Origin of the sequence: Maritalea mobilis (genome assembly GCF_019800885.1) — a bacterium.
GTDB lineage: Bacteria > Pseudomonadota > Alphaproteobacteria > Rhodobacterales > Rhodobacteraceae > Roseibacterium > Roseibacterium beibuensis.
The window spans coordinates 724,726-778,964 of record NZ_JAHVKE010000002.1 but is presented as its reverse complement, the minus strand read 5'-3'; the positions used below and the strand labels follow the sequence as shown (position 1 = coordinate 778,964).

56 protein-coding genes (1 of these 56 running past the window's edge) are annotated in these 54,239 nt (G+C 66.4%); 31 read left to right on the top strand and 25 right to left on the bottom strand.

Annotated elements, in window-relative coordinates; all coding sequences use genetic code 11:
- Positions 1–49: 49 nt before the first annotated feature.
- The gene (locus KUV65_RS12710) at positions 50–742 is read right to left on the bottom strand and encodes an NAD-dependent deacylase (RefSeq protein ID WP_222191056.1); all 693 of its coding nucleotides are present in this window, start codon (positions 740–742) and stop codon (positions 50–52) included.
- 35 nt (positions 743–777) lie between these two features.
- On the opposite strand from KUV65_RS12710, the gene KUV65_RS12705 reads away from it, so the two are divergent.
- Positions 778–1,221, top strand: coding sequence for a low molecular weight protein-tyrosine-phosphatase (locus KUV65_RS12705; protein ID WP_222191055.1), 444 nt, complete (start codon positions 778–780; stop codon positions 1,219–1,221).
- A 10-nt stretch (positions 1,222–1,231) separates the two neighbouring features.
- Here KUV65_RS12705 and KUV65_RS12700 read toward each other — a convergent pair whose 3' ends face one another.
- From KUV65_RS12700 to KUV65_RS12690, 3 genes are all read right to left on the bottom strand, one after another.
- The gene (locus KUV65_RS12700) at positions 1,232–1,534 is read right to left on the bottom strand and encodes a hypothetical protein (protein ID WP_222191054.1); all 303 of its coding nucleotides are present in this window, start codon (positions 1,532–1,534) and stop codon (positions 1,232–1,234) included.
- A 126-nt stretch (positions 1,535–1,660) separates the two neighbouring features.
- A complete protein-coding gene (locus KUV65_RS12695) occupies positions 1,661–2,098 on the bottom strand; it encodes a hypothetical protein (protein ID WP_222191053.1) in 438 nt (145 codons plus the stop codon).
- A 106-nt stretch (positions 2,099–2,204) separates the two neighbouring features.
- A complete protein-coding gene (locus KUV65_RS12690; RefSeq protein ID WP_222191052.1) occupies positions 2,205–3,257 on the bottom strand; it encodes a Glu/Leu/Phe/Val family dehydrogenase in 1,053 nt (350 codons plus the stop codon).
- Positions 3,258–3,406: 149 nt separating this feature from the next.
- On the opposite strand from KUV65_RS12690, the gene KUV65_RS12685 reads away from it, so the two are divergent.
- Entirely contained in the window at positions 3,407–3,865 is a 459-nt protein-coding gene (locus KUV65_RS12685; protein WP_222191051.1) for an Lrp/AsnC family transcriptional regulator, read from the top strand.
- A 38-nt stretch (positions 3,866–3,903) separates the two neighbouring features.
- On the opposite strand, the gene KUV65_RS12680 is transcribed toward KUV65_RS12685, so the two are convergent.
- Positions 3,904–4,626, bottom strand: a complete 723-nt coding sequence (locus tag KUV65_RS12680; protein ID WP_222191050.1) for a hypothetical protein — start codon at positions 4,624–4,626, stop codon at positions 3,904–3,906.
- Positions 4,627–4,865: 239 nt separating this feature from the next.
- Here KUV65_RS12680 and lepA point away from each other — a divergent pair, with 239 nt between their 5' ends.
- Positions 4,866–6,665, top strand: coding sequence for a translation elongation factor 4 (lepA, locus tag KUV65_RS12675; RefSeq protein ID WP_261331743.1), 1,800 nt, complete (start codon positions 4,866–4,868; stop codon positions 6,663–6,665).
- A 175-nt stretch (positions 6,666–6,840) separates the two neighbouring features.
- On the opposite strand, the gene KUV65_RS12670 is transcribed toward lepA, so the two are convergent.
- The gene (locus tag KUV65_RS12670; protein ID WP_222191048.1) at positions 6,841–7,188 is read right to left on the bottom strand and encodes a hypothetical protein; all 348 of its coding nucleotides are present in this window, start codon (positions 7,186–7,188) and stop codon (positions 6,841–6,843) included.
- A 154-nt stretch (positions 7,189–7,342) separates the two neighbouring features.
- Between KUV65_RS12670 and KUV65_RS12665 the strand changes: the two genes are divergently transcribed.
- The 4 genes from KUV65_RS12665 (at position 7,343) to KUV65_RS12650 (ending at position 9,027) form a co-directional block, all read left to right on the top strand.
- Entirely contained in the window at positions 7,343–7,594 is a 252-nt protein-coding gene (locus tag KUV65_RS12665) for a hypothetical protein (protein WP_222191047.1), read from the top strand.
- Positions 7,595–7,683: 89 nt separating this feature from the next.
- The gene (locus KUV65_RS12660) at positions 7,684–8,118 is read left to right on the top strand and encodes a DsrE family protein (protein WP_222191046.1); all 435 of its coding nucleotides are present in this window, start codon (positions 7,684–7,686) and stop codon (positions 8,116–8,118) included.
- A 177-nt stretch (positions 8,119–8,295) separates the two neighbouring features.
- The gene (locus tag KUV65_RS12655) at positions 8,296–8,475 is read left to right on the top strand and encodes a hypothetical protein (protein ID WP_222191045.1); all 180 of its coding nucleotides are present in this window, start codon (positions 8,296–8,298) and stop codon (positions 8,473–8,475) included.
- A gap of 63 nt (positions 8,476–8,538) precedes the next feature.
- Entirely contained in the window at positions 8,539–9,027 is a 489-nt protein-coding gene (locus KUV65_RS12650; protein ID WP_222191044.1) for a cytochrome b/b6 domain-containing protein, read from the top strand.
- On the opposite strand, the gene KUV65_RS12645 is transcribed toward KUV65_RS12650, so the two are convergent.
- The gene (locus KUV65_RS12645; RefSeq protein WP_222191043.1) at positions 9,020–9,781 is read right to left on the bottom strand and encodes an alpha/beta fold hydrolase; all 762 of its coding nucleotides are present in this window, start codon (positions 9,779–9,781) and stop codon (positions 9,020–9,022) included. The two genes, KUV65_RS12650 and KUV65_RS12645, sit on opposite strands and share 8 nt — an antisense overlap.
- Positions 9,782–9,881: 100 nt before the next feature.
- Between KUV65_RS12645 and KUV65_RS12640 the strand changes: the two genes are divergently transcribed.
- Positions 9,882–10,382: a hypothetical protein gene (locus KUV65_RS12640; protein WP_222191042.1), complete on the top strand. Its 501-nt coding sequence runs from the start codon at positions 9,882–9,884 to the stop codon at positions 10,380–10,382.
- Here the strand turns inward: KUV65_RS12640 and KUV65_RS12635 are convergent.
- Positions 10,379–11,812 carry a Glu/Leu/Phe/Val family dehydrogenase gene (locus tag KUV65_RS12635; protein WP_222191041.1) on the bottom strand — a complete coding sequence of 478 codons (1,434 nt, stop codon included), beginning with the start codon at positions 11,810–11,812 and terminating at the stop codon, positions 10,379–10,381. The genes KUV65_RS12640 and KUV65_RS12635 overlap by 4 nt on opposite strands.
- A gap of 275 nt (positions 11,813–12,087) precedes the next feature.
- Between KUV65_RS12635 and KUV65_RS12630 the strand changes: the two genes are divergently transcribed.
- The 8 genes from KUV65_RS12630 (at position 12,088) to KUV65_RS12595 (ending at position 20,237) form a co-directional block, all read left to right on the top strand.
- A complete protein-coding gene (locus tag KUV65_RS12630; protein WP_222191040.1) occupies positions 12,088–13,713 on the top strand; it encodes a pilus assembly protein TadG-related protein in 1,626 nt (541 codons plus the stop codon).
- 20 nt (positions 13,714–13,733) lie between these two features.
- Entirely contained in the window at positions 13,734–14,261 is a 528-nt protein-coding gene (locus KUV65_RS12625; RefSeq protein ID WP_222191039.1) for a TadE/TadG family type IV pilus assembly protein, read from the top strand.
- Positions 14,262–14,273: 12 nt separating this feature from the next.
- Positions 14,274–14,828 (top strand): TadE/TadG family type IV pilus assembly protein, encoded by a 555-nt coding sequence (locus KUV65_RS12620; RefSeq protein WP_222191038.1) that lies wholly within the window; start codon positions 14,274–14,276, stop codon positions 14,826–14,828.
- A 96-nt stretch (positions 14,829–14,924) separates the two neighbouring features.
- Positions 14,925–15,281: a hypothetical protein gene (locus KUV65_RS12615; RefSeq protein ID WP_222191294.1), complete on the top strand. Its 357-nt coding sequence runs from the start codon at positions 14,925–14,927 to the stop codon at positions 15,279–15,281.
- On the top strand, positions 15,256–17,187 hold the full coding sequence (gene dnaG, locus KUV65_RS12610; RefSeq protein WP_222191037.1) for a DNA primase: 1,932 nt from the start codon (positions 15,256–15,258) through the stop codon (positions 17,185–17,187). The genes KUV65_RS12615 and dnaG overlap by 26 nt, the downstream gene beginning before the upstream one ends.
- Before the next feature lie 115 nt (positions 17,188–17,302).
- The gene (gene rpoD, locus KUV65_RS12605; RefSeq protein WP_222191036.1) at positions 17,303–19,294 is read left to right on the top strand and encodes an RNA polymerase sigma factor RpoD; all 1,992 of its coding nucleotides are present in this window, start codon (positions 17,303–17,305) and stop codon (positions 19,292–19,294) included.
- Positions 19,295–19,659: 365 nt separating this feature from the next.
- The gene (locus tag KUV65_RS12600) at positions 19,660–19,899 is read left to right on the top strand and encodes a hypothetical protein (RefSeq protein WP_222191035.1); all 240 of its coding nucleotides are present in this window, start codon (positions 19,660–19,662) and stop codon (positions 19,897–19,899) included.
- A 68-nt stretch (positions 19,900–19,967) separates the two neighbouring features.
- Entirely contained in the window at positions 19,968–20,237 is a 270-nt protein-coding gene (locus KUV65_RS12595; protein ID WP_222191034.1) for an HlyU family transcriptional regulator, read from the top strand.
- 25 nt (positions 20,238–20,262) lie between these two features.
- On the opposite strand, the gene meaB is transcribed toward KUV65_RS12595, so the two are convergent.
- Positions 20,263–21,243, bottom strand: a complete 981-nt coding sequence (gene meaB / locus KUV65_RS12590) for a methylmalonyl Co-A mutase-associated GTPase MeaB (protein ID WP_222191033.1) — start codon at positions 21,241–21,243, stop codon at positions 20,263–20,265.
- Positions 21,244–21,299: 56 nt separating this feature from the next.
- On the opposite strand from meaB, the gene KUV65_RS12585 reads away from it, so the two are divergent.
- Together KUV65_RS12585 and hrpB are read left to right on the top strand one after the other, a co-directional pair.
- On the top strand, positions 21,300–22,082 hold the full coding sequence (locus KUV65_RS12585) for a DUF3108 domain-containing protein (RefSeq protein ID WP_222191032.1): 783 nt from the start codon (positions 21,300–21,302) through the stop codon (positions 22,080–22,082).
- Positions 22,083–22,089: 7 nt separating this feature from the next.
- Positions 22,090–24,504 (top strand): ATP-dependent helicase HrpB, encoded by a 2,415-nt coding sequence (gene hrpB, locus KUV65_RS12580; protein WP_261331742.1) that lies wholly within the window; start codon positions 22,090–22,092, stop codon positions 24,502–24,504.
- 101 nt (positions 24,505–24,605) lie between these two features.
- Here the strand turns inward: hrpB and KUV65_RS12575 are convergent, their stop codons facing one another.
- From KUV65_RS12575 to KUV65_RS12565, 3 genes are all read right to left on the bottom strand, one after another.
- On the bottom strand, positions 24,606–25,616 hold the full coding sequence (locus tag KUV65_RS12575) for a DUF2235 domain-containing protein (protein WP_222191031.1): 1,011 nt from the start codon (positions 25,614–25,616) through the stop codon (positions 24,606–24,608).
- 55 nt (positions 25,617–25,671) lie between these two features.
- Positions 25,672–27,975, bottom strand: a complete 2,304-nt coding sequence (locus tag KUV65_RS12570) for a xanthine dehydrogenase family protein molybdopterin-binding subunit (RefSeq protein ID WP_222191030.1) — start codon at positions 27,973–27,975, stop codon at positions 25,672–25,674.
- 86 nt (positions 27,976–28,061) lie between these two features.
- Positions 28,062–29,201, bottom strand: a complete 1,140-nt coding sequence (locus KUV65_RS12565) for a type III PLP-dependent enzyme (RefSeq protein ID WP_222191029.1) — start codon at positions 29,199–29,201, stop codon at positions 28,062–28,064.
- Between the two features lie 123 nt (positions 29,202–29,324).
- On the opposite strand from KUV65_RS12565, the gene KUV65_RS12560 reads away from it, so the two are divergent.
- Positions 29,325–29,759, top strand: a complete 435-nt coding sequence (locus tag KUV65_RS12560) for an Lrp/AsnC family transcriptional regulator (RefSeq protein ID WP_222191028.1) — start codon at positions 29,325–29,327, stop codon at positions 29,757–29,759.
- A gap of 3 nt (positions 29,760–29,762) precedes the next feature.
- On the opposite strand, the gene selD is transcribed toward KUV65_RS12560, so the two are convergent.
- Both selD and truA read right to left on the bottom strand, forming a co-directional pair.
- Positions 29,763–31,934, bottom strand: a complete 2,172-nt coding sequence (gene selD / locus KUV65_RS12555; protein WP_222191027.1) for a selenide, water dikinase SelD — start codon at positions 31,932–31,934, stop codon at positions 29,763–29,765.
- 4 nt (positions 31,935–31,938) lie between these two features.
- Positions 31,939–32,712, bottom strand: a complete 774-nt coding sequence (gene truA, locus KUV65_RS12550) for a tRNA pseudouridine(38-40) synthase TruA (RefSeq protein WP_222191026.1) — start codon at positions 32,710–32,712, stop codon at positions 31,939–31,941.
- Positions 32,713–32,840: 128 nt separating this feature from the next.
- On the opposite strand from truA, the gene KUV65_RS12545 reads away from it, so the two are divergent.
- The 6 genes from KUV65_RS12545 (at position 32,841) to ileS (ending at position 40,519) form a co-directional block, all read left to right on the top strand.
- Positions 32,841–34,253, top strand: a complete 1,413-nt coding sequence (locus KUV65_RS12545; RefSeq protein WP_308124667.1) for a YcjX family protein — start codon at positions 32,841–32,843, stop codon at positions 34,251–34,253.
- Positions 34,254–34,263: 10 nt separating this feature from the next.
- The gene (locus KUV65_RS12540) at positions 34,264–35,274 is read left to right on the top strand and encodes a YcjF family protein (RefSeq protein ID WP_222191025.1); all 1,011 of its coding nucleotides are present in this window, start codon (positions 34,264–34,266) and stop codon (positions 35,272–35,274) included.
- A 66-nt stretch (positions 35,275–35,340) separates the two neighbouring features.
- Positions 35,341–36,255 (top strand): DMT family transporter, encoded by a 915-nt coding sequence (locus KUV65_RS12535; protein ID WP_222191024.1) that lies wholly within the window; start codon positions 35,341–35,343, stop codon positions 36,253–36,255.
- A gap of 51 nt (positions 36,256–36,306) precedes the next feature.
- Entirely contained in the window at positions 36,307–37,020 is a 714-nt protein-coding gene (locus KUV65_RS12530) for a VIT1/CCC1 transporter family protein (RefSeq protein ID WP_222191023.1), read from the top strand.
- A 79-nt stretch (positions 37,021–37,099) separates the two neighbouring features.
- A complete protein-coding gene (locus KUV65_RS12525) occupies positions 37,100–37,402 on the top strand; it encodes a hypothetical protein (protein ID WP_222191022.1) in 303 nt (100 codons plus the stop codon).
- A gap of 198 nt (positions 37,403–37,600) precedes the next feature.
- Entirely contained in the window at positions 37,601–40,519 is a 2,919-nt protein-coding gene (gene ileS / locus KUV65_RS12520; protein WP_222191021.1) for an isoleucine--tRNA ligase, read from the top strand.
- Positions 40,520–40,595: 76 nt separating this feature from the next.
- Here the strand turns inward: ileS and KUV65_RS12515 are convergent, their stop codons facing one another.
- Positions 40,596–40,994 (bottom strand): SpoIIAA family protein, encoded by a 399-nt coding sequence (locus KUV65_RS12515; RefSeq protein ID WP_222191020.1) that lies wholly within the window; start codon positions 40,992–40,994, stop codon positions 40,596–40,598.
- Positions 40,995–41,122: 128 nt separating this feature from the next.
- Between KUV65_RS12515 and yghU the strand changes: the two genes are divergently transcribed.
- Genes yghU through KUV65_RS12500 form a run of 3 tightly spaced genes read left to right on the top strand, consistent with a single transcriptional unit; the run spans position 41,123 to position 42,683 of the window.
- The gene (gene yghU / locus KUV65_RS12510) at positions 41,123–41,992 is read left to right on the top strand and encodes a glutathione-dependent disulfide-bond oxidoreductase (RefSeq protein WP_222191019.1); all 870 of its coding nucleotides are present in this window, start codon (positions 41,123–41,125) and stop codon (positions 41,990–41,992) included.
- Positions 41,989–42,237, top strand: coding sequence for a DUF3253 domain-containing protein (locus KUV65_RS12505; RefSeq protein ID WP_222191018.1), 249 nt, complete (start codon positions 41,989–41,991; stop codon positions 42,235–42,237). The genes yghU and KUV65_RS12505 overlap by 4 nt, the downstream gene beginning before the upstream one ends.
- Positions 42,234–42,683 carry a methylated-DNA--[protein]-cysteine S-methyltransferase gene (locus tag KUV65_RS12500; protein ID WP_222191017.1) on the top strand — a complete coding sequence of 150 codons (450 nt, stop codon included), beginning with the start codon at positions 42,234–42,236 and terminating at the stop codon, positions 42,681–42,683. The genes KUV65_RS12505 and KUV65_RS12500 overlap by 4 nt, the downstream gene beginning before the upstream one ends.
- A gap of 31 nt (positions 42,684–42,714) precedes the next feature.
- Here the strand turns inward: KUV65_RS12500 and ygfZ are convergent, their stop codons facing one another.
- A complete protein-coding gene (gene ygfZ, locus KUV65_RS12495; protein ID WP_222191016.1) occupies positions 42,715–43,482 on the bottom strand; it encodes a CAF17-like 4Fe-4S cluster assembly/insertion protein YgfZ in 768 nt (255 codons plus the stop codon).
- 128 nt (positions 43,483–43,610) lie between these two features.
- On the opposite strand from ygfZ, the gene KUV65_RS12490 reads away from it, so the two are divergent.
- Positions 43,611–44,807 (top strand): pyridoxal-phosphate-dependent aminotransferase family protein, encoded by a 1,197-nt coding sequence (locus KUV65_RS12490; protein WP_222191015.1) that lies wholly within the window; start codon positions 43,611–43,613, stop codon positions 44,805–44,807.
- Positions 44,808–44,810: 3 nt separating this feature from the next.
- Here KUV65_RS12490 and KUV65_RS12485 read toward each other — a convergent pair whose 3' ends face one another.
- Together KUV65_RS12485 and KUV65_RS12480 are read right to left on the bottom strand one after the other, a co-directional pair.
- On the bottom strand, positions 44,811–45,029 hold the full coding sequence (locus tag KUV65_RS12485) for a hypothetical protein (RefSeq protein ID WP_222191014.1): 219 nt from the start codon (positions 45,027–45,029) through the stop codon (positions 44,811–44,813).
- Positions 45,030–45,095: 66 nt separating this feature from the next.
- Positions 45,096–46,220 (bottom strand): pyridoxal phosphate-dependent aminotransferase, encoded by a 1,125-nt coding sequence (locus KUV65_RS12480; RefSeq protein WP_222191013.1) that lies wholly within the window; start codon positions 46,218–46,220, stop codon positions 45,096–45,098.
- A 90-nt stretch (positions 46,221–46,310) separates the two neighbouring features.
- On the opposite strand from KUV65_RS12480, the gene KUV65_RS12475 reads away from it, so the two are divergent.
- Positions 46,311–46,475 carry a twin-arginine translocation signal domain-containing protein gene (locus tag KUV65_RS12475; protein WP_222191012.1) on the top strand — a complete coding sequence of 55 codons (165 nt, stop codon included), beginning with the start codon at positions 46,311–46,313 and terminating at the stop codon, positions 46,473–46,475.
- Here the strand turns inward: KUV65_RS12475 and KUV65_RS12470 are convergent.
- From KUV65_RS12470 to KUV65_RS12440, 7 genes are all read right to left on the bottom strand, one after another.
- Positions 46,472–46,741 carry a hypothetical protein gene (locus tag KUV65_RS12470; RefSeq protein ID WP_222191011.1) on the bottom strand — a complete coding sequence of 90 codons (270 nt, stop codon included), beginning with the start codon at positions 46,739–46,741 and terminating at the stop codon, positions 46,472–46,474. The two genes, KUV65_RS12475 and KUV65_RS12470, sit on opposite strands and share 4 nt — an antisense overlap.
- A gap of 4 nt (positions 46,742–46,745) precedes the next feature.
- Positions 46,746–47,099, bottom strand: a complete 354-nt coding sequence (locus KUV65_RS12465) for an SH3 domain-containing protein (RefSeq protein ID WP_222191010.1) — start codon at positions 47,097–47,099, stop codon at positions 46,746–46,748.
- Positions 47,100–47,164: 65 nt separating this feature from the next.
- On the bottom strand, positions 47,165–47,497 hold the full coding sequence (locus KUV65_RS12460; protein WP_222191009.1) for a DnaJ family domain-containing protein: 333 nt from the start codon (positions 47,495–47,497) through the stop codon (positions 47,165–47,167).
- Positions 47,498–47,558: 61 nt separating this feature from the next.
- Entirely contained in the window at positions 47,559–50,693 is a 3,135-nt protein-coding gene (locus KUV65_RS12455) for a valine--tRNA ligase (RefSeq protein WP_222191008.1), read from the bottom strand.
- A 155-nt stretch (positions 50,694–50,848) separates the two neighbouring features.
- Entirely contained in the window at positions 50,849–51,898 is a 1,050-nt protein-coding gene (mnmH, locus tag KUV65_RS12450) for a tRNA 2-selenouridine(34) synthase MnmH (RefSeq protein WP_222191007.1), read from the bottom strand.
- Positions 51,899–51,905: 7 nt separating this feature from the next.
- Positions 51,906–52,868 (bottom strand): NAD(P)-dependent oxidoreductase, encoded by a 963-nt coding sequence (locus tag KUV65_RS12445; protein ID WP_261331792.1) that lies wholly within the window; start codon positions 52,866–52,868, stop codon positions 51,906–51,908.
- Between the two features lie 51 nt (positions 52,869–52,919).
- Complete coding sequence (locus KUV65_RS12440) at positions 52,920–53,816, bottom strand: UTP--glucose-1-phosphate uridylyltransferase (RefSeq protein ID WP_222191005.1); 897 nt, start codon at positions 53,814–53,816, stop codon at positions 52,920–52,922.
- A 419-nt stretch (positions 53,817–54,235) separates the two neighbouring features.
- On the opposite strand from KUV65_RS12440, the gene KUV65_RS12435 reads away from it, so the two are divergent.
- On the top strand, positions 54,236–54,239 hold the start of the coding sequence (locus KUV65_RS12435; RefSeq protein WP_222191004.1) for an NAD(P)H-dependent glycerol-3-phosphate dehydrogenase. It continues 1,139 nt past the right edge of the window; 4 of the gene's 1,143 nt are visible here — the first part of the coding sequence; the start codon lies at positions 54,236–54,238; the stop codon falls past the right edge of the window.

Below are 54,239 nucleotides of genomic sequence, written 5' to 3'. Positions count from 1 at the left end.
CCGGCGACGGCGCGCCACCTGTTCCATCCATCTTGACGGCGCGCCGCCGTTAACTGCCCAGCAGTTCCGCCACCCAGGCCGGCACCGCCTCGGTCGCCTTGCCCGCGATCATGCGATCGAACCGCCCCGGCGCAGGCGCCGGATCGAGATTGATTTCCAGCGTCTCTGCCCCGGCCTCTTCCGAAATCTCGACAAAGCCCGCCGCCGGGTAGACTTCGCCCGAGGTGCCGATGGCCACGAACAGGTCTGCCTCGCTCAAGGCGGGCAGGATCCGCTCCATGTGATAGGGCATTTCCCCGAACCAGACGATATCGGGCCGCGTTGCAGGGGCCGTGCAGGACGGGCAAAGATCGCTCGGGGCCATCTCGCGCGGCGCATCCCAGCGATGCCCGCAGGATGCACAGAGCGCGCGCGTGATCTCGCCATGCATGTGCACCACCTCGCGGCTGCCGCCCCGTTCATGCAGGTTGTCGATATTCTGCGTGACCAGAAGGACCTCGCCCGCGAACCCCTCCTGCAAGCGCGCCAGCGCCCGGTGGGCCGCGTTCGGGCTGGCGTCCAGCGCATTGGCCCGGCGCGCGTTGTAGAAATCGAGGACAAGGCGCGGGTTGCGGGCATAGCCCTCGGGCGTGGCGACCTCGGACAGGTCGTAGCGGGTCCACAGCCCATCCTTGTCGCGAAACGTGCCCAGCCCGCTTTCGGCGGACACGCCCGCCCCGGTCAGAATGACGATCCGATCCATTGCACCCCTCCGCGTTCGCTGGCACTTCTGTCGCCATGACCGACCGTATCCTCTGCGTCTGCCTTGGCAACATCTGCCGCTCCCCCACGGCCGAGGGGGTGCTGCGCGCCCGCCTGCCCGGTCACGAGATCGACAGCGCCGGCACCGGCGACTGGCACATCGGCAAACCGCCCTATGGCCCCGCGCAGGCGGCGGCGCTTGGGCGGGGCTACGACATTTCGGGGCTGCGCGCGCGGCAGGTCAGCCCGGCCGATTTCGACCGGTTCGACCTGATCCTCGCGATGGATTCGGAGAATCACGCCGACCTGGCGCGGATGGCACCCAAGGGCGCGCGCGCCGATCTGGCGATGTATCTCGACCCGCTCGGCGGAGGGGACGTGCCCGACCCCTACTACACCCGCGACTTCGAGGGCGCGCTCGACCTGATCGAAGAGGCCGCCCGTCTCTGGGCGGCCCGTTTGTCGGGATCGTCCGGCTAGAGCTCCGCTATCAGCGGCACATCGCTTCGGCCATCTCGCCGAAATTGCGCCAGCGCTGCCAGATTTCCTCGTTCCGCGGGGTGTCGGACAGTTGCACGCGCTGCGCCTCTTCGGGGTCGCGGAAGAAGCGTGCCCCAAGGCGCATGTCAGCGCGGGTCAGGGTGCGGTCCGCCGCCTCGCCAATACAGGCGCAGAGCGAACGGCTGGCCGCCGGCCGGTCGGAACTCAGGCAGGCGCGCTCGATGGGGTTGGCAAAAGCCGGTGCGGCAAGGGCCGCGCAGATCGTCACGGACGCGATCAGGATGCGTGTCATGTCTCTATGCCTCGGTTCTATATGGGTACACGGGTCTTGCGCCCGTTCCTGCATAGAATGCGCCAAACACCTGATTCTGTCCATGCCGGGGCCGATCACATCCGCCCCGGCAAAGATGTGACCCGATCAGAAGGACCAGACGATGGTGCCTTCCGCGGCCATGGCGCCGGCCATGGCGGGGGGCTGGGCGACGCTGACGCCGTCGATCAGCACGCTTTCATCGGCGCCGAGGCCCGGCAAGTAGATGGCGCACACCTCGACCGTGGCGCCGCCCTCGATCAACTGCATCAGCAGGCCCTGCGGGCTGGCGCCCATCGGCGGCTGGCCAGCGGTGGCGCTTTCCGGCGCATCGGCGAGAGCGAGGTCACCGCCGGGGCCGCACAGCAGCACGCGCACCGGGTGGCCCTGCTGCGCGGCCTGGCCGGTCAGGACCATCGACATCAGCTGGGTCTGCGGGTTGTCCGCGGTCACGACGGTCACCAGCGGCGCGGCATCCTGCGCCAAAGCCATGGGGGCGGCGCCAAGGGTCAGGCCAGCAGCAACGAGCATCGAAACGAAACGCATGGAGGTCTCCTATATAACACTAGCAATTATTTGCCATGTCACGGATATACCTTATCGCCACAGCGATGCCCGCGCGACCTCTCGCCGCGTGCCGGTTTCCCGCCGATCAGGCGGCGCTGTCCTGCCGAACCAGCCGTTCCGCCACCACCTCATCTGCCACGCGATGCGGGCTGACGCCCTGCCTTTGCGCGCGGGCGACGATACGCGCCGTCATCACCCGCAGCGCGGCCAGCTTGTCGCTGACGAAGCGGCGCCGGTCGGCCAAACCCAGTATCTCGGTTGCGACATTCACGATGCCGCCGCCATTGGCGACGTAATCCGGCACGTAGAGGATGCCGCGCGCCCAAAGCGCATCGCCCGCCGCGTCATCGGCCAACTGGTTGTTCGCCGCACCGCAGACAATCTCGGCCTGCACGCCCGCAACGCTCTCGACCGTCAGCACCCCCCCGATGGCGCAGGGCGCAAGGATATCGCAGGGCACCGACAGGATCTCGTCCGGCGTCACCACCTCGGCGCCGAAACTGGTCGCGGCCCAGGCCGCCCGCTCGCCATCGCGATCCGACACGACCAACTCGGCGCCCGCAGCCCGCACCAGCTTGGCCAGGTGCCAACCGACATGCCCCAGGCCCTGGATCGCCACGCGCCGCCCCTCCAGGACCGGGCTGCCCCAGCGCCGCTCGGCGGCCACGCGCATGGCGTAGAACACGCCGCGCGCCGTGACCGGCGACGGATCGCCCGAGGCATGTGCCCCTTCGTCCAGCCCCGCGACATAGCGCGTCTCGCCCCGGATCACCGCCATGTCGGCCGGCGACATGCCCATGTCCTCGGCCGTCCAGTAGCGCCCCGCCAACCCCTCGATAGCCCGCGCGAACGCCCGCAACTGCGCGTCCGTCTTCTCCGCCGGGTCGCCCAGGATCACCGCCTTGCCGCCGCCAAGCGGCAGATCCGCCGCCGCGTTCTTCAGCGTCATGCCCCGGCTCAGGCGCAGCACATCCTCCAACGCCTCGGCCTCGGACCCATAGGGCCGCATCCGCAAGCCGCCCGCCGCCGGGCCGCGCGCGGTGGAATGGATGGCGATAAAGCCGATCAGCCCCGCCGCCGCGTCCTCGACGCGCAAGACGGTTTCATGGCTGTCGCTGGAAATCCGGGTCGTGTGCATGGGAAACCTCCTGTTGGACTTTTTCGTCCCTTCCTTGCCCAACAGCCTAGGCGACATCGGGCAGCGTGTTTCACCAAACTGACCCCGTGCAACTGGCCCACGAAGCCGATTTCCGCTACAAAATCGGAAACTCTTGGAGACTTCCCCCAATGGACCGGATCGACACCCAGATCATCGCCCAACTGCAACAAAACGCCCGCCTGTCGATCACCGAGCTGGCCGAGCGCGTGGGCCTGACCCCCACCCCCTGCGCCCGCCGCGTCCAGAAGCTGGAGGAAGACGGCATCATCACCGGCTACACCGCGCGGGTGGACGCCTCGAAACTGGGCCTTGCGCTGACCGTCTTCATCTTCGTCGAGCTGGAACGCCAGAGCCACGAGACCCTGCGCAATTTCGAAGCCGCGATCCGACGCTTCGACGAAGTCGTGGAATGCCACCTGATGACCGGCACCCGCGATATCCTGCTCAAGGTCGTCGCCCCCGACCTCAAGGCCTTCGACCGCTTCCTCGAAGACCACCTCGTCCACGTCCCCGGCATCCGCGCCACGCGCTCCAGCTTCTCGCTGCGCACGATGGTCAGCCGCGAGGTGTTGCCGCAGGTCGGCTGAAGCCGGTCAACCATGCCCCAGAAGGCGCGCGAAAAGGCCTATTGAACCGCCATGACGTCATCTTCGACAGCGTTAGGATCCATGCAAAGCACGGACTTTGACAGCCCGACCGCCCACCGCACCGCCCCATCCTTCGGACGTTGCCCAACGCCGTTCACCCGGAGCCAATCCTCGTGAACCCCAACGATGCGAAAGGGGAACCCATGCCGCAGGCCGACGATCTTTGCAGCCGCCAGACGATGCGTGGCACCGTTTTCGTGGACGAGGCTGCCGTCCTGCCAGACAATGGCCCGGCCCAACCCGCCGGTCGCAAATTCAGATGTCCTGTCCGCGCAGTAGCCGTCGCGTGACATGCTTTCCAGAAGGTCAAGATAACAGGTCGCAATCAATTTCGGGATCTCGGCCGGGTCGGTGATTTCGTATCGCTTGTGCTGGTAGCGTCCGGTGCGCGTCAACGTGTTCCAGATGTTTCGATACGTCTCGCTGGCCGAGAGATCCTCGCGATGGGTCCAGACGTCGAGCATGCGCTGGTAGGTTTGCCCCTTTTCCAGGGGTGTCGCGACGAACCGGTCGCTCGCGACGATCATGGGCCGACTGGCCCGCGCGGCCCAGTTCACCGCTTTGCAAACGCCACGCGGCAAGAAGCGCGCCCGTTTCGTGGCCGTCCAGACACGCCTGAGCGCCACGTCCCGAACACTCAGGACTATGCTTGAAGGGTCTGCTTCGACATAAAAATGGGTCGAAGAAACAAAACGCGTCATGCACCACCCGCTTGATGGTGCCCCCACGGATGGGTGAATTGCACAATCCCGCCTGCAAAACAAGCTTTTCAGCACTGTAGACACCGGCGGTGGGCCCGGTGCGTCCGCAATCCGCCTCCCCGGCCCCGCGCTGCCGCCGTCCATATCGCCCCGGACGGTCGGACAGATACGCCCAGCCCTTCCCTCCCGACATACCTTAAGCTACATCCCCCTCTGACCATTTCCCCATGCAGGCCGCCATGACCGACCTCTCCCGCATCCGCAACTTCTCCATCGTCGCCCATATCGACCACGGCAAGTCCACGCTGGCCGACCGGTTGATCCAGCTGACCGGCACCGTGGCCGAGCGCGACATGCAGGAGCAGATCCTCGACGCGATGGATATCGAGCGCGAGCGCGGCATCACCATCAAGGCCAACACCGTCCGCATCGAATATCCCGCACAGGACGGGGAGACCTATATCCTCAACCTCATCGACACGCCGGGCCATGTTGACTTCGCCTACGAGGTCAGCCGCTCGATGCAGGCCGTCGAGGGATCGCTGCTGGTGGTGGACGCCACCCAGGGCGTCGAGGCGCAGACGCTCGCCAATGTCTACCAGGCCATCGACGCTGATCACGAGATCGTCCCGGTCCTCAACAAGATCGACCTGCCCGCGGCCGAGCCCGACCGGGTGAAGGAACAGATCGAGGATGTCATCGGCATCGACGCGCAGGACGCCATCGAGATCAGCGCCAAGACCGGCCTCGGCATCCCCGACGTGCTGGAGGCCATCGTCACCCGCCTGCCCGCGCCCAAGGGCGACCGCGACGCGCCGCTCAAGGCGATGCTGGTCGACAGCTACTACGACCCTTATCTCGGCGTCGTCGTCCTGATCCGCGTCATCGACGGGGTGGTCAAGAAGGGCGACCGCGTGCGCATGATGAAGACGGGCGGCACCTACCAGATCGACAAGCTGGGCGTCTTCCGCCCGAAAATGCAGGACATCGCCGAGCTTGGACCGGGCGAGATCGGCTTTCTCACCGCCTCGATCAAGCAGGTGCGCGACACCCGCGTCGGCGACACGATCACCCACGAGAAGAAACAGTGCCAGACCGCGCTGCCGGGCTTCAAACCCTCGCAGCCCGTAGTGTTCTGCGGCCTCTTCCCCGTCGACACCAATGATTTCGAAGACCTGCGCGACGCAATCGAAAAGCTTGCCCTGAACGACGCCTCCTTCTCCTCCGAGATGGAGACCTCGGCCGCGCTTGGCTTCGGCTTCCGCTGCGGCTTTCTCGGGCTTTTGCATCTCGAGGTCATCCGCGACCGCCTGGAACGCGAATACGATATCGACCTGATCACCACCGCGCCCTCGGTCATCTACCACCTGCACATGAAGGACGGCGAGGTGGTCGAGCTGCACAACCCCGCCGACATGCCCGACCAGACCCTCATCGACCATGTGGAGGAGCCGCGGATCAAGGCCACGATCCTCGTGCCCGACGAATACCTCGGCGACGTGCTGACGCTCTGCCACGACCGGCGGGGCGAACAACTGGACCTGACCTATGCCGGCACGCGGGCCATGGTCGTCTACGACCTGCCGCTGAACGAGGTGGTCTTCGACTTCTATGACCGCCTGAAATCGGTGACCAAGGGCTATGCCAGCTTCGACTACCAGATGATCGGCTACCGCGCCGACAACCTCGTGAAGATGCAGATCCTCGTGAACGAGGAACCGGTCGATGCGCTGTCGATCATGGTGCATCGCGACCGGGCCGAGATGCGCGGGCGCGCCATGTGCGAAAAGCTGAAAGAGCTGATCCCCCGCCACATGTTCAAGATCCCGATCCAGGCGGCCATCGGCGGCCGCGTGATCGCGCGCGAAACCATCGCCGCGCTGCGCAAGGACGTGACCGCCAAATGCTATGGCGGCGACGCCACGCGGAAAAAGAAGCTTCTGGAAAAGCAGAAGGCGGGCAAGAAGAAGATGCGCCAGTTCGGCAAGGTGGAGATCCCCCAAAGCGCCTTCATCAACGCGCTCAAGATGGACTCGTAGGGCGGGACTTGTCCCGCCGCAATTCGCCGGAAAGCCCGCCGAAAAGAACATCGAGAGAAACCACTGCCGGCTCGACTAATTTCGTTCCGGCTCGTTTAGTTTCGATTTCGCGCGGTCTTCACGTAAGTAACCCCAGCCGCCCCCAAAATACGGGACGGCTGGCGTTTGTCTCACATCACCAATGGTGATCGCAGGTCGCGTAGATCGTGACCATCGCCTCGCGGGTCGAGGTCGGGCGGCCGCTGCGGTTGGTCAGTTCGATCGTCCAGCTGCGGGTCGAGGCCGGGAAGCTGGCGGTCACCACCAGCGGGCCGGTCGGCGTCAGCTGGTCATTGTTCGCGAAGCCGCCCGCGATGACGTAATGATGCGCCGGGCAGGTGATCGTCACCTCCTGGCTGTCACCCGATCCCACCACCGGCATCTGGATCGTTTCGCTGAAGACTTCGTGGGCGCTGGCCTGGGTCGAGGCCGCAAGCGCGGCGGCGAGGATGGCAGTCCCCAAGACGTTTTTTGAAAAGAGCATAGTTACCCCCTTTGGTTTCAATAGGCCTTCAGGGTCCTGATTCGTTGACCTTGGGTCAAGATTCTTGTCCGCCAGACCACCGGCAATGGTTGAAAACCCCCGCTTCGGAACCCCCTGTCCGCCCGCCGCGTTGGGCCGGTGAAAGGAGGATCCCATGGATCGTTTCAGCATTCTTCTCACCATTCCCGTCGGCGCGGTGGCGACCGGCGCCTTCACCATTCTCGCCTTCAATCTCGGCTTCTATGCCTGGCCCGCCGTGATCGGCGCTGCCGTTCTGGGCTTCGCTCTCAGCTGGCCCCTGGCCTACGTGATCTCGCGCCGGGTGAAGCGGCAGGACCCGAACTGGGACGAAACCCGCGTCGAGCGGACCGGCACCGTCCCCAACCCCGCCGCGCGCGAGGTCTGACCGGCGCCCGCGCCCGGCCATCCGAAGAAAATTCTTCCCTCCCATAGATTGTCCGATACCTTGCAAGAACAACTTTGGGAGGAGTTATCATGAAATCACTCGTTACGGCCGCCGCCCTGGCGCTCGCCGTCACCAGCCCCGTCTTTGCCGACGGCGAGACGCATTACGTCGCCATCCACGTGGATGAAAACGACCCGCAGGTGATGAACATGGCGTTGAACAACGTCCTGAACGTCACCCGCTACTACGAGGAACACGGCGATAGCGTGATGGTCGAACTGGTCGCCTATGGCCCCGGCCTGACCATGCTGCTCGACGAGCGCAGCCCGGTGCAGCAGCGCATCGAACAGATGAGCCTTGAGATGGAGAACGTCTCTTTCTCGGCCTGCGGCAACACCCATGCCAACTGGTCGCGCCGCGACGGGTTCTCCCTGCCGCTCGTGGCCGGTGCCGAGATCACGCCATCGGGCGTCGTGCGCCTGATCGAGTTGCAGGAAGAGGGCTACGCCTACGTGCGCCCCTGAGCCTTGCGCCCTCCGGCTGGCCGGTCGGGGGGCGTCGCGCGTATGCACGGGGTGTGTACAGGCTGTGTACGGGGTGTGACATGGCCGGATCGCGGCTTGATCGGGATCAAGGCACGCGCCCCGGCGATATGATTGACATGGATAAGGACACGCGCCACACGCTGCGGAGGGACCCCCATGCGTCTGTTTTTCCTGATCTACACCCTTGCATCGACCGCCATGGCCGGCATCCTCATCACCGCCGTTCTGGCCGCGCGCATGGATGGCTGGGAGCCCATCGTGATCGCCGCCGCCATTGGCGCCGTCGCCGCCCTCCCCGCCGCCTGGATATCCGCCAACAAGATCCGGAATCTTTGAGTCCGCCCAGCGCGATTTTCGTGCTAAACTCCTGACTGCCAAAGGTTTCACAGGGGTTTCGCCATGTCTCGCGCCGCCGGCTACAGCCGGGTTCAGATCGCCTTGCACTGGGTGACGGTGCTTCTGGTCGCGCTGCAATTCCTGCTGCATGACGGCATTTCAGACGCCTATGACCGGGCGACCGAAACCGGTGCCTATGCCATCACCCTGCCTGTCGCCCTGCATGCCGGCGGCGGGATGCTGATCCTGCTGCTGGCCACGTGGCGCGTGCTGCTGCGCAAGGAACATGGCGTGCCGCCCCCGCCCGAGGGCGAACCGCCGCTGTTCCAGAAACTCGGCCACGCCGCCCATCTCGCGCTCTACGCCCTGCTTTTCCTCCTGCCGGTCACCGGCGCCGCCGCCTGGGGCGGCCGGATGGAGGGCGCAAGCGATGCGCACGAGATCCTCAAGTCATTGCTTTTACTTTTGATTATCGCGCATGTGGGCGCCGTCGCCGTGCATCAGCTTGTCTGGAAAACCGGGCTGATGCGGCGGATGATGGTGCCTAAGTAGCCGAGAAGAACGCCCGGAGCGACGCTTCGAATTCGCGCGGTTTGTCCGCGTGGAGCCAGTGGCCAGCGCCCGGGATCTTCGCGAATTTCGCACTCGGGAACAGCGCCTTGATCGCCGGGCGATCCTCGTGGCGGACATAGTCGGACTCCGCGCCGGTCAGAAACAGAGTCGGGCCGTCGAACGTGCCCCGCACCTCGGGAAAGGACAGGATCAGCTCCATATCCTTTTCCAGCACATCAAGGTTCAGACGCCATTTGCGCGCCTTCACGTCCAGCGATTGCAGCAGGAACGCCCGCACACCGTCGGTCGTGACATGGCGCGCCAGTTGCGTGTCGGCATCCCGGCGGCTCTCGATCACCGACAGGTCCACCTTCCGCATCGCGTCGATCAGGTGCTGCTGCGTGTGGCCATAGGCGACCGGGGCGATATCGGCCACGACAAGGCGCCGAACGGCCTCGGGGTGGGTCAGGGCCAGCACCATGGCAGCCTTGCCCCCCATGGAATGCCCCATCACATCCGCCGTGCCGCCATGGGCGGCGATCACCTCGGCCAGGTCATTGGCGAGGTCCGGATAGGAATGCGCTTCCATCCATGGGCTGTCGCCGTGGTTGCGCATGTCGACGACCAGCACGCGACGCGCCTCGGACAGGCGTTTCGCGATCACGCCCCAGTTCCGGGCCGAGCCGAAGAGGCCATGCGCGATCAGGATGGGCGGGTGCGAGTTCTCCTCGCCATAGGTCTGGACGGTCAGCATGCTCGCCTTCTAGCCGCGCGGTGCGAAGGTTGCCAGCGCAGGCTTGCGTCGCCCGGCCAGCGCGGTATGTCAGGCCACCCGATGCGAAGGACCGCGCCAGATGCCCAAGACCGACGAAGAGATTCTCGCCGTCATCACGCCGCAACCGCTGCGTCGCGGTCTGGCGGTGGGCATGATGGGCGCGCTTGGGGCGCTTGTGTTGACGGTGGCAGCTGAACGGCCACCGCAGTCACCGGCCTTCCTGATCTTCCTGATCCTGTTCGGGGCCGGGGCGCTGTTCCTGGCATGGCGGCTTTGGCAGGCCAGCGCGATCACCCTGGAATTGACCCGCGAGGAACTGCGCGAGGCGGGACCGGACGGGCGCCTCCTGTGCCGGTTGGACAACGTGATGAAGGTCGAACGCGGGCTGACGGCCTTCAAGCCCGCGAACGGCTTTGTCGTACGGCTGAAAGAACCGGGCAGCCGGGTCTATGCGCCCGGTCTCTGGATGCGCTCGGGGCGCCGACTTGCGGTCGGCGGCGTGACCTCGGGGGCCGAGGCGAAATCGACCGCCGACCTGATGAACGTGCTGCTGGTCCAGCGCGGACAGGCAGGCGGCTAGATCCCCTTGGCCTGGTAGCTGGCGGCGACCCGGTTGATCCCGACGATGAACCCGGCCGTGCGCAGATCGCTGACGTCATCGCGTTCCCACCAGACCTGCCGCATGGAGTCGTAGGCCGCGCGCATCGTGTCATCGAGGCCGGATCGCACCAGTTCCAACTCGTCCGCGCCACGCAGGTATTTCTGCTTGAAGTCCGGCGTCATCGACCATGCGCCGCCCAGGTGTTCGTCAAGGCGCTGCAACTCGTCCACGATCAACTGGTGCCGCGCCTCTTCCTGCCGCCGCTGCATCCGGCCAAAGCGGATATGGCTGAGGTTCTTGACCCATTCGAAATAGGACACGGTCACGCCGCCCGCGTTGGCGTAGAGGTCGGGAATGATGACCGTTCCCTTGTGGCGCAGAATCTCGTCGGCACCGGCCGTGATCGGCCCGTTGGCCGCCTCGATGATCAGCGGCGCCTTGACCTGATTGGCGTTGTGCATGTTGATCACGCCTTCCAGCGCGGCAGGGATCAGGATGTCGCAGTCCTCTTCCAACACCTTGGCGCCGTTCTCGTGATAGGTGCCGAAGGGGCAGTTCTTGACGCCGCCGTGACCGGCGATCCAGTCGTGCACCGCGGCAACGTCAAGCCCATCGGCGTTTTCCAACGCCCCGTCCCGCTCGATGATATGGGTCACCTTGCAGCCGTCTTCGGTGCTGAGAAATAGGGCTGCGTGATAGCCCACGTTGCCGAGGCCTTGCACGATCACCCGCTTGCCGTCGAGCTTGCCGGAAAGACCGGCCTTCTTCACGTCCTCGGGGTGGCGGAAGAACTCGCGCAGAGCGTATTGCACGCCCCGTCCCGTCGCCTCGACCCGGCCCTGGATGCCGCCCGCATGGGGCGGTTTGCCGGTCACGCAGGCGCGCGCGTTGATGTCGGTGGTGTTCATGCGCTGATACTGGTCGGCCATGATCGCCATCTCACGTTCGCCGGTGCCCATGTCGGGGGCGGGCACGTTCTGGGCCGGGTTGATCATGTCCCGCTTGATAAGCTCATAGGCGAAGCGGCGCGTGATCTTTTCCAGCTCGTCGGGCTCGTACTGGCGCGGGTCGATGCACAACCCGCCCTTCGATCCACCGAAGGGCGCTTCGACCAGGGCGCATTTATAGGTCATCAGGGCCGCCAGCGCCTCGACCTCGTCCTGGTTCACGGTGGGGGCATAGCGGATACCGCCCTTGACCGGTTCCATGTGTTCGGAATGGACCGAGCGATAGCCGGTAAAGGTGCGGATTTCGCCACGCAGCTTCACACCGAAGCGCACGGTGTAGGTGGCATTGCAGACGCGGATCTTTTCCTCGAGGCCCGGCGGCAGGTCCAACAGCGCGGCGGCGCGGTTGAACATCAGGTCGACGGATTGGCGGAAACTCGGTTCACCGGTGGGCGTGGACATGGTGGCTCCTCCCTACGCGGCGCGGGTTATCGGGGCTGATGCCTTTTCGGCTGGTCGCGCGCGCCCCCCGAGACATCCACGGCAAGGGTCCATGACACAAGCCCAATCCGCAACCAATCGCCCATCGGGCAGGCCACGGCATTGATCGTGCACCGGAAACTCCGCGTTTCGATCATGGCCGCGCCCCAATTTCGCCCTTCTTGGCGGTCAATAAATGACCAACGGCAAGGTGCGTCCTGCGCGCCCGGCCAAGCAAAACAGTCGAGACAACGTCCATGACCAAGACGTCAAAGACATCCGGGCCAGGCCAGAAGGCCAATCGCAAGCCGCGTGCCCTGGCAACGCTGGCGCAGCGATTCTGCCGTGCCGAAGACGGCACGATCACGTCCTTCGCGCTGATGATGTTCGTTCTCATGGTGGCCGTCGGCGGCATCGCCGTCGATATCATGCGCTACGAGACGCAACGGGCACAGCTTCAATACACATTGGACCGCGCGGTGCTTGCGGCCGCGTCCGTGACCCAGCCGCTGGACCCGTATGACGTCGTCCAAAGCTATTTCGAAGTCTCGGGGCTGCAGAATTACCGTCTCGATATCGATGTGGACCAAGGGTTCAACTACCGCCGGGTCGATGCCTACGCAGAGTTGGAGATCAACTCTCTCTTCATGCACATGTTCGGCGTGCGGGTGCTGAGTTCCCCGGCGCAAGGCGCGGCCGAGGAGCGCATCCGCAACGTCGAGATTTCCATGGTCCTCGATATCTCGGGGTCCATGGGATCCTACGACCGCATCCAGAACATGCGCGCTGCCGCCCGCGAATTCGTGACGACCGTGCTTGAGGCGAACGAAAGCGACCAGGGCAACCTCGTGTCCATTTCGATCGTGCCTTACAATGGTATGGTTAATATGGGCGACACGCTCGAGTCGGTGTTCACGCTGTCCGGCGAACATGACCAATCGAGCTGCGTCCGCTTCACCTCCGAACAATTCGCCCGCACCGCGATCTTCCCCACCGAAACGCTGGAGCGTATCGCCCACTGGGATCACGACGACTACGGCCAGTACGACGATTTCGACAGCCCCTACTGCCCCACGAACAACTACGGCGCCATACTGCCGTGGGAGCATGACGAGGCCGTGCTTCACGCCCATATCGACAGCTTGCGCGCCCAAGGCTGGACGGCCATCGACCTCGGCATGAACTGGGCCGTCGGCCTGCTCGATCCTGCCGCACGTCCGGCGCTGAATGCGCTGATCGATGCCGACGCGGTCGACGGAGATTTCTTCGACCGCCCGGCAGACTATGAGGACGAGGAAACCATCAAGGTCGTCGTGATGATGACCGATGGCGAGAACACCAACCAATACGACCTGCGCGACCCGTACAAGAGCGGCGGCTCGCCCATCTACTACCACTCGGATCACGACCGCTATTCCGTCTATGTGCCATCGCGCGACCAGTTCTGGGTGTCGCGCTACGACCCCGACGACTATGACGGTTGGTGGTCCGACGAGCCCTATGGAGGCGAAGACTCGGTGGCACTGTCCTGGACCTATCTCTGGGCGAATTATACCGGGCGCTACATCGCCGACCGCTACCTGCGCGTTCCCGCCTACATGTCCGGCAACTGGTCGGTCTATAACGGCGTGCGCTACGATGCGGACTACATGTATGCTGGCAGGTCGGCAGCCGACGCCAACCTGCTTTCGGCCTGCGCGGCGGCCCAGGACGCGGGGATCCTGATCTTCTCGGTCGGGTTCGAAGCGCCCTATGGCGGACAGCAGGTCATGCGCGCGTGTGCCAGTTCCGATGCGCATTACTACGATGTGGAAGGGATCGAGATCAGCGATGCCTTCGCCTCGATCGCGCGCAGCATCAACCAGCTGCGCCTGGTCCAGTGAGAGGGACCGGAATGCCTGCGATGCGCTCCAGATTGATCACGTTCTTCCGGGATGAAACCGCCACGGCGACGATGGAATTCGTCATCATCTTCCCGGTGATCATGATGGTGTTCGTCGCCTCGTTCGAAACCTCGATGATCATGACGCGGCAGGTGATGATGGAACGTACGCTGGACCAGGCCGTGCGTGTGCTGCGCCTGGCCAAGGGCCTGACGGTCACCTCGGACGAGATCCGCGACACGATCTGCGACAACACCAGCTTCCTGCCCGACTGCCACGAGTTGCTGACGATCGACCTTCAACCGATCGATACAGACACCTACGCCATGCCCGGTGACAATGACCTGTGCGTGCATCGCCACGACGCCAGCGTCACGCCCGGCAACGAGTTCACCGTCGGCGCCGATCACGGGATCATGCTGATCCGGACCTGCATGATCGTCGATCGCATCCTGCCATTCTCGGGATACGGGCTGAACCTGACACGCGACGATTCCGGCGGCCTGCACATGATCGCGGCCTCGGTCTTCGTGAACGAGCCGGATTGAGGAGGGGCCGCCATGATCTCACGTTCGTTCCGCCGTTTCTGGGCTGATACCAGCGCCGCCGTCGCCTTCGAGACGGTGCTACTCCTGCCGCTTTTGATCTGGGCCTTCGTTGGTAGCTTCGTTTTTTTCGACGCGTTCCGCACCTACAACACGTCGGTCAAGGCGACCTACAGCGTGGCGGACCTGATTTCGCGCCAGCGGAGCATGATCTACAGCGACGACATCGAGGGGTACGCCAACATCCTCACCCATATCATCCGCGACACGCCGCCGGTGCGGATGCGCGTGACCCAGATCGGGATGGTCAACGGCAACTACCAGGTGGACTGGTCCCATGGCGTCAACGGGGCGGCGCGCCTGTTCACGACGACTTTGCCGCAGGTCGAAGAGCATCTGCCGCTGATGGGCAATGGCGAGCGCGTCGTCCTTGTGGAAACGACGGTCGCCTATGATCCGCCCTTCGACCTTGGCCTGACGAATATCGACTTCCAGAATTTCACGCTGGTGCGCCCGCGCTACGCCGGACAGGTCCCGTTCGACGACGAAGAAGACGCGCCAAGCTCGTGATCTTGCACCGTCGCCTGGCCGCAGACCGTTGTCGCTCGCAGGCTTTCTTTTCCCTCGACCCCGTGCGATAGTGCCGTGACAAGCGGGGCGCCGGGTATGGCCCACCGCCTGAACCTCTGGGAAAAGCTGTCGGGCGAGTTGAACTACAACGTGATGCATTCGCAACGCGGCATCATCAACCTGTTCCATTCCGACGGCCAGGGCCGCCGACAGGACCTTGTAAAGGTGGTGATGACGCATGTTCTCCTCCCAGTTTGCAGGCGCGTCCATGACAAGGTGTTCCACTGGCCGCGCCGCCCTGCCTTGATAACGGTCAAACCCGGCCGGGACCGGTCATCGCAAAAGAACTGTGGATTATCGGGCCGCTGGTTTGTCGTCGGCATCAAGCCGACTGGACTCGGCCCTGCCGCGCTCCGATATAGGAAACATGAGCCTGCCCCCCGGATTCCTTGACGAGCTTCGCGCACGCACCTCGCTGTCGCAGGTGGTCGGCCGCAAGGTCATCTGGGACAATCGCAAATCGAACCAGGCCAAGGGCGACATGTGGGCGCCCTGCCCCTTCCACCAGGAAAAGACGGCCAGCTTCCACGTCGATGACCGCAAGGGGTTCTACTACTGCTTCGGCTGCCACGCGAAGGGCAACGCCTTCACCTTCGTGCAGGAAACCGAGAACGTGGGCTTCATGGAGGCGGTCGAGATCCTGGCCCGCGAGGCCGGGATGCAAATGCCCGCGCGCGACCCGCGCGCGCAGGAGAAGGCCGATCACGCCAGCCAATTGGCCAAGGCGACCGAGGCAGCCGTCGCGCATTACCGCCTGCAACTGAAAACCGCCGCCGCATCCGAGGCCCGCGCCTATCTGGAGCGTCGCGGGCTGACACAAGCCACGCTTGAGCGGTTCGAGATCGGCTTTGCCCCGGCGCAGCGGCAAGGGGCCTTCACCGCCCTGACGGGCAAGGGCGTGCCCGCCGACCACGTGATCGAGGCCGGGATTGCCACGCGCCCCGACGATGGCGGCGCGCCCTATGACGCCTTCCGTGACCGCATCACCTTTCCGATCCGCGATCCGCGCGGGCGCTGCATCGGCTTTGGCGGGCGCGCGATGGACCCAAACGCGCGCGCCAAGTACCTCAACAGCCGCGAGACGCCCCTCTTCGACAAGGGCCGCGCGCTCTACAATCACGCCCCGGCGCGCGAGGCAGCGGGCAAGGGCCAGCCCCTGATCGTGGCCGAAGGCTACATGGACGTGATCGCGCTGGTGCAGGCCGGGTTCGAGGCGGCGGTCGCCCCGCTTGGCACGGCGATCACGGAGGACCAGTTGCAGCTTCTCTGGCGCATCGCGCCCGAGCCGATCATCGCGCTGGATGGCGACAAGGCGGGCCTGCGGGCCGCGATGCGCCTGATCGACCTGGCCCTGCCGCATCTGGGGCCGGACCGCAGCCTGCGCTTCTGCATCATGCCCGAGGGACAGGACCCCGACGAGTTGATCAAGGCGAAGGGGGCGAAGGCCATGCAAGACGCGCTCGATGCCGCCGAGCCGCTGGTCAACCTGCTGTGGCGGCGCGAGACGGAGGGGCAGGTCTTCGACACCCCGGAACGGCGCGCGGGGCTGGACCGGCGCCTGCGGCAGGCGGTGGGGCGAATCAACGATCCCTCGCTCAAACGCCATTACGGCGAGGCGCTGGCCGAGATGCGCCGCACGCTGTTCCGGCCCGCTCGTGGCACGCAAGGCCGCAACACCGGTTGGCGCGGGCGCGGCTTTGCCGAGGCCGCGATGCCGCTGGCCTATACGCGCGCCCTTGCCACGACGCTTGATGGCGAGGGGCTACGGGTGTCCCTGATCCTGGCCACGCTGTGCCGGTTTCCCGACCTGATCGACCAGTTCGAGGACCGGCTGGAGCGCATGCTCGCCCGAAACGAGGGGCAGGCGCGCCTCGCCAACTTCCTGCTGGCCACGCCACAGCGGGACGCCGAGGCACTCAGGGTGGAAATTTCCTCGGCGGGCTTGGGCGAAACCCTTGAAAGCATCGAGGCCACGGGCCATCTGCGAATTGCACCTTTTCTGTCTGGCACGGGCGACATCGAGAAGGCAGCGACCTGCCTGGCCGAGGAATTCGCCAAACACGCCGCCGCCCATGCGATCGAAGAGGAAATGGCCGAAGCCCTCGAGGATCTCGGTCATGTAACGGACGAGGAAGACGCGACGCTGGCGTTCCGGCTGAACCAGGCCGTGCGCAGCAAGCACGCCGCCCTTTCACCCCGCGAAGGCGGCGGCGCCGAACAGTTCGGCGACACCGAAGAAGCGCGTGCCGCGTTCCATGAGTTGCTAAATAGCGCCGGTCGCGCGAAGAAAAGCCGGTGACCGCCCTGTGCGAATCAGTGATTCGCGCTAGATAAAGGTTGCGAATGCAAGGGATGCGCGCATCATCGCGCCTCGGGGTGCCCGCCCGTCCCAAGCCGAACAAGGATGAATGCCCATGGCCAAAGACACCGACGATCGCAAGGCGGATGGCGACGAGCCGGAGATCGGGCTCGACATGAGCCAGGCCGCCGTCAAGAAGATGATCGCCGAGGCCAGGGCCCGCGGGTATATCACCTATGACCAACTGAACACGGTGCTTCCGCCCGATCAGGTCAGCTCGGAACAGATCGAAGACGTCATGTCGATGCTCTCTGAAATGGGCATCAACGTCATCGAGGATGAAGAGGCCGAAGATGGTGACGACCAGAAGGGATCGACCGAAGTGGTCGAAACCTCCACCTCGCGCGAGGTGGCCGTCGCCCAGACCGAAACCGAGAAACTCGACCGCACCGACGACCCGGTGCGCATGTACCTGCGCGAGATGGGCAGCGTCGAATTGCTCAGCCGCGAGGGCGAGATCGCCATCGCCAAGCGCATCGAGGCCGGCCGCAACACGATGATCGCCGGCCTGTGCGAGTCGCCGCTGACCTTCCAGGCCATCACGATCTGGCGCGACGAACTTCTCGACGAAGACATCCTGCTGCGGGACGTGATCGACCTCGATGCGACCTTCGGCAACCAGATGGACGAAGAGGGGGATGCCCCCGTCGTCGACACGCTGAACACCGGCGGGGACGCGGCGAAGAAGCCCGACTCCGCGAACGATCAGCCCGAACTGGATGCCGACGGCAACCCGATTGCCAAGGAAGACGATGACGACGAGGACGAGCAGGCCAACATGAGCCTCGCCGCGATGGAGGCTGCGCTGAAGCCTCGCGTGCTCGATATCCTTGACCGTATTGCAGACGACTATACCCGCCTGTCCGAAATGCAGGACCAGCGGATCTCGGCGACGTTGAACGAAGACGCCAGCTTCTCCAAAGAGGCCGAAGCCGAATACCAGCAGCTGCGCTCCGAGATCGTCGAACTGGTGAACGAGCTTCACCTGCACAACAACCGGATCGAAGCCCTGATCGACCAGCTCTACGGCATCAACCGCCGTATCATGTCGATCGACAGCGCGATGGTGAAACTGGCCGACCAGGCGCGCATCAACCGCCGCGAATTCATCGAGGAATACCGCGGCTACGAGTTGGACCCGTCCTGGATCGACCGCATGACCGAGAAATCGGGGCGCGGCTGGCAGGCGCTGTTCGAACGTTCGCGCGAGAAGGTCGAAGAATTGCGCTCTGACATGGCGCAGGTTGGCACCTATGTCGGCCTCGACATCAGTGAATTCCGCCGCATCGTGGCGCAGGTCCAGAAGGGCGAGAAAGAAGCCCGCCAGGCCAAGAAGGAAATGGTCGAGGCCAACCTGCGCCTCGTGATCTCCATCGCCAAGAAATACACCAACCGCGGCCTGCAATTCCTGGACCTGATCCAGGAGGGCAATATCGGCCTGATGAAAGCGGTCGACAAGTTCGAGTATCGCCGCGGCTACAAGTTCTCGACCTACGCTACGTGGTGGATCCGCCAGGCGATCACCCGCTCGATCGCCGACCAGGCGCGCACGATCCGTATCCCTGTCCACATGATCGAGACGATCAACAAGCTGGTGCGCACCGGCCGCCAGATGCTGCACGAGATCGGCCGCGAGCCGACGCCCGAGGAACTGGCCGAGAAGCTCCAGATGCCGCTGGAAAAGGTCCGCAAGGTGATGAAGATCGCCAAGGAGCCGATCTCCCTAGAAACGCCCATCGGCGACGAGGAAGACAGCCAGCTTGGCGATTTCATCGAGGACAAGAACGCCGTCCTGCCGCTGGACAGCGCCATTCAGGAGAATCTGAAGGAAACGACGACCCGCGTGCTGGCGTCGCTCACCCCGCGCGAGGAACGTGTGCTGCGCATGCGCTTCGGCATCGGGATGAACACCGACCACACGCTTGAGGAAGTCGGCCAGCAGTTCAGCGTCACCCGCGAACGCATCCGCCAGATCGAGGCCAAAGCGCTGCGCAAGCTGAAACACCCCAGCCGGAGCCGGAAGCTGCGGAGTTTCCTCGATCAGTGATATGGGTGAGAATGACCGCCTCGCAGAAACGATCTTCGACCTGTATGTGAAACTACGGGTCGATGAGGGGGTGATTTTCATAACATATGGAGAGCTGTCCAATAGACTTGGCCGCCCTGGGCAGCATCGGTTGCTTGGTGATCCCCTCGACCGACTGCGCTCTCTGTGTCGAAAAAGAGGTGTACCTGACATCTCGACCGTGGTTGTCGACAAACCGTCGCTGTCTGCTGGATCCGTCAAACCTTCCGCTAAGGCGCTTGAGAAATATGGCGGATGGCACGGGCTACGCTCGGAACAGGCCCGTGTCATGACTTTTGATTGGGCGACGCAGGTACCTTAAGGGGTTCAAAGTCCATTTAACTTACATGACCAGACTCCGCTCCCTCCTCGCTCAGATCCCCTACTCCATCCTGATCGTCATCTGCCTGACGCTCGGCCTCTCGCCGTTCGTGCCCGAGCCCCATATCTGGGAGAAGCTCAAGATGCTGGCGGCAGGAACGCTGGTGCGGCCCATCGACATCTTCGACCTGGCCCTGCACGGGACGCCCTGGCTGGTCCTTCTGCTCAAAATCGCCATCGGGCGGCCGCCCGCGACGGGCGCGTGACGCCGCCCTTTTCCGACCGGCCGCCGCGCACTACCCTTCTGCAAAACAACGCATCGAAAGGGCGGCCCATGTCCCTCTTCTCCAGGCTCTTCGGCGGCGGATCAAAGCTCGAGGTGGAGCCCGAAATCTACAACGGATACCGCATCATCGCGCAGCCGCATTCGGCGGAGGGCGGCTTTCGCCTCGGGGCGCGGATCGAGAAGGATGTGGACGGAGAAACCAAGGTTCACGAGCTTTTGCGCGCCGACCTGATCCAGAGCCGGGAGGAGGCCGAGCGGTTTTCCATCCTGAAGGCCAAGCAGGTGATCGACGAACAGGGCGAGCGGATCTTCGACTGACCCGCAGGGCGGGATGGATCCCGCCCTAGGTGCTCAAATGCTCCAGCATCTCGCGCGCGGCTGCATCCGGGGTCATCTTGCCCTGTGCCACAGCCGCGGCCCGCTCCCCCATCGCCGCGCGTACCTGCGGATCGGTGTGAAGCCGCTGCAACAGGCCCCAGCGGACCTCTTCCTCGAACCAATGGGCGGCCTGCTCGGCGCGGCGCCGATCCCACCAGCCGCTTGTCTTGCGCGCCTCGGCCAGCGTCTGCATCTCTTGCCACGCGGTTTCCAGGCCGTTCCCTTCGACCGCCGAGACCGGCAGCGCCTTGGGAAAATCCTCCGGGTCCTGCGGGCGTTTGCGCAGCAGCCGCAGCGCACCGGAGTAATCGGAAACCGTGCGTGTCGCCGTGGCCTTGAGATCCCCATCGGCCTTGTTGACGAGGATCAGGTCGGCCATCTCCATGATGCCGCGCTTCACGCCCTGCAATTCGTCGCCGCCCGCGGGCGCCAGCAGCAGCACGAAGAGGTCGCACATCTCGGCCACCATCGTCTCGGACTGTCCGACGCCCACCGTTTCGATCAGGACGACGTCGAACCCGGCCGCCTCGCACAGGCTGACCGCTTCGCGCGTGCGGCGCGCCACGCCGCCCAGTTGCGACGAGGACGGCGAAGGACGGATGAACGCGCCCTTTTCGCGGCTCAGCCGCTCCATCCGCGTCTTGTCGCCGAGGATCGACCCGCCAGAGCGCGCTGAGCTTGGATCGACGGCAAGGACGGCCACCCGCAGCCCCGCTTCGATCAGCATCATGCCGAAGGCCTCGATGAAGGTGGACTTGCCCACGCCGGGTGTGCCCGACAGACCGATGCGCAGCGCCTGCCGGTCCGCCCCCCGCAACGCTTCCATCAGCGCCGTCGCCTCGGCCCGGTGATCGGCTCGCGTGCTTTCCACCAAGGTCACCGCCCGCGCAAGGGCACGGCGGTCGCCCGCAAGGATCCGGTCTGCGAGGGCCTGGATTTCCGTCATGGAACCTCTGTCTTTCCTTGCTACACTCAGGGGGCACACCGAGGGGGAGTTCCGATATGTCCAAGCTGTTTGCCCGCATTCGCCCTGCCCTGTCCAGACCGACCGCCCCGCTCAGGCGCATAGGTCGCGCAACCGGGGCCCTGGTGCTGGCCGGGTTGGTCCTGCCGGCCTCTGCCTCGGCCCAAGACCAGGAGAATTTTGCCTTCGACATCACATATGGGCCGCTGACGGTCGCCCGCATTTCCGTGGCATCGCGCGAGGGGGGCAACAGCTACGCCGTTGCCGCCGATATCCGCGCCACCGGGTTGGCGGCGGCTTTCGCCCGCGTGAATTTCACCATGAACGCGCAAGGCTATTTCGGCTCGCCCAGCCTGCACGCAACCAGCTATCGCGAGACGGTCGACACCGGGCAGAGGCAAAGCAGCGTCGACATGGTCTGGCAAAGCGGCACGCCCGTCATCCGCAGCCAGGTGGCCGGAACCGGAAGCGCGACGCCCGTGCCCCCGTCGCGCGGACGCGGCGCGGTCGATCCGCTGACGGCCATGTACCGGCTGGCCCGCGCACGCCCCGAGGGCGAGTTGTGCAACTGGAGCGCGTCGATCTATGACGGCGCCCGTTTGGCCGCGGTCGCCTTGGGGCCGCCAAGCCGCCAGGGCGACATGATCACCTGCAACGCGACCCATCGTCGGCTGGAGGGGTTCCCGGCCGATGACCTGGGGCGGTTCCCGGCCTTCAACTTCACGGCGACCTTTCGACCCGCCGGCGACGGCCTTTGGCACTTGACCGAGGTGGCGTCTGCCACGATCTACGGCACCGTCCGCATGGAACGTCGGAACTGATCGCCCCTTGTCCCTGCCCATCGACACCATCCTGCCAGAGCTGATCGCGGCGCTGGACACCCACGGGCGCGCCGTGTTGCAGGCACCCCCCGGCGCCGGCAAGACGACGCGCGTGCCGCTGGCCTTGCTTGAGGCCGGCGCGATCGAGGGGCGCCTAGTGATGCTGGAGCCGCGCCGCCTGGCCGCCCGCGCCGCGGCGGAACGCATGGCCGAAACGCTTGGGGAGAGTGTCGGGCAAACCGTCGGCTACCGAATCCGGGGGGAGTCGCGCATCTCCAAGGCCACGCGGATCGAGGTTGTCACCGAGGGCATCCTGACCCGGATGTTGCAGGACGACCCGGAATTGCCGGGTATCGGCACGGTGATTTTCGATGAGTTCCACGAACGCTCGCTCAATGCCGATCTGGGCCTTGCCTTGGCATGGGAGGTGCGCGGCGCGCTGCGGCCGGACCTGCGCCTGCTGGTGATGTCGGCCACGCTTGACGCCGCGCCGGTGGCCGCGCTGTTGGACGATGCGCCGCTGATCTCGTCCGAGGGGCGCGCCTTCCCGGTCGAAACGCGCTATCTCGACCGCCCCTTGCCGTCCGACGCACGGTGGGAGGTCGAACTGGCCCGGCTGATCGAGCGGGTGCTGTCGGATGCCCCCGGCGGCTGTCTGGCCTTCCTTCCCGGCGAAGGAGAGATCCGGCGCGTGGCCGCCCTGCTGAACGGGCGTCTGCCGGGCGATGTGCATCTGCGCCCCCTCTACGGCGCGCTCCCCTTCGCCGAGCAGCGCGCGGCCATCCGGCCCGAGGCGCAGGGCCGCAAGCTGGTGCTGGCGACCTCCATCGCAGAGACCTCCCTCACCATCGAGGATGTGCGCATCGTCGTGGATGGGGGCCGGTCGCGGCGGGCACGGTTCGACCCGTCCAGCGGCATGTCGCGGCTGGTGACCGAACCCGTCAGCCGCGCCGAGGCCACGCAGCGTCGGGGCCGCGCGGGCCGGGTGGCCGTGGGGGTGTGTTACCGGCTCTGGACCAAGGGGCAGGAAGGGGCGATGCCCGCCTTTCCCCCGGCCGAGATCGAATCCGCCGACCTCGCCAATCTCGCGCTGGAACTGGCCGCATGGGGCGGGTCCGAGGGTTTGGCCTTTCTGACACAGCCGCCCGAAGGCGCGCTGTCCGAGGCCCGCGCGCTGCTGCGCGACCTCGGCGCGCTGGATGAAGGGGCACGGATCACCGAACACGGTCGCGCGCTCTTGCGTCTCCCGCTGCACCCGCGCCTTGGGCATCTTGTCCGGCTGGGCGGCCCCGGCGCGGCGCGGGTGGCCGCGCTCCTGTCCGAGCGGGACCCGTTGCGCGGGCGCGGCACCGACCTGGCCCTGCGCCTGCGGGCACTCGATGATCCTGCCGCGATGGGCGCTGATCGCGGGGTCGTCGCCCGCATCCGGCAAGAGGCGAGGCGCTTGGCCCGGTTCGAGGACGGGCCGCCCCTGTCGCCCGGCGCACAGGCGGCGCTGGCCTATCCCGACCGGGTTGGCCTGCGCCGCCCCGGGGATGCGCCGCGCTATGTCCTGTCCGGCGGCAAGGGGGCTGTTCTGCCCGATGGTGACGCATTGGCCGGCCAGCGCTTGATCGTGGCAACCGACCTCGATGGCGACCGGCGCGAGGCGCGCATCCGTCAGGCCGCCGTTCTGTCCGATGCCGAGTTGCGCGCGGTTCATGGGGACCGGATCGGGTGGGTCGAGACCTGCCACTGGTCCAGGCGCCACCGCCGGGTCGAGGCGCGGCGGCAGGAACGCTTCGGCACGCTGGTTCTGGAGGATCGCGCGTGGAAGAACGCCCCGCCCGAGGCCGTGACCGACGCGCTGCTGGAGGGGATTCGCGACCTTGGCCTCGGCGCGCTTGGCTGGACGAAACAGGCGCGGCTTCTGCGTGCGCGGGTGCGGTTTTCGGGCGTCGCGGACCTGTCGGACTCAGCCCTTCTCGACCACCTGCATGAATGGGCCGCGCCTTTCCTGAGTGGCATACGCGATGCCGAGGGGCTGGCCCGGTTCGACCCCCACGATGCCCTGTCGGCGTGGATCGGATGGGACCGGATGGCCGAGGTGGACCGCCTCGCGCCGAAGGGCTGGACAACCCCGCTGGGGCGCGCGCTCGCCATCGACTACGGCGGAGAGGTGCCCGAGGTGGCCGTGCGCTTGCAGGAGGTCTTTGGCGTGACCACGCATCCGACCGTGGGGCGTGACCGCCTGCCGGTGCGCCTGGTCCTGCTGTCGCCCGCGCAGCGCCCGGTGCAGGTCACGACCGATCTGCCGGGGTTCTGGGACGGCTCCTATGCCGATGTGCGCAAGGACATGCGTGCGCAATACCCCAAGCACCCCTGGCCCGAGGACCCGCGCAGCGCCGAGGCGACCCTGCGCGCCAAGCCCCGAAAATCCTGATGTGTGGCCCGTATTTCACACCTCCGCCGCGCGCCAGCGCGGCCACCGCCGTCGTGGGCGCAGGCCGCAGGCCGAGCCACGCGGCAGCGCCCCCGCCCGGCTCAGGCGGGGATGGCCGGGGACGGCGGATCGGGCAGCCGCTCCCCCCGTGCAAGGGCTGTCGCACGCGCGGTCGGGTGCACGCATTCCGAGGGGTCCAGCCCGACAGGCCGCCGGTGACGCAACAGGAAATACTTGCCCGCCCCCATGAAGGTCCCGATCGACGGCGCGCCCGGTTCCGTTACGTAACGATGCCGCCAATGCACCGGCAACGGCAGGCCCGCCGCCTCGGCCTCGCCCAGCATCCAGACCAGCGGGATGTTCGACAGGCCGCGCGCGGGCGACCATCCGTCGATCTGCCCGCCGACATCGCCATGCGTGCCGCGAAACCACATCTGTTGCACATGGCTTGGCGCCGCTGCGTCCGGAAGACAGGTCCACATGACCGGCGCGTAGACATCGCGCGTTTCCTCCAGCGCCAGCGCCTGCCGCGCGCAGCGGACGGAGGGGCCCAGGATATGCGAATGGAACGGGTGCGGCATGGGCAGAAGCCGCCACAGGATCGGCCAGCGGATGCCAAGCGCGCGCACCGTGTCGAAAACGCCGAGGAAATCGACCGAGACCCTCTCGTGGCAGAGTGACGCTTTCAGCGCCCGCGCCTCGGGACATTCGGGCGCGTGGCGGTAGAAATCATAGACCCGCTCGAGCGTGTCTTCGTCCACCTGCGCAGGGCGCAGCAGGCCCATCTTGTCGATCAGCCCGGCCAACGACCGCACCGCGTAGGCCCCGCGCGAGAACCCCATCAGGATGATCCGGTCGCCGGGGCGGTAATTGCGGGCGAGGAACAGGTAGGCCCGGCGGATCTGCCGGTTGATCCCGATCCCCGCAATCACCTCATGCGCCCGGCGGACGCCCCGCCATTGGATGCCCGGCTCGTAATACACCGTGACATTCGCGTCGGAGGGCAGGTCGAGCAGCAAACGATAGGTCAGCCCGATATTCGTCTCCCACCCCTTGCGGAGCGAGGACATCGTGCCATCGAGCAGAACCACGTGGGTCTGCGGCGGGCGCACCTGTGGCAGGCGCGGGGGCGCGTTGCGAAACCCGGCAAGCCGGGTCCATATGCCCCTACTCCGCCGCGATCTTCCCATCGGTCTGATCCTGCAACATCGCCCAGACGCGCGAGGGCGTGAAGGGCATGTCCACCTGCCGGACGCCAAGCGGCCAGAGCGCATCCTGCACCGCGTTGGCGACGGCGGCGAGCGCGCCCACCGTGCCGGCCTCGCCACAGCCTTTCATGCCGAGCGGGTTCATGATCGAGGGGACCGGTTCGGTATGGAACGCGACGAAGGGCGTATCCTCAGCCCTTGGCATCCCGTAATCCATGAAGGTCGCGGTCAGAAGCTGACCGTCCTCGTCGAACACCACGCGCTCCATGATCGCCTGCCCGATGCCTTGGGCCACGCCGCCATGGACCTGCCCCTCGGCCAGGCGCGGGTTCATCAGGTTGCCGAAATCATCGACCACCGTGTAGCGCACTACGCGCGTGTCCCCGGTTTCGCGGTCGATCTCGACCTCGGCCACGTGGCACCCGTTGGGGTAGGACCGGCCCGGCAATTCCTCGTGTCGGGTCGCGCTGCACAACTCGGCCTTGCCTGCCGCGCGGGCGCGGTCGGCCGCCTCGATCAGCGTCACGACCACGTTCGAGCCCGGCGCGCGGAACACGCCCTCTTCCGCATCGAAACTGATATCGCGCTGCTCCATCTCTTCAGCCAGGAACTCGGTCAGCCCGCCGATCAGCGCGGTGCCGGCCGCGCGCATCGCCATGCCCTGCACCGTGACCGAACGTGACCCGCCGGTGCCACCGCCCGTGGCGATGCGGTCGCTGTCGCCCTGCACGATTTCGATCTTGTCGAGCGGCAGGCCCGTCTGATCATGCAGCAGTTGGGCATAGACCGTCTCATGCCCCTGCCCGTTCGACTGGGTGCCGACATAGACGCGCGCGCCATCTTCGGTCAGCTCGATGGTCGCCGTCTCGTCCGGGTCGCCGAGGATCGACTCGATGTAATAGCAGACGCCAAGGCCCCGCAGCCGGCCCTGCCCATAGGACCCGGCGCGGCGATCCTCGAACCCGTCCAGATCGGCCTCGATCACGGCACGGTCCAGCAGCTTGGGGAAATCGCCCACGTCGTACAGCTCGCCCGTCGCCGAGCGATAGGGGAACTGGTCGGGCTTGATGAAATTGCGGCGGCGTAGGTCCAGCGGGTCGAGGCCCAACTCGCGCGCGGCGTAGTCCATCGCGCGCTCCAGCGCGTAGATCGCCTCGGGGCGACCCGCGCCGCGATAGGCATCGACCTGCGTCGTGTTGGTATAGATGCCGCGGTTGCGCATGAACACGGTCTGGATGTCGTAGGTGCCGGTCAGCACCTTCGAGAACAGCGAGGACTGGATGCCCTGCCCGAATTGCGAGTTGTAGGCCCCGAGGTTCGAGACGCTGTCCACGCGATAGGCGGTCAGCTTGTAATCCGCATCGAAGCCCAACTCGCAGGTCACATCCAGATCGCGGCCCGCGTTGTCCGACAGCATCGACTCGGTCCGTTCGGCCATCCAGTGCACGGGCTGGCCCAATTCGCGTGCGGCCAGCGAGACAAGGAACTGCTCGGGGTAGCCCATGGCCTTCATTCCGAACCCGCCGCCCACGTCGGGCGTGGTGACGTGGACGCGCTCGGCCTCCCAGCCAAACCACTTGGAAAGGTCCTTTTTCGGGCCCCAGACCCCCTGGCCGTTCAGGGCGAGGTGGATACGGCCACCCTCCATCTCGGCGTAGCAGCCACGCGGTTCGAGGCTGTTGACGATGATGCGGTTGTCATGGGTCGTCAGCGTCACGCGATGGGCCGAGGCCGCCAGCGCGGCCTCGGTCGCGTCGGCATCCCCGATGGCCCAGTCGTAGGCGACGTTCTCGGGGGCCTCGGGGTGAATCGCGGGGCCGCCCGGTGCAAGGTCCAGCTTGACCGGCAATTCGTCGATGTCGAACTCGATCAACTCGGCGGCATCGCGCGCCTCGGCCAGGGTCTCGGCCACGATGAAGGCCACGGGTTCACCGACAAAACGCACGCGCCCCTCGGCCAGGATCGTCCGGTCAGGCGCGGCGCCCTTGCTGCCATCCTGGTTCGCGACCGTCGAGAAGCGCATCGCGTTCTTCAGACCGTGCGCGGCCAGATCGGCGGCGGTGTAGACGGCCCGCACACCGGGCGCCTCGCGCGCGTCCGACACATCCAGCGTCGTGATGTCGCCATGGGCCTGCGTACTGCGAAACACGAAGGATCGCAGCGCGCCTTCGGGGGCGTTGTCGTCGATATAGCGCCCCTTGCCGGTCAAGAACCGGGTATCTTCAAGCCGCGTCACCGGTTGGCTGCTGCCGAATTTCGTCATGCCTGTCGTCCCATGTCCACACGATCACCTTGGATCGGACAGTAGGGGCATGCGCGGCCCTGTCCAGAGGGCGCGCGAGGTCAGCGTCACGCGAGGCTGCGCACCGTGGCCATCCGCATCGCCCCGTAGCCGTTGAATCGCGTGATCGTCGCGGTGGAATAGGCCCCCATCCCGTGGATCAGCAAATAGTCCCCCTCGGCCAGGTCACCGGGCAGGGCGACGTCGCCCGGAATGCGGTCGAGGCTGTCGCAAGTCGGCCCCCAGATCAGGCGCGGGACAGGCGCCGCGCAGCGCAGCTCGCCATCCGGGGCCATAACGCTCAGGCGGTCGGTCATGCCCATGACGGGTTGTTCCGCCAGCGCCCCGTAGATGCCATCGTTGAGGTAGACCATGCCGGGGCGCAGCGCCTTTACCCGCAGGGCAAGGCTGACCGACTCGGCCACCATCGCGCGGCCCGGTTCGCAGACCAAGGCGGGGCGGGCATCGCCGAAGACCCGCGTGACCGCGCGTCCGATGGCGTCGAAAATCGCCTCCAGCAGCGGCGTATCCGCCTGCATCCGGCGCGACGGGAATCCGCCGCCGACATTCAGACGGTCGAGGGTGACACCCGCCTTGTGCGCGATCTCGGCCGCCGCGAAGATATAGCTGACCCAAGCCTCGGGGTCAGTGCACTGCGTTCCGGGATGGAAGGTGAGCGACGGGCGATACCCGGCCTTGGCCACGGCGCGGAGCAGATCGGTCGCGGCCTCGGGCGATGCGCCGAATTTCTCGCCGAAATCATAGGCCGCGCCCGCGACCGGCAGTTTGAAGCGCACGGTCATCTCGGCACCGGGCTGGACGCCCTCCTCGACCAGCTTGGCGAATTCGCCCGCATCGTCGATCGAGTAGGAGGTCACGCCCATGCCGATGGCTGCGTCGATCTCGGCGCAGGACCGCACGGGGTTGTTGTAATGCAGCGCCGCCTCGGGCGCGATGGACCGCACCAGCGCGATCTCGGCGGGCGAGGCCACGTCGAAGGCCGTGAGGCCCGCGCGGGCGAGGTTCTCGACCACCGGGCCTGCCGCGTTGGCCTTGACAGCGTAGGTGACGAGGCCGGGAAACCCGTCGAGGAACCGCCGCGCCGTCTGCGCCAGGATCTCGGGCGACAGGAACAGCACCGGGTCATCGGGCTGCTCGGCCACGAGGTAAGACTTGGGCGTCATGTGGAAAGGGCGGGTGACGGTCATTGCGCGTCTCCTGTTGGGCTGCTCGCAAGAAAAGGATGCCGCGCAAAACCGGCGGTTTCACTGGTCACTTTGAACAATTTGCGCAAAGGTGCCGGCAAAGTGACGAAATGACGGGCAATTCTGATGATGGATGAGATCGACAGGGATATCCTGCGCCTGCTGGCGGGCGATGCGCGGATGTCGGTCGCCGTGATGGCGCGCAAGATGAAGGTGGCGCGTTCAACGCTTCAGGCGCGGCTGGAACGGCTGGAAAACTCCGGCGTGATCGCGGGTTACACCCTCAAGCTGGGGGAAGCGGCGCGCGCGGGCCGTATCCGTGCCTCGGTCCTGTTGACGATCGAACCGCGCAGCCAGGCCGCCATCCTGTCGCGCTTGCGCGCAGTGGCCGAGGTCGAGCGCATTCACACCACCTCGGGCCGGGTGGATTTGTTGCTGGAGGTTGCCGCGCCGACCACGACGGCGCTCGATGCCGTGCTGGACCGGATCGGCGAGATCGACGGCGTGAAAAGCTCCGAAAGCCTGATCCACCTGACGACGAAACTGGACCGCGCGTTGTGACGCTCAGGCGAGCGTGATCCCCGCCCCCTCGGTCACGACACCGATGATCGCCGCGTCATGGCCAAGCGCGCGGATCCTGGGCAGAACCTTGGTCGCATCGGCTTCGGGCAGCGCGGCCAGCAAGCCGCCAGCGGTTTGCGGGTCGAAGCACAGATCGGCGCGCGGGCTCTCCGGGGCCGTGACCGTCCATTGAAGGGCGGCGCGATTCTGCGGGTACAGCGTCGAGCGGATGCCACGATCGGCCAGCACCTCGGCCCCGTCCAGCAGCGGGAGGGCGGAGACGTCCACCCGCGCGCCGACGCCCGAGGCCGTGCAGATATTCGACAAGTGCCCAGCCAGGCCGAAGCCCGTCACATCCGTCATCGCATGGGCCAGCGGCGCCAACAGCGTCGCCGCGTCGCCCTGCGGGCGGGCCATCGCCGCCCAGGCCGCCATGACCTGGTCGCCGGGGGCTTTCGCCTGCATCTCGGCGGCGAGGATGACGCCGGTTCCAAGCGGCTTGGTCAGGATCAGCGCGTCGCCCGCTTGCGCGCCCGTCAGCGTGACGGCGGGTCCATCCAGAAGGCCGGTGACCGTGAACCCCACGGTCAGTTCCGATCCCATCGAGCTGTGGCCACCGACCACCTCGGCCCCTTCGGCGGCAAAGACGTCGGCTGCGGCAGCCATGACCTCGTCCAGCCATGCCCCCTGCATGTGGGTCGCCATGCGGGGCAGGATCACATTGGCCAGGGCCGATTGCGGGACCGCCCCCATCGCCCAGACATCGCCGAGTGCATGGATCGCCGCCACGCGCGCCACCAAGGCCGGGTCGAGCGCGAAGGCGCGCAAATGGTCGGTCGAGATCGCCTGCCGCGTCTTGCCCATCACCAGCACGGCCGCATCGTCGCCCGGCACGCGCTCCACGTCCTTGCGATTGGCCGAGGGCAGGCCCGTCAGCACGTTCGACAGCGCCCCGGCGCCCAGCTTGGCCCCGCAGCCGCCGCATGGCGCGGGTCCTGACATCTCGGCCGCCACGCCCTTGGCCGCGTTGGCGGGCGGACGGGGGGCCTCCATCCGGGGCAGCTGGCGAAACTTCTCCATGAATTTCTGGTCGATGGAGTTCTTCCAATGCCACAGCGCCCCGCCCGCCACGGCAAACCCCGCCTTCTCGGCCACGGCGCGCTGATCGCCCATCGAGATGAGTTTCAGGAAATCGCCCTGCGGCTTGAACGCGCGGCGCTGCGCCCCGATCAGGTCGGCGCGCAGGTTGTGGGCAAGGATCGGCGCAGCGCGCACGGCGTAGACGCCTGCCTTGGGGCGCGGGTCGGGGGCGAAATGGACACAGTCCCCGGCGGCATAGATCGTCGGATCGCTGACCGAGCGCAGGTATTTATCAACGACGAGGAAGCCATCCTTCACCTCCAGCCCCGTCTCGGCCACCCAGGCCTGCGGCAGGGCGGCGGCGGTGCCAAGCGTCAGGTCCGAGGGGATGCGGCGGCCGTCCTCCAGCCGGATGTCGCTTGCCGTGACTTCTGCCGGGGCGACGCCCTCGTGCCGCGTGATCCCCCAGTCCCTCAGCGCCTTCAGCAAGTGTTGGCGGGCCGCCGGGACCACGCTGTTCAGGATCGTGCCGCGGTCGATAACGCAGATCTCGGCCGCCCGCCCCACCGTCTTCATGCGATGTGCGCAGGCCATGGCCACTTCGCAGCCCGCCACGCCGCCCCCGATGACAGCGATCCTGATCGGCCCGGTCCCCGCGCAAACCTCGGCCCACCGGTCGGCGAAACGCGCCAGGGGCTTGGCGGCCACGCCATGCGCGGCAAAGCCCGGAAGCGACGGCATTTCAGACGTGATCCCGATATCGAGAGAGCAGATGTCGTAGCGCAGCACCCGCCCCCCCGCGAGCGTCACGGTCTTGGCCGAGGCGTCCAACGCGATAGCCCGGTCGCAGATCAGCCGCGCCCCGGCGAAGCGCGCCAGGCGGACAAGGTCGATCTCCAGCGCGTCGCGGTCGTAATGCCCTGCGATATGGCCCGGCAACATGCCCGAATAGGGGGCGGTCGGGCCGGGATTGACCACCGTGACCCGCACGCCGGGCACCGGGTTCATCCCCCATTTGCGCAAGGCAAGCGCATGCGAATGGCCCCCGCCCACGAAGAGCAGGTCTTTGACAAGGGGGACAGGACCGGTTTCCATCGTCTCAACCTTTCGCGAAGGGGTCGTCGGGGTAGCCAACCCCGGTCAGGTAAAGGCCCTCAGGCGGGGCGACCGGACCGCAGGCGGCGCGATCACAGGCCGCCAACGCCTCGGCCACGCGTGCGGGCGGCCAGGCCCCGGCGCCGACGCGTTCCAGGGTGCCCACGATGGACCGCACCTGGTTGTGCAGGAAAGACCGCGCCCGCAGGTGAAAGCGGATCTCGCGGCCATGGGGCAGATCGACCGGGTCCACCACCACCTCGTCCAGTGTCTTGACCGGGCTGGCGGCCTGGCAGATCGAGGCGCGGAACGTCGTGAAGTCGTGCTTGCCGATCAACGCCCTAGCCGCCTCGGCCATCGGCGCGGGGTCGAGATCGCCGCGCACATGCCAAGCCAGCCCCGCGTCATGGACCAAAGGAGCGCGGCGCGCGATCAGGCGGTAGGTATAGCGCCGTTCGACCGCCGAGAACCGCGCATGCCAATCGTCGGCCACGCGCGCGCAGTCCACGATGGCGACGGGCGCGGGTTTCAGGTGCCAGTTCAGCGCCTCGGACAGGCGGAACGGGTCCCAGTCGCGGGCCATATCGCACTGCGCCACCTGCCCCGTGGCATGCACGCCCGCATCCGTACGCCCCGCCGCCGCGATGGAAGGAACGTCCTTTTCCAACCGGGCGAGGGCGGCCTCGATCGCACCCTGGACCGAGGGCTGGTCGGCCTGGCGCTGCCACCCGGCAAAGGGCGCGCCGTTATATTCGACTTTGAGGGCGTAACGCGGCATGGCGACCGGCTAGCGCATCGCGCGGGCGGCGTCCACGGGGCCTGACGACGCGCGCGGTCTTCTCCCCTGTAAACGCCGCCTGCGAATGCCTATTCTCAAGGGCAAAGAAGTGGAAAGGACGCCAAGGCGTGGTCATCGGACGAGTAGCAGACGGGTTGGGCCGCGGGGTGGAGGGGCTTTCGCAGGCGGTGTCCGAAACCTTCTTCGAACCCGTGATCCGGTTGGGCGTCACGGGCCTCGCACGCTCAGGCAAGACGGTGTTCATCACCTCGCTCGTGGCGAACCTGCTGGACCGGGGCCGCATGCCGGGGCTGGAGGCCGCGCAATCCGGCCGGATCGAGGCCGCCTACCTGCAACCGCAACCCGACGATACCGTCCCGCGCTTCGCCTTCGAGGATCACCTCGCCGCCATGACGGGGCCGACCCCGTACTGGCCGGACAGCACGCGCTCGGTCTCGGAACTGCGCCTGTCGCTGCGGGTGCGGCCAACGGGGCTGCTGGGTGGAGTGACCGGGCCGCGCACCGTGCATCTCGATATCGTGGACTACCCGGGCGAGTGGCTGTTGGACCTCGCGCTGCTGGAACAGGATTTCGCGGCGTGGTCCGAGGCGGCCCTTGCCGCTGCCCGCACCCGGCCCGAGGGGACGGCCTATGTCGCCCTGGTCGAGCGGACGGCAACGGACGACAAGCTGGACGAACCCACCGCCACGGCGCTGGCCCGTGGCTGGACCGACTACCTGCAAGCCACGCGCGACGCCGGCTATTCCGATTGCACGCCGGGCCGGTTCCTTCTGCCCGGCGATCTAGAGGGCAGCCCCGCCCTGACCTTTGCGCCGCTGCCCGCAAGCGCCGCCCCGCGCGGTTCGCTGGCGCGCGAATTCGCCCGGCGCTACGAGGCCTACAAGTCGCAGGTCGTCAAACCGTTCTTTCGCAACCACTTCGCCCGGATCGACCGGCAGATCGTCCTGGTCGATGCGCTTGGCGCGATCCATTCCGGGCCGCCCGCGCTGGAGGATCTGCGCCGCGCGCTGGCCGGCATCCTCGGGGCGTTCCGGCCTGGGCGAAACAGCTTTCTGACCGCGATCCTCGGCAAGCGGGTGGACCGCATCCTCTTTGCCGCGACCAAGGCGGACCATCTGCACCACGAACAACACGCCCGCCTTGCCGCGATCATGGAGGCGCTGGTCTCCGAGGCGCGGCGGCGCGCCGATTTCAGCGGGGCGGAGACGCAGGCCATGGCCATCGCCGCCCTGCGCGCAACGGTCGAGGAAACGCGGCGGGTGAACGGCGACGACCTCGGGGTCGTTCGGGGCGTGCTGGAAGAAACCGGCAAACAGGCGGCGCTTCATCCCGGCGACCTGCCCGCCGATCCGGCGGCCCTGCTGACGCCCGCGCGGGACGGGGCCGAGGCTTGGCTCGATGGCGATTACGGCGTGATGCGGTTCGCGCCCGCCCCGTCCAGCCTGCGACCGGGCGAGGGGCCGCCGCATATCCGGCTGGACCGCGCGGCGGAGTTCCTGCTGGGCGACCGGCTGAGATGAGGACGGAAAGATGAGCGAACGCAAAGGCCCGGTCCTGATCGAACTGGACGAAGACGAGGCGGCATCGCGACAAGGCCCCGAAGCAGCCGACCCGGTCCCCGATCTGCCCGGCAGCGCCCCCGAAGGCCGCGCGATGCAGGTGGTTGCGACCTTGGGCGCGCGCAAACCCTCGCGCGTCGCGCGCTGGTTCTGGGCGGCGCTGACCGCGCTGATCGGGTTCGTCGTCTCGCTGGCCGCGTGGGAGTTCGTGACGGGCCTTCTGGCGACCAACCCGATCCTCGGATGGACGGCGACCGGTCTCATCGCGGTCGTCATCGGCACCCTTGCGATCATTGCGCTGCGCGAGTTGGCGGCTTTTTCGCGCCTCGGGCGATTGGACGCCCTTCATCGGCAGGCCGAAAGCGCATTGGCCTCGGGCGATCTGAAGGACGGGCGAGCGGTCGTGGACCGGCTGACCGGCCTGTATCGCGGGCGGGCGGAGTTGCGCCTCGGGCGCGAGACGGTCGAACGCCAGCGCGGGGACGTGTTCGACGTCACCAGCCTCTTCGCGCTGACCGAGACGCAGTTGCTGGCCCCGCTCGACGCTGCTGCAACGCGCGAGGTCGAGGCCGCGGCGCGGCAAGTGGCGACGGTCACAGCCCTTGTACCGCTCGCCCTTGCGGACGTGTTCACGGCGCTGACGGCGAACTTGCGGATGATCCGGCGCATCGCCGAGATCTATGGCGGGCGCGCCGGCACCCTTGGTGCGTGGCGCCTGACCCGCGCGGTGCTGACCCACCTCGTGGCCACGGGCGCGGTGGCGGTTGGCGACGACCTGATCGGGTCGGTCGCCGGTGGCTCGATGCTCTCCAAGGTCTCCCGTCGGTTCGGCGAGGGGATCGTGAACGGCGCGTTGACCGCGCGGGTGGGGGTCGCAGCCATCGAAGTCTGCCGCCCGATCCCCTTTACCACGGTCAAGAAGCCCGGCGTGACGGCGACCGTGCGCCGGGCGCTGACGGGGCTGTTCGGCCAAAAGGCCTGAGCCCGCTTCGATCTGCATGGCTGATCTGACGTGACAGCCCCCGCGCCGCGTGCCACAGACAGGGGCATGAGCCAACCCCACGCCGACCGCCCGCTGCTCGGCATCGTATTGATGCTGGGCTTTTGCGCCATCGTGCCCATCGCCGATGCGATGGCGAAGCTGTTGGGCGACTTTCCCCTGACACAACTGGTGCTGATCCGCTTCGCGGCTCAGGCGATCCTGCTGTTGCCGCTGGCACTCTGGCTACGGCAGAGCCTTTTTCCCAATGCACGGGTGGTGCGGCTGACGCTGCTGCGCACTCTCTTGCAGATGAGCGGGATCGGCCTGATGTTCACCGCGCTGCGCTACCTCCCCCTGGCCGATGCCATCGCCATCGCCTTCGTCATGCCCTTCATCATGCTGCTGCTCGGGTGGTGGGTGCTGAACGAAGAGGTCGGCCCCAGACGTCTGGCCGCCTGCGCCGTGGGGTTTGCGGGCACCTTGATGGTCGTGCAGCCCAGTTTCGCCGAGGTCGGCTGGCCCGCCCTTTTGCCCCTGGCGGTGGCCTTCATCTTCGCCTTCTTCATGCTCGTCACGCGGCAGGTGGCCAAGGAAATCGACCCGGTCGCCCTGCAGGGGGCCGCGGCCATCCTTGCCCTGCCGATCCTGATCCCTTTCGTGTTTCTGCCCGTGGCCGGGGAAACCCCGCTGACCGGGTGGATCACGCCGATGGGGGCAGACCTGGGCCTTTTCGCGATCCTCGGGTTCGCGGGGGCGGTGGCGCATCTGCTTATGACATGGTCGCTGCGCTTTGCGCCCTCCGCCACGCTGGCGCCGATGCAATATCTTGAAATCCCGCTGGCGACGCTCGTGGGCTTCGTCATCTTCGGTGACCTGCCAGACGGGTTGGCGGCCTGGGGGATCGTGGTGACCATCGCTGCGGGCCTCTACATCGTCTGGCGCGAACGCGCGGTCAGCCGGGCTGCACCCCCCGCCGCCTGATTGATCTGCCGCAAGGCAAAGCGGCGAAGCGGCAGGCAAGATCGGCGGATCATGGCGCGCGAACATGGACACAGCCAAACCGAGGTCGAGGCCCGGATCAACGCCCCTGCCGGGCGTGGATACCTGCGCGACATCGTCTACGGCGGCATCGACGGGGCGGTGACGACCTTCGCCATCGTGGCGGGTGTTGCGGGAGCGGGCCTGTCGCCCACCGTGATCGTGGCCCTGGGGCTGGCCAACGTGCTGGCCGATGGGTTTTCCATGGCCGCCGGGAATTTCTCGGGCACCAAGGCCGAGCGTGACGACGCGCGGCGGCTGGCCGACGTGGAACGACGCCACCTGTCCGACCATCCCGATGGGGAACGTCGCGAGATCCGTGAAATCCTGCGGCAAAAAGGCCTGTCGGGCGAGGTGCTCGACGCCGCGACGGACCAGATCGCCACGAACAGGGAGGTCGCCGTGCGCCTGATGCTGACGGATGAATACGGCCTTTCGCCGGTCGAACCCCGCCCGATGCGCGCCGCCTTGGCAACCTTCTGGGCCTTCCTGCTGGCCGGGGCGGTGCCGCTCATGCCCTTCCTTTTGGGGCTGCCCGATGCCTTCCGCCTGTCGGCGATCATGACGGGCGTCGTCTTTTTCGGGATCGGCGCGGCAAAATCCATCTGGTCGGTCGCGCCCTGGTGGCGGTCGGGCGGCGAAACACTGGCCATCGGCGGGGCGGCGGCGGGTGTAGCCTATGCCGTCGGCACGTTCTTCGCGGTGTGACGCACCGGATTTCCCGCCTTGTGAACGCCCCCTTCTCGGCGTTTAGCTGTCCCTGCCCTGTCTCGTAGAAAGTGTGCCCATGTCCTATTCCGATCTTACCACCCTGCCCAAGGTTGCCTTGATCGTCGCCATCCTCGGCTTCGTCTTCGGGGTCCAGACGCTGACCACCAGCACCGTGAACGGCGTGACCCAATGCAGCTTCATCGATTACGGCGCGCTGCTGTTCGGGGCAGCCGGGGCGTTCCTGGGGTCGCTTGGCGAGGTGAAGGCGCTCAGCCTGGTTGAGGGCAAGCTGGTGAACCTCATGGTTTCGGGTGCGGCGGTGATGATCGGCATCTTCAACGTGCTGCGCGGCCTTGGCGTGATCTGGGGGCCGTGCTGACGCAGGCGCCGCCCTGCCCTTTACCCTGCGCCCGCGCGGGCCTATACCCGCGCCATGATGACGTTTGCCGCGATCCTCATTCGAATTAGCAGCCCGGCGCTCTGACCCGATCAGGCCGCCGGGACGAAGGTGCTTGAGCTATCGCACCGCCCTGCTATTCACCATCCGACATCCGCAAAGCCCGAGGAGCGCCCGACCATGTGCGCCGATACGCCCGACCAGACGGTCGATTACAAGGACACGTTGAACCTTCCGAAAACCGATTTCCCGATGCGCGCGGGCCTGCCCAAGCGCGAGCCGGCCTGGCTGGAGCGGTGGAACCAGATCGGCATCTACGAGCGGCTGCGCGACAAGGCCAAGGACGGATCGCGCAAGCCCTTCACCCTGCATGACGGCCCGCCCTATGCCAACGGGCACCTGCATATCGGCCACGCACTGAACAAGATCCTCAAGGATTTCGTGGTGCGTAGCCAGCAGATGATGGGCCGCGACGCGCGCTACATCCCCGGATGGGACTGTCACGGCCTGCCGATCGAATGGAAGATCGAGGAAGCCTACCGCGCCAAGGGGCAGGACAAGGACAAGATCGACGTCGTCGATTTCCGGCAGGAATGCCGCCGCTTTGCCGAGGGCTGGATCGACGTCCAGCGCGAGGAGTTCAAGCGCCTTGGCGTGACCGGGACGTGGGACAAGCCCTACCTGACGATGGATTTCCACTCCGAGCGCGTGATCGCCGAGGAATTCATGAAATTCCTCATGAACGGCGCGCTCTACCAGGGGTCAAAACCCGTGATGTGGTCGCCGGTCGAGAAAACCGCGCTGGCCGAGGCCGAGGTGGAATACCACGACCGTCAGACCGACGCCGTGTGGGTGCCGTTCGATATCTCGGCGGGCGCTGCCAGCGACACGGAGGGTGGCAAGGTCGTGATCTGGACCACCACGCCCTGGACCCTGCCGCAGAACCGCGCGATCTGTTTCGGCCCCACGATCAGCTATGGCCTCTATGAAATCACCGGCCGCCCCGAGGAATGCTGGGCGCGGATCGGCGACCGCTACCTCCTGGCCGATGCCCTGGCCGAAGAGGCGCTGTCTGCCATGCGGCTGGAGCCCGAGATGTATCGCCGCCTGCGCGACGTGACGCCCGACGAATTGGGCGCGCTGACCTGTGCCCATCCCCTGCGCGGGGTCGAGGGCGCGGAGGGCGAGTGGGACTATGACGTGCCGCTCTTCCCCGGCGATCATGTCACCGACGACGCGGGCACGGGCTTTGTCCACACCGCCCCCAGCCACGGCGACGACGATTACCAGATCGGGCGTCAGCACGGGCTGGAGATGACCTACAACATCCTCGACGACAGCTCGTTCCGGGCCGACCTGCCCTTCTTTGGCGGTGAGCGGATCATCAAGGAAAACGGCAAGCCGGGCGGGGCCAACAAGTCCGTGATCGACAAGCTGGTCGAGGTGGGCAAGCTGCTGGCGCGTCGCCGCATCACCATCAGCGACGCGCATTCCTGGCGCTCCAAGGCGCCGGTGATCCGCCTCAACCGCCCGCAATGGTTCGCCGCCATCGACCGCGAGATCGGCGGCGACGACACCTATGGCAAAACGATCCGCGAGCGCGCGCTGACCTCGATCGACAAGCTGGTCGAGTGGACCCCGCAAACAGGCCGCAACCGCCTCTATTCCATGATCGAGGCGCGGCCCGACTGGGTTCTGTCACGCCAGCGCGCCTGGGGTGTGCCGCTGACCTGCTTCGTCAAGAAGGGGGCCGCCCCGACCGACGAGGATTTCCTGTTGCGCGACCCGGCGGTCAACGCCCGCGTACTGGAGGCGTTCGAGACCGAAGGCGCAGATGCTTGGTACAAGCCCGGCGCCAAGGCCCGCTTCCTCGGCAATGAATACGACCCGGAAGATTACGAACAGGTCTTCGACATCCTCGACGTGTGGTTCGACAGCGGCTCCACCCATGCCTTCGTCCTGCGCGACCGCGAGGACGGGTCCGAGGATGGCATCGCCGACCTCTACCTAGAGGGCACCGACCAGCACCGGGGGTGGTTCCACTCCTCCATGCTGCAGGCCTGCGGCACCATCGGGCGCGCGCCCTACCGGGGCGTTCTGACCCACGGCTTTACGCTGGACGAGAAGGGCATGAAGATGTCCAAGTCCGTCGGCAACACCGTCGCCCCGCAAGAGGTGATCGACCAGTACGGCGCCGATATCCTGCGCCTTTGGGTGGCGCAGTCGGATTACACCGTCGACCTGCGCATCGGCCCCGAAATCCTGAAAGGGGTGGCCGACAGCTACCGCCGCTTGCGCAACACGATGCGTTTCATGCTGGGCTCGCTGGCCGACTTCACCGAGGCCGACCGCATGGACCCCGTCGATATGCCCGAGCTGGAGCGTTGGGTGCTGCACCGCCTGGCCGAGTTGGACGAAACCGTGCGCAAGGGCTACGACGCCTATGACTACCCCGGCGTGTTCAACGCGGTGTTCCAGTTCGCCACCAGTGACCTGTCGGCCTTCTACTTCGATATCCGCAAGGACGCGCTCTATTGCGATGGCGACACGGCGCGCCGCCGCGCCGCGCGCACCGTGCTGGATATCCTGTTCCACCGGCTGACGACATGGCTGGCCCCGATCCTCGTCTTCACGATGGAAGAGGTCTGGCTGGAACGTTTCCCGGGCGATGACAGCAGCGTGCATTTGCAGGACATCCCCGAAACGCCCGCCGCATGGCGGGACGAGGCGCTGGCCGCGAAATGGGCCGAGGTCCGCCGCGCCCGCCGCGTCGTGACCGCCGCGCTGGAAATCCAGCGCCGCGACAAGGTGATCGGCGCAAGCCTCGAGGCCGCGCCCGTCGTCCATGTCCGCGACGAAGGGATGCTGGCCGCGCTGAAATCGGTGGCGTTCGAGGATGTGGCGATCACCTCGGATATCGTGCTGACCGCCGATCCGGTCCCGGCCGAGGCGTTCCGCATGCCCGAGGTCGAGGGCGTGGGCGTCGTCTTTGAAAAAGCCGACGGGCAAAAATGCCAGCGCTGCTGGAAGATCCTGCCCGACGTGGGCCAGCACAGCCATGCGGGCGTCTGCAAACGCTGTGACGCGGCCTTGGGCTGACAGGAAAAAGGGCGCGCCCGAGGGATCGGCGCGCCCTTGATACTCGTCACTCTTTGAGCACCTTGAAGTTGCCGGGTCAGGCCGCCTCCGCCTGATCGGTCTTGAGCCACGCCAGCGCGGCCTCTTCGCTGTCGAAGGATTTTGCCTCGACCGGCAGGACCCTGCCCACGGTCTCGACGATGCCGCCCGCATCGCCCGGGGCGTTTGCCACGACGTAATTGCGGACATTCGTCACGGCCTTGGCCTGCGCCGTCATCGCATCTGTGGACCAGTTTGCACCAGCCTCGGCGCTGCGATCGGTGTCGAAGACCAGCAGCATGTCGATTTTTCTGTCCTTCGGCAGCGCATCGAACAGCGTGTTCATGCGCTCGCCCATCGCGGCCATGTCGTCGCGGGTGACCGCACCGGTGATGCGGAACGCGTGAACGTTGGCGATGCCGGGGTCGAATTCCTGAATGGTGTCGGTGGTCAGCATGACAGCCTCCTTTGCTTGCTTGAAAGGGCAACGCGCGCCGGACGCACAGGGTTCCTGCGCCTCTGCGCATTGGTCTCGGGCCGTTGGGTGGCTATGTGTGGGGCAATGGCAGCAAGAGGATCTGTGCAATGACGGATAGCCAAGCGTACACGCCCCCCAAGGTCTGGACGTGGGATGCGGAGAATGGCGGCAAATGGGGCAGCCTGAACCGCCCCATCGCCGGAGCGACCCACGAAAAGGAGCTTCCGGTGGGCAAGCACCCGTTCCAGCTCTACTCAATGGGCACGCCGAACGGAGTGAAGGTCACCGTGATGTTCGAGGAGTTGCTGGCCGCAGGCCATGACGCGGAATACGACGCGTGGCTGATCCGTATCGGGGACGGCGACCAGTTCGGATCGGGCTTTGTCGAGATCAACCCGAATTCCAAGATCCCGGCGCTGGTGGACCGGTCGGGCGACACCCCGTTTCGCGTCTTTGAATCCGGTGCGATCCTGCTGCATCTGGCCGAGAAATTCGGGGCCTTCCTTGGCAAGCCCGAGGATCGGCCCGAGCTTTTGTCCTGGCTGATGTGGCAAATGGGCAGCGCGCCCTATCTGGGCGGCGGCTTCGGCCATTTCTACGCCTATGCGCCCGAGCCGATGGAATACCCGATCAACCGCTTCGCGATGGAGACCAAGCGGCAGTTGGACGTGCTGGACCGCCACCTTGCCGGGCGCGACTGGATGGTGGGTGACGACATCACCATCGCCGATATCGCCATCGCGCCTTGGTATGGCCGGCTGGTGATGGGCGAGGCCTATGACGCGGGCGAGTTCCTGTCGGTGCAGGATTACAAGAACGTCGTGGCATGGGCGGACCGGTTCTTTGACCGCCCGGCGGTGCAGCGCGGCAAGATGGTCAACCGCACCTTCGGCGACCCGGCCGAGCAGTTGTGGGAGCGCCATGACGCGTCGGATTTCGACACCAAGACGCAAGACAAGGTGCAGGCAGCCGAGTGACCGGCGCAAGCGATGACGCCATCGCTGTCGAACTGATGCGCCTCGCGCGGTTGCGCGGGGCGGACAAGAGCTTCTGCCCGTCAGAGGTCGCGCGGGCGCTGTCCGCGGACTGGCGTCCGCTCATGCCAGAGGTGCGCCGGGTGGCGGCAGGTCTGCCGCTGATCGCCACCCAGCGGGGCGCAGCGGTCGATCCGGTCACGGCACGCGGTCCGATCCGGTTGCGGCTGGACGGCGGGCTTTCGTGAAAGGATCGGTCGACACCCACCTTGGCCCGGTCTGGGTCGAGGTCGCGGACGGGGCGGTGGTGGCCAGCGGCTGGGGCGTCGCAGAGGGTGGCGACGATCCGCTCCTGATCGCCGCCTTGGACGAGGTGACGGCCTATTTCAACGGACGGTTGGAACGCTTTACCGTGCCGTTACACCCGCATGTCAGCGGACTGACCGGTCGGGTGCTGGACGCGCTGTCGGCCATCCCCTTCGGTGAAACGCGGACCTATGGCGACCTGTCCAAGGACCTGGGCGCGCCAGCCCAAGCCATCGGCCAGGCCTGCGGCGCGAACCCCGTGCCGATCCTCATCCCCTGCCACCGCGCGCTTGGCGCGACCTCGCTCGGCGGGTTCAGCGCGCCGGGCGGGATCGAAGCGAAGGTCTGGCTCCTCCGCCACGAGGGGGCCGCGGGCCTGCTGATCTGAGCTTTCAGAAAACGGCTGAACTCACAGGCTTTTAAACAGGCTTTTCCCCATTCCACTTAAGTTTCGCGGTATCCGCCCACATCTCGCCACCGGCGCGATCATAGCGCAGATAGGCAATGCCCTGCCCCTTCGCCTGTGTATAAAGCGTACCGACCGCGCGGCCATCGGCATCGGTGATGGGCGTGCCCACCGGGGCCGAGCCATCGACGCTTACGGTCACGAGGCCTTTGCGAAGCTCGGTCTTGTGCTTCATCCGTGCGGTCACCTCTTGCCCCACGTAGCACCCCTTGCGGTGATCCACGCCCGACAGCCGGTCGAACCCGGCCTCCAAGATGTAGCTGTCGTCGGGGATCAGCTCGATGCCCGTCTCCGGGATGCAGGCGGCCACGCGGATCGCGTCCCAATCGATCGACGGCGCCGCTGCCTCGACGCCATAGGCCCGCCACCCGAGCGAGGGGTGGCGCGGGTCGGGCCACGCGCCCTCGGGGGGCTCGCCCAAGCCGCGTGCAACCGGCAGGCCACTCTCCTCGATCCCCACGTCCGCGCGCAGCTTGTACATCATGAGCCGCTGCGCCAGCGCCTGCGCAATGCCGCCATCTACATCGAGCAGCAGGTCGTCACCCCGATTGAGCAGGAAGAAATCGGCCAGGTATTTGCCCTGCGGCGTCAACAAGGCAGCGTAGGTCAGGCCGTCGCCCGGCTTGCCCACGTCGCGCGTGACAAGCCCATGCAGGAAATGTTCGCGCTCACCCCCGGTAAGGCGCAGAACCACCCGGTTTTCAGCCTGCTCACCGATCATGCATCACCTCCGCTGATTTGCCATCCAACAGCTAATCATGTCAGCGCCTTGCGCAAGCCATGCCCCACGATTGACCCCGTCAAAGCGCGGGCGTAACTCTCGTCCGTCCGAGAAAAGGAGCCCCCGACATGAGCCTCGCCAACGGTCGCCATTACCTTGCCATCCCCGGCCCGTCCGTCATGCCCGACCGTGTGTTGCAGGCGATGCATCGCCCCGCGCCGAACATCTATACCGGCGAGTTGGTCGAGATGGTGCACGGGCTGGTGCCGGACCTGAAGGCGATTGCGCGCACCAAGCACAACGTGGCCATGTATATCACCAACGGCCACGGCGCATGGGAAGCGGCGATCTCCAACACCCTGTCGCGCGGCGACAAGATCCTCGTTCTCGGCACCGGGCGGTTCTGCCTCGGCTGGGGGGAATTCGCGGCGCAGATGGGCGTCGATTGCCAGGTGATCGATTTCGGGCAGCAATCCGACGTGGATCTGGCCCGCGTGGCCGAGGCGCTGGAGGCCGATACCGATCACCAGATCAAGGCCGTCATGGCGGTGCAGGTCGACACATCGACCAGCGTGAAGAACAACATTCGCGGCCTGCGCGACGTGCTCGATACCGTGGGCCACCCGGCACTCCTGTTTTCGGACAACATCGCCTGCCTGGCCTGTGACGAGTTCCACATGGACGACTGGGGCGTCGACCTGATGGTGACGGGCAGCCAGAAGGGCCTGATGACCCCGCCGGGCATGGGCTTTGTCTTTTTCAACGACAAGGCGGACCGGGCGCGGTCGGACGCGAACCTTGTCACGCCCTACTGGGACTGGCGCCCACGCGTCGACGTGACCGAGTTCTACCGCTACTTCAACGGCACCGCGCCCACGCATCACCTTTATGGCCTGCGCACCGCGATCGACATGATCAAGGAAGAAGGGCTGGAGAATGTCTGGGCACGCCACAGCACGCTCGCCCGCGCGGTCTGGGCCGCGGTGGATGTTTGGGGTCAGGCCGGGCCGGTGCGCGCCAACATCGCCGAGACGGACAAACGCTCCTGCGCGGTGACGACGGTCAATTTCGGCCCCGGCAACGGGCAGCGTCTGCGCGACTGGATGACCTCGGAAGCCGGGGTCACGTTGGGCATTCCCCTGGGCGGCGTCGAGGGGCCGGGCGGCGATCCGGCGGACTTCCTGCGCATCGGGCATATGGGCCACGTGAACGCGCATATGGTCCTCGGCGTTCTGGGGAGCCTTCAGGCCGGGATGGCCGCGCTGCAGGTCCCGCACGGGCCCACCGGGTTGGAAGCAGCGATGAAGGTCATCGCCGAAGGCTGATCGTCACTCCTCGCCCCGGAAGGCGCGGCGGAGATCATCTTCGCGCGTCTTGCGCGCGAGCGCCAGTTGCGCGTCCTGCTGGCGTTCGCAGGCGCGCAGCAGCAGATGCGTCAGCGCCGCCGCAAGGAACGCCCCCAGCGGGCCGGTCAGCGCCCAAAGGACGAACAGCGCGAAAACACCGAAGGCGACGAGCACCCCGAAAAACAGGCGAAAATGCATCATGGCAGGGGTCCTCGGCTTTGGGGAGCGTGCCGAGGAACCTAGTGCCAAAATGTCGCAGGGAAAGGTTCAGCCCGCGCTGCGCGCCTCGTCCAGCGCAAGCGGAAGCTGTTCGGCCAACCGGTCGAGATCGCGCTCCGTGCCACAGGAAATGCGGATGCAGCGGTCCTGCGGGGCGACGAAGGGCATGCGCACGAAGATGCCGCGCGCGACCAACCGGCCAAGGACGGCGCGGGCGAAATCGCCATCCGCGCCGCAATCGACTGTGACGAAATTCGTGGCCGAGGGCAGAGGCGTCAGGCCGTTGTCCCGCGCGATCTGCGCGATGCGCTCGCGGGCGGTGGCGATGCGCGCAACGGTCGACTGCAAGTAGTCCTGATCCTGCAACGCCGCCAGCGCCCCCGCCTGTGCCACGCGCCCCATGCCGAAATGGTTCCGAATCCGGTTGAACGCGGCGATGAACTCGGGGGCTGCCAACGCATAGCCCACGCGCAGCCCCGCAAGACCATAGGCCTTGGAGAAGGTGCGAAACCGGATCACGCGCGGATGGCTCAGGTCGAGCGGCAGAACGGCCTCTGCGGGCGCGGTGTCGACATAGGCCTCGTCCAGCGCCAGCACGGTGCCCTCGGGCAAGGCGTCGATCATTCCCCGAACACGGGCGGCGTCATGCCAGCTGCCCATCGGGTTGTCGGGATTGGCGAGGTAGACCAGCTTGGCGTTCACCTCGCGCGCCTTGGCGATCAGCGCCTCGGGATCCTCGGCATCGCCCGCATAGGGCACCTTGTGCAGCGTGCCGCCGAAGCCCGCGACGTGGTAGTTGAAGGTCGGGTAGGCCCCGTCAGACGTGACAACGGCATCGCCCTCGGCCACCAGCATGCGCACGAGATAGCCCAGCAACCCGTCGATCCCCTCGCCCAGGACGATGTTATCGATCCCGACGGCGTGATGGGCGGCCAGCGCGCTGCGCAACTCGAACCCTTCCGGGTCGCCGTACATCCAGGCGTCCCTGGCCGCTTCGGCGATGGCCGCGACGGCGCGGGGGCTGGGGCCGAACACGCTTTCATTCGCGCCGAGACGGGCGTCGAAACGCGCACCCCGCGCGCGTTCCTGCGTCTCGGGGCCGACAAAGGGCACCGTGGCCGGCAGGCTGTTGAGCAGATCGGTGTAGCGCGGGGGGGTGGATGCGTTCGACATGGCGCGGAGAAAAATCCGAAATTCTCCCCCCGCGCAAGATGTCTTGTGCCGCTAGGCTATGGGCCGTTCGACGCAAGCAGGAGGGGCGCCATGCCCGATCTGAACAGACGCGGGTTTCTCGCGGTCACCGCCGCGGCCGGAGTGGTGCGCGTGCTGCCCCCGATCGCGGCGCGTGTCAGGTCGCGCCGCATCCTCACGCTGGTCTATGACAAGGCGCTCGGGGCGATGCGCGCCGTGGACAAGGTGGTGCGCTAGCCCATGGCATCGCGCGCCTGCCGTCGGCCCAACCTGATCGCGTAGGCCAGCGCCCCCAGAGCGAGCGCGGCGATCAGCCCCGCCGCACCGCCCGGACCGATCAGTGCCACCAGACCGTCCACGACCCAAGCCACGACCCCCGAACGCCGTCCGGCGATGCCCGCCCCCTCGGGCCCAAATGTCCAGACCCGCCAAGCCAGCACCGACAGCCCAAGGCCCGTCACCGCCCCGAGGCCATAGGTGACGATATGAGGAGGCACCGCCATCGCCTCACTCCATATCCTCGGTCAGGTAGCGGCGGTTGACCCAGCCGCGCTGCGTGCCCTGCCATTCGACCAGGCACCACGCCGTGTAATTGTTCAGCGCAGCCTGTGCCGAGGGGCTGAGGGCGAAGAACTGATCGCGGGTGACCGTGGGCACGCAGACCCCCATCTGAACGCCGCGCGCGTCATGAGGCAGTTGGTCGATCACGAAATAATCGGTGCCCGGTCCGACCCGCACGTTCAGCACGTCGTTGGACGCGACACCCGTGACGCGCCAGGCATCGGGGCCATCGGCGGTGGCGTGGGCGGCAGGGGCCGCCAGCGTCGCGGCGGCAAGAAGGGCGAAAAGACGGCGGGGCATGGCGCACTCCTTTGCTTCTACAGGTCCAGTGTCGCCCAAGCGGCACCCCTGCGGCAATGGAGGTTTCACCGCATGAAGGCCTTGCGCGCCTCGGTCGCGATGGCGAGCTTCATCTCCAGTTCTGCGATCAGGGCCATGGCGCGGCGTTTCGCGTCCTCGGTCACGGCCTCGGCATAGGCAGCTTTCGCAGCCTCGACCGCGCGGCGCAGTTCGACCTCTTCGGGCAAGGCGCCATGTTCGGCCATCATGCGATAGCCGACGGCCTCGCCCGCGCTGACAAAAGCCTCTTCGGGATGCTCCGGCAAGGGTTTGCCCTCGCCCTCAAGGCGCGAGAGCTTCCCCTCGGCCAAGGCCTTCTGCATCTGGCGTTCGGCCAGTTTGTCGAAGAAACCGGACATGCGCCCAGTCTACCGCATCCGGCCGCCCGTGGCGACGGGCAACCGGATGTCAGCAGGTCAATCACCCAAGGGCGCTGAGACGCTCCAACGCGGCGCGGATCTTGCCCTCTTCCTCTTCGCGTGCGGCGAGGTTCTCGCGGGTTTCCTGCACCACCTCTTCCGGCGCGCTTTCCGCGAATTTCGGGTTCGAGAGCCGCCCCTTGAGGCCACCGATTTCCTTGCCAAGCTTGCCGAGCACCTTTTCAAGGCGCTCCTTCTCCTGCTCGACATCGATGTAATCGGCGATGGGCAGGCCGAAGGTGCCCCCCTCGACGGCGACGGTCACGGCACCCTTCGGCAACTCCTCGACCACGCGCAACTCCTCGATCCGCGCAAGGCGGTCGATCATCATCGCGTTGGCGTCGTAAGCGGCCTGCTTGTCGGCATCGAGTTGCAACTGCAAGAGCGGCACCTTGAGGCCGGCTGGCACATGCATCTGCTGCCGGACCGAGCGGACCTCTTCGATCAGGGACAGAACCCAGGTCATCTCGGCATCTGCGGCCCGGTCGATCAGTTCCTCGCCATAGCTCGGCCAATCGGCATGGATCAGCATCGTGTCGCGATCCGCGATTTCGCCCCAAAGCTCTTCGGTGACGAAGGGCATGGTGGGGTGCAGCAGGATCAGGCACTGGTCGATCACCCAGGCCATCGTCGCGCGGGTTTCGGCGATCACGGCCTCGTCGCCGCTGGCGAAAAGCGGCTTGGCAAATTCGAGGTACCAGTCGCAGACGCGCCCCCAGACAAAGGCGTAAAGGCCGTTCGCCGCATCGTTGAACCGGAAGGCGCCGAGTGCCTCGTCATGGGCCAGCCGCGCGCGGGCGGTTTCGCCGATGATCCATTTGTTCACCGTCTGCGTGACCGAGGCCGGGTCGAACCCAGGAACCGGCTTGCACTCGTTCATCTCGGCAAAGCGCGCAGCATTCCACAGCTTGGTGCCGAAATTGCGATAGCCCGCGATGCGGTCTTTCGACAGTTTCAGGTCGCGCCCCATCGCCGCCATCGCGGTCAGCGTGAAACGGACGGCATCGGCGCCGAACTCGTCGATCAGTTCCAGCGGGTCCAGCACGTTGCCGATGGATTTCGACATCTTGCGGCCCTTCTCGTCGCGGACGAGCGCGTGGACATAGACCTGCTTGAACGGGATTTCGTCCACCACGGCCAGTTGCATCATCATCATCCGGGCGACCCAGAAAAAGATGATGTCGAAGCCCGAGATCAGGACAGAGGTCGGGAAATAGCGCTGCAATTCAGGAGTTTGCTCGGGCCAGCCGAGCGTCCCGATGGGCCAGAGCCCGGACGAGAACCACGTATCCAGAACGTCGGCATCGCGCCAGACGGGATAAACCAGATGCGTGGGGTCTTCGCTGAGGTTGTATTGCGCAAGGCTTTCGGCCAGCGCATGGGCGGCAGCGTGCCGATCCTCGACTTCGATCACCTGCGCATGGTTCAGCGGCGCGGGCAGCTTGGCCAGCACATCGGCGAACTGGCCCGAGACGGCCTCGAAATCATGGGCGGCGTGATGGCGTTCATCACCCTTCAGCAGGGTCTGCGCCGACAGGAGGCGCAGCATCTCGACGATATCGAGTTGCCCGTCGCCCTCGTCATCGACGAAGCCGTGGCTGCCAAGGTCGAACCCGTACCAGACGGGGATCTGGTGCCCCCACCACAGCTGGCGCGAGATCGTCCAGGGCTCGATATTTTCAAGCCAGTGGAAATACACCTTGCGGTGCTGTTCCGGCATGATCGTCGTGCGCCCGTCGCGGACGGCATCCAGCGCGGGGCCGACGATCTTGGCGGTGTCGACGAACCACTGGTCGGTCAGCATCGGTTCGATCACCACCTTGGAGCGGTCGCCGAAGGGCTGGGTGATGACCTTTTCCTCGACCAGCGGCACAGGGTGCGACGCGGCTTCGTCCTCTGCCTTGACCGCGGCCTTGCCAAGACGCGGGTCATCGGCGCGGGTCATCACGGCGAGGCCTTCCTCGGTGATCTCCTCGACGACGCGCTTGCGCGCCTCGAACCGCTCCAGCCCGCGCAGGTGGTCAGGCACAAGGTTCAGGGCATCGGCCTCGGTCTCGGTCAGGGTGCGCGTGCCGTTGGCGACCTCCTGCGCGATGGCGGCGGCCTCGGCGTAGGGCACGCCATCGTCGCGCAGATGGGCTTTCTCATCCATCAGGCGGTAGCAGGGAATCCCGCCACGCTTGGCCACGCCGTAGTCGTTGAAATCATGCGCGCCGGTGATCTTGACCGCGCCCGAGCCGAAATCGGGGTCGGGGTATTCATCGGTGATGATGGGGATCAGACGGCGGTGTTCCTTGGGCCCGACCGGGATTTCGCAAAGCTTGCCGACGATCGGCGCATAGCGGGCATCATCGGGATGCACGGCAACCGCGCCATCGCCCAGCATCGTCTCGGGCCGGGTGGTCGCGATCGAAATGTAGTCGCGTTCCTCTTCGAGGATAACGTTCCCATCCTCGTCCTTCTCGACATAGGTGTATGTTTCGCCGCCGGCGAGCGGGTACTTGAAGTGCCACATGTGGCCCTGCTGGTCGATATTCTCGACCTCGAGATCCGAAATGGCGGTCTCGAAATGCGGGTCCCAGTTCACCAGCCGCTTGCCGCGGTAGATGAAGCCCTTGTTGTACATGTCGACGAAGACCTTGATGACGGCATCGTGGAAATTGCCCTCTTCGCCCTCGGGGGCGCCGGGCGCGCCGGACATGGTAAAGGCCTCGCGCGACCAGTCACACGACGCGCCGAGGCGCTTGAGCTGTTCGCGGATCGTGCCGCCCGACTGCTTTTTCCACGCCCAGACATGGGACAGGAAATCCTCGCGGGTCATGTCGCGGCGCGATTTGCCCTCTTTCGCCAGTTCGCGCTCGACGACCATCTGCGTGGCGATGCCGGCGTGATCCGTGCCGGGCTGCCACAGCGTGTCGAAGCCGCGCATCCGGTGCCAGCGGACCAGAACGTCCTGAAGCGTGTTGTTGAAGGCATGGCCCACATGCAAAACGCCCGTCACGTTTGGCGGCGGGATCATGATGCAGAACGGGTCGGCATCGGGCTTGGCGTTGGCGCCTGCCTTGAAGCAGTCCTTCGCCTGCCATTCCTGCATGATGCGGGCCTCGGCCTCGGCCGCGTTGAAGCTCTTGTCCATGGGTTCCACGCCTCTTTCCTCGCGTCGCCGGGTTCCCTACCGAAGCCAAGCGGAAAGGCCAAGGGGGCACCGGCGCGGCATAGCGCGACGGTCGGGCCGGGAGGGGGCAGAAAACTCGAGTTTTCCGGGCCGTTTTCCTCGAGGAAAACGCCCGCTCAGGCGTCGAGCGTGTCGCGGATCCGGCCGGCAAGCGCCTTGAGAGCAGCGGGATCGAGCCTGTCGGACTGGAGCCGGGCCAGAACCGGGCTTTCATCGCCCTTTCGCAGACGGGCATAGGCCGGGTCGTAATGGCGTTCGACCAGTGAGGCGGACAGTTCGACCAACCGGCCCTCCTCCAGCAGCACCAGCCATCCATCGACCGTGTCATGCCCCGCAAGCGTCCGCAGCTTGTTCAGCCGTTCGGTCAGGGCGGGTTTGTCAGCGGCAAGACCGGCGTAAGCTTGGGCGAGGAATTCCGCGCGGGCGGCAACGGGTGCCTCGATCACGAGGCGCGGGCTGTCGCGCATGGCGACCCACATCTGCGGCGGGATGCGCAAGCTGCCGATCCGGGCCGATTCCGCCTCCACCAGCACGGGTCGGCCCGGATCCAACCGGTCCAACGCACTCACCAGGGCCGACTCGAACCCTTTCTGCGCCGGCTGATCGCCTTCGATATCGCCAAGGATCGACCCGCGATGATTGGCCAACCCTTCCAGGTCGATCACCTGCCCGCCCTGCGCCGCCACCTCGGCCAGTAGCGCGGTTTTGGCGGTTCCGGTGAACCCGTCGAGCCGCAGGATGCGAAAGGGCAGCGGATCGTCGTAGAGCGTCTTCACCACCATCCGCCGCCACGTGCGGTAGCCGCCCTCCAACACCTCGGCCCGCCAGCCGATCTGTTGCAGGATCGAGGTGAAGGACCCCGACCGCTGCCCGCCGCGCCAGCAATAGACGAGCGGCCGCCAGCCACCATCGAAGCCCATCAGGCTGTCTTCGATGTGACGGGCGGCATTCCGCGCGACCAGCGCAGCGCCGATCTTGCGGGCGCGAAACGGGCTCTCCTGCACGTAGATCGTTCCGACCTGCGCGCGTTCCTCGTTCGACAAGACAGGCAAGTTGATCGCGCCGGGGATATGATCCTCGGCGAATTCCGCGGGGCTGCGGACGTCGATGATCGTGTCGAACCCCGCCCCGGAGAGCGCGCCGGTGTCGGTCAGGGTGAACGCCACCGACGCGTCAGACCTCTTCGCCGTTCATCCGGCGGAAGCGCTGGATCAGGCTGGAGGTGTCCCACCGGCCGCCGCCCAGTTGTTGCACCTCGGCGTAAAACTGGTCGACCAGCGCGGTGACGGGCAGCGACAGGCCCATCTCGTCGGCCTGGGTTAGCGCAATGTCGAGATCCTTGCGCATCCAGTCGACGGCGAACCCGTGGTTGAACTCGTTATCCACCATCGTGCCCGCGCGGTTGGCCAATTGCCACGATCCGCCCGCGCCCTGGCTGACAAGGTTGGCGACCTTCTTGGGGTCGAGCCCCGCCTTCATCGCGAAATAGAGGCCTTCGGAAATCGACTGGATCGCGCCCACGATACAGATCTGGTTGACCATCTTGGTCTTCTGGCCCGAGCCGACGGGGCCGAAATGCTCGGTCATCTTGGAATAGCAGTCCATCACCGGCTCGGCGGCGGCAAAGTGGGCCTCTTCCCCCCCGCACATGATGGCAAGCTGGCCATTCTCGGCCCCGGCCTGCCCGCCGGAAACGGGCGCATCGACCCAGCCGATGCCCTTTTCGGCGGCCGCGGCGGCCAGTTCCTCGGTCACGATGGCGGAAACGGTCGTGTGATCGACGAAGATCGCGCCCTCTTTCATCCCGGCAAGCGCACCATCCGCGCCGGTCACGACCGAGCGCAGATCGTCATCGTTGCCGACGCAGGCCATGACGAAATCGCAGCCGGCGACCGCTTCACGCGGGGTGGCGGCAAAGCTGCCGCCATGCTCGGCGGCCCATTTCTCTGCCTTGGCGGTCGTGCGGTTGTACACGGTCACGTCGTGACCCGCCGCTTTCAGGTGCCCCGCCATGGGGTAGCCCATCACGCCCAGACCCAGGAATGCCAGTTTCGCCATCTGTCCCTCTCTCCCATTTCTTGGCCGGGCGCCCTGCCCGCGCCGCGCAACGGTAGCAGGCGGCGGGGGGCTGTCCAGCGATCGACCCGGGTTTTGCCCGCAAGGCGCCCCGGGCGCAATGGGAATGGATCAGGCCGCGCGCGGCGGTGTCGCGGCTGCCGGGGCTAGCTCGGCAAGAACCTCGGCATATTCCGGGTCTTGCGCGGCGAGGTGGAGCGTCGCGCGCAACATGCCCGGCTTGGAGCCGCAGTCGAACCGGATGCCCGAGAAACGCCACCCGGCAAGCCCGTACTCCGTTGCGCCGCGGGCAATGGCATCCGTCAACTGGATCTCGCCGCCCGCACCGGGGGTCTGGGTTTCCAGCGCGTCGAAGATATCGTGATGCAGGATGTAGCGGCCCACGACGGCCTCTTGCGACGGGGCGTCGGCGGGATCGGGCTTCTCGACCATGCCATCGGCGCGCATCAGGCGGCCTTCGCTGCCGGTGACCGACAGGATGCCGTATTTCTTCGTCTCTTCCGGCGCGACGGTCATCGTCGCGATCATGTGGCCGGCGCCAGCGGTCTCGTACGCCTCGACCATTTCCGACAGGCAGCCGGGCTCCCCGAGGATCAGGTCATCGGGCAGGATCACCGCGACCGGCCCCGGCAGGACGAAGGGTTTGGCGCACAGAACTGCATGCCCAAGGCCCAATTGCTCGTTCTGCATGGTGAAGGCCACGTCATCGGCCTTGGGGCACAGGGCGGCCTCTTGCAATTCGTCGGCCAGCGCGCCCTTGCCGCGCTCGGACAATTCCTGTCGCAAGCGCACGTCATCCATCACATGGCGCTGGATGGCGGTCTTGGACGGGTGGCTGACGAACACCATGCGTTCGACACCGGCGGCGCGAGCCTCGTCGATAGCGTACTGGATCAGGGGCGTGTCGATGACCGGCAAAAGCTCCTTCGGGGTCGCCTTGGTGGCCGGCAGAAACCGTGTGCCGAGGCCGGCGACGGGGAAGATTGCGGTGCGAACAGTGCTGGTCATCGGGTGGGGCCCTCCTGTTTTGATGCCGCGGTGCAGCAGACACACCGCTTCCGGTCCTATCTAGGCACCGAACGCCGGAAGGTCAAAAAACGACGCATCAAGTGTCGCAATCCGGCAAAAAATCCTCCATAAGGGGTGAAATGAACCAATCCGCCGAGGATGCTGCCTAATAATTAGGCAGGTCGTGGATCGGCGGGCCGTTTCGGGATGCAGTTGCGGCATGGAGGTTGAAGCGCGACGGACAAGCCCCATTGTTTAGTACATGCTTCGTTGAATGCCCCGCATTGGTAGCGCTATCACCGCTACCCCCGCCGCCGCCGACGCAAACCCGACAGGGTGCCGAGTTCCGTAGCGTAACAGGCGACATGGCCCCACACGGCCCCAGGCGCACCGCCCCGCGCCCAAAACACGGAGAAGACATGA

What these genes read in the sequence shown, in the direction of transcription:
- KUV65_RS12710 (WP_222191056.1), bottom strand. Translation starts at nt 742, where the DNA reads ATGGATCGGATCGTCATTCTGACCGGGGCGGGCGTGTCCGCCGAAAGC.
- KUV65_RS12705 (WP_222191055.1), top strand. Translation starts at nt 778, where the DNA reads ATGACCGACCGTATCCTCTGCGTCTGCCTTGGCAACATCTGCCGCTCC.
- KUV65_RS12700 (WP_222191054.1), bottom strand. Translation starts at nt 1,534, where the DNA reads ATGACACGCATCCTGATCGCGTCCGTGACGATCTGCGCGGCCCTTGCC.
- KUV65_RS12695 (WP_222191053.1), bottom strand. Translation starts at nt 2,098, where the DNA reads ATGCGTTTCGTTTCGATGCTCGTTGCTGCTGGCCTGACCCTTGGCGCC.
- KUV65_RS12690 (WP_222191052.1), bottom strand. Translation starts at nt 3,257, where the DNA reads ATGCACACGACCCGGATTTCCAGCGACAGCCATGAAACCGTCTTGCGC.
- KUV65_RS12685 (WP_222191051.1), top strand. Translation starts at nt 3,407, where the DNA reads ATGGACCGGATCGACACCCAGATCATCGCCCAACTGCAACAAAACGCC.
- KUV65_RS12680 (WP_222191050.1), bottom strand. Translation starts at nt 4,626, where the DNA reads ATGACGCGTTTTGTTTCTTCGACCCATTTTTATGTCGAAGCAGACCCT.
- lepA (WP_261331743.1), top strand. Translation starts at nt 4,866, where the DNA reads ATGACCGACCTCTCCCGCATCCGCAACTTCTCCATCGTCGCCCATATC.
- KUV65_RS12670 (WP_222191048.1), bottom strand. Translation starts at nt 7,188, where the DNA reads ATGCTCTTTTCAAAAAACGTCTTGGGGACTGCCATCCTCGCCGCCGCG.
- KUV65_RS12665 (WP_222191047.1), top strand. Translation starts at nt 7,343, where the DNA reads ATGGATCGTTTCAGCATTCTTCTCACCATTCCCGTCGGCGCGGTGGCG.
- KUV65_RS12660 (WP_222191046.1), top strand. Translation starts at nt 7,684, where the DNA reads ATGAAATCACTCGTTACGGCCGCCGCCCTGGCGCTCGCCGTCACCAGC.
- KUV65_RS12655 (WP_222191045.1), top strand. Translation starts at nt 8,296, where the DNA reads ATGCGTCTGTTTTTCCTGATCTACACCCTTGCATCGACCGCCATGGCC.
- KUV65_RS12650 (WP_222191044.1), top strand. Translation starts at nt 8,539, where the DNA reads ATGTCTCGCGCCGCCGGCTACAGCCGGGTTCAGATCGCCTTGCACTGG.
- KUV65_RS12645 (WP_222191043.1), bottom strand. Translation starts at nt 9,781, where the DNA reads ATGCTGACCGTCCAGACCTATGGCGAGGAGAACTCGCACCCGCCCATC.
- KUV65_RS12640 (WP_222191042.1), top strand. Translation starts at nt 9,882, where the DNA reads ATGCCCAAGACCGACGAAGAGATTCTCGCCGTCATCACGCCGCAACCG.
- KUV65_RS12635 (WP_222191041.1), bottom strand. Translation starts at nt 11,812, where the DNA reads ATGTCCACGCCCACCGGTGAACCGAGTTTCCGCCAATCCGTCGACCTG.
- KUV65_RS12630 (WP_222191040.1), top strand. Translation starts at nt 12,088, where the DNA reads ATGACCAAGACGTCAAAGACATCCGGGCCAGGCCAGAAGGCCAATCGC.
- KUV65_RS12625 (WP_222191039.1), top strand. Translation starts at nt 13,734, where the DNA reads ATGCGCTCCAGATTGATCACGTTCTTCCGGGATGAAACCGCCACGGCG.
- KUV65_RS12620 (WP_222191038.1), top strand. Translation starts at nt 14,274, where the DNA reads ATGATCTCACGTTCGTTCCGCCGTTTCTGGGCTGATACCAGCGCCGCC.
- KUV65_RS12615 (WP_222191294.1), top strand. Translation starts at nt 14,925, where the DNA reads ATGGCCCACCGCCTGAACCTCTGGGAAAAGCTGTCGGGCGAGTTGAAC.
- dnaG (WP_222191037.1), top strand. Translation starts at nt 15,256, where the DNA reads ATGAGCCTGCCCCCCGGATTCCTTGACGAGCTTCGCGCACGCACCTCG.
- rpoD (WP_222191036.1), top strand. Translation starts at nt 17,303, where the DNA reads ATGGCCAAAGACACCGACGATCGCAAGGCGGATGGCGACGAGCCGGAG.
- KUV65_RS12600 (WP_222191035.1), top strand. Translation starts at nt 19,660, where the DNA reads ATGACCAGACTCCGCTCCCTCCTCGCTCAGATCCCCTACTCCATCCTG.
- KUV65_RS12595 (WP_222191034.1), top strand. Translation starts at nt 19,968, where the DNA reads ATGTCCCTCTTCTCCAGGCTCTTCGGCGGCGGATCAAAGCTCGAGGTG.
- meaB (WP_222191033.1), bottom strand. Translation starts at nt 21,243, where the DNA reads ATGACGGAAATCCAGGCCCTCGCAGACCGGATCCTTGCGGGCGACCGC.
- KUV65_RS12585 (WP_222191032.1), top strand. Translation starts at nt 21,300, where the DNA reads ATGTCCAAGCTGTTTGCCCGCATTCGCCCTGCCCTGTCCAGACCGACC.
- KUV65_RS12570 (WP_222191030.1), bottom strand. Translation starts at nt 27,975, where the DNA reads ATGACGAAATTCGGCAGCAGCCAACCGGTGACGCGGCTTGAAGATACC.
- KUV65_RS12565 (WP_222191029.1), bottom strand. Translation starts at nt 29,201, where the DNA reads ATGACCGTCACCCGCCCTTTCCACATGACGCCCAAGTCTTACCTCGTG.
- KUV65_RS12560 (WP_222191028.1), top strand. Translation starts at nt 29,325, where the DNA reads ATGATGGATGAGATCGACAGGGATATCCTGCGCCTGCTGGCGGGCGAT.
- selD (WP_222191027.1), bottom strand. Translation starts at nt 31,934, where the DNA reads ATGGAAACCGGTCCTGTCCCCCTTGTCAAAGACCTGCTCTTCGTGGGC.
- truA (WP_222191026.1), bottom strand. Translation starts at nt 32,712, where the DNA reads ATGCCGCGTTACGCCCTCAAAGTCGAATATAACGGCGCGCCCTTTGCC.
- KUV65_RS12540 (WP_222191025.1), top strand. Translation starts at nt 34,264, where the DNA reads ATGAGCGAACGCAAAGGCCCGGTCCTGATCGAACTGGACGAAGACGAG.
- KUV65_RS12535 (WP_222191024.1), top strand. Translation starts at nt 35,341, where the DNA reads ATGAGCCAACCCCACGCCGACCGCCCGCTGCTCGGCATCGTATTGATG.
- KUV65_RS12530 (WP_222191023.1), top strand. Translation starts at nt 36,307, where the DNA reads ATGGCGCGCGAACATGGACACAGCCAAACCGAGGTCGAGGCCCGGATC.
- KUV65_RS12525 (WP_222191022.1), top strand. Translation starts at nt 37,100, where the DNA reads ATGTCCTATTCCGATCTTACCACCCTGCCCAAGGTTGCCTTGATCGTC.
- ileS (WP_222191021.1), top strand. Translation starts at nt 37,601, where the DNA reads ATGTGCGCCGATACGCCCGACCAGACGGTCGATTACAAGGACACGTTG.
- KUV65_RS12515 (WP_222191020.1), bottom strand. Translation starts at nt 40,994, where the DNA reads ATGCTGACCACCGACACCATTCAGGAATTCGACCCCGGCATCGCCAAC.
- yghU (WP_222191019.1), top strand. Translation starts at nt 41,123, where the DNA reads ATGACGGATAGCCAAGCGTACACGCCCCCCAAGGTCTGGACGTGGGAT.
- ygfZ (WP_222191016.1), bottom strand. Translation starts at nt 43,482, where the DNA reads ATGATCGGTGAGCAGGCTGAAAACCGGGTGGTTCTGCGCCTTACCGGG.
- KUV65_RS12490 (WP_222191015.1), top strand. Translation starts at nt 43,611, where the DNA reads ATGAGCCTCGCCAACGGTCGCCATTACCTTGCCATCCCCGGCCCGTCC.
- KUV65_RS12485 (WP_222191014.1), bottom strand. Translation starts at nt 45,029, where the DNA reads ATGATGCATTTTCGCCTGTTTTTCGGGGTGCTCGTCGCCTTCGGTGTT.
- KUV65_RS12480 (WP_222191013.1), bottom strand. Translation starts at nt 46,220, where the DNA reads ATGTCGAACGCATCCACCCCCCCGCGCTACACCGATCTGCTCAACAGC.
- KUV65_RS12475 (WP_222191012.1), top strand. Translation starts at nt 46,311, where the DNA reads ATGCCCGATCTGAACAGACGCGGGTTTCTCGCGGTCACCGCCGCGGCC.
- KUV65_RS12470 (WP_222191011.1), bottom strand. Translation starts at nt 46,741, where the DNA reads ATGGCGGTGCCTCCTCATATCGTCACCTATGGCCTCGGGGCGGTGACG.
- KUV65_RS12465 (WP_222191010.1), bottom strand. Translation starts at nt 47,099, where the DNA reads ATGCCCCGCCGTCTTTTCGCCCTTCTTGCCGCCGCGACGCTGGCGGCC.
- KUV65_RS12460 (WP_222191009.1), bottom strand. Translation starts at nt 47,497, where the DNA reads ATGTCCGGTTTCTTCGACAAACTGGCCGAACGCCAGATGCAGAAGGCC.
- KUV65_RS12455 (WP_222191008.1), bottom strand. Translation starts at nt 50,693, where the DNA reads ATGGACAAGAGCTTCAACGCGGCCGAGGCCGAGGCCCGCATCATGCAG.
- KUV65_RS12440 (WP_222191005.1), bottom strand. Translation starts at nt 53,816, where the DNA reads ATGACCAGCACTGTTCGCACCGCAATCTTCCCCGTCGCCGGCCTCGGC.